A 57,671-nucleotide genomic window follows, 5' to 3' on the forward strand; every position below is an offset into this window, starting at 1 on the left:
CTATACTATTATTATCCAATGCATTGAGGCTAATCGCCGACCCCGCGCCGGGGCGCAACATAGCGGGCGCACTAATCGGGCTGGGACTGCTGCTGGGGGCCGGCTACCGGCTGGCGCGGGGCAACCGCCCCCGTCTGCTCCGCCTCGACCGCGAAGCGCTGCACTTGGAGCCGCTGGGCCCCACGCCCGGCCAGCACGCCGAAACCATCGCGCTGAGCAGCATCACGGCCTACACATACTGGCTCCGGCTGCTGCGGTGGCGGGGGTTTGCGCAGTTCCACCTGCGCCTGGAGCTGGCCGATGGCCGGGTGCTGCACCTGGCCGACCGCCCCGGCCCGCGCCCTACCGACATGGTGCAGCTCGATGCGCTGGCCAAGCGGCTGGCCCGGCGCCGCAAATCAGGCACGCGCCGCCGCCTACAGTTCTTCCAAACCGGCGCGGCGCGGGGGCTGCTCTGGGCTAGCGGGGGCGCGCTGGCGGCGGGCCTGGGACTGCTGGCGCTGGGCTACGAAATGGGACTGCCGCTATTGTTGCTGGCGGTGGGCTACGGAGCCACCTACTACCTGTGGCAAGATGCCCTTCCCGACTGATACGCCCCACCCCGCGCCCTGGCTACCGGCCAGCTAATCAGCTGAATGGCTAAGCACCCGGAAGCTCAGGCGCAGCAGGGCGTGGTGGGTAGTATCGGGCTGGTCGGCCACCAGCGGGATGCGCTTGCGCTGCGGCCCGCCGCGGTAATAGGTGAAGAGCGTATCGGGCCGAGGCTGGCTGGCCAGCAGCCCAAAGGCGCGCACGTACCACCGAGTCGCTAACGCGGGCTGTGGCCACGGCCTCGAAGGGGTAGTCCATCAGGTAGCTGTTGCGCTCATGCACCACACTCGTGCCCGGCCAGGCTTGGTGTTCCAGCAGGGCCAGGCGCCAGGAGTAGGTCAGGGCCATACGCAGGGGCACCTCATCGGCGGTGGAGGCCACGGTGGGCTCGGGGTTGCGGCCCGGGAAGAAATTCCAATGGTAGCCGGGGCGGGTATATTTATCTAACCCAAGGTAGGTGCCCCGAAATCGAAGCGTGTCGAGCCCGGCCGCCGTGGCCGCCGAAGCCGGCACAAATCGCACCCGCAGCAGCACCCGGCTGCGGTAGGCATCCGTGAACTGAAACGTGCTATCGGCTACCAGCGAATCGGGGGCCCAGAAGCTGCTCAAGGTATCCTGCCGGTTGAGGGGGCGGTAGCCGGCCGCCAGCGTTTCAAGCAGCGGCTTGAGGCGCGGCGGTACTTCCAGGGGCGAGTCGGGCCGGCAGGAACCTAGCAGGGGCAGGGCGGCGGCCAGCAGCCAGCGGGTACGGAGCATATGGCTGGCAGTTAGCGCGATACGGTGAGCTCGTCGTAGGTGACGCGCGCGTCATCGGCCATACTGCCGTCGGCCAGCGTGTGGCGGCGCTCGATGAGGACGCGGCCGGGCGCGGCCCAGCGGGCGGCCACCGGCTCCCAAGTAGTGGGCTCGCGCTCCCACAGCAGGCGCGGGCCGTCGGCCGTTATTTCTACCAAGGTCAGCAGGTTGGCTTGGTCGCCGCCGCCCAGGCCGGGGCTGGTGAGCAGCACGAAGCGGCCATCGGGCGAGGCCACGGGTTCGCCCATGAGCTCCACGTAGCGGCCGGTGCGCTGGTCCACCAGCACCGTGCCGACCGATTCCCAGTACCAGGCCCGCACCACCCACTGGTGCGCGGCGGGCAAGCTGCCCCAGTACATATATTTCACGCCCTTCGCGTTTTGCAGGGTAAACTCCGCATCGGGTGTGGAGGCAAGTTTGGCCGCGCTGCCCTGCGCGGGCTGCAACAGCAAGTCGAGGCCCTGGCGGCGCACCTGACCCTGGGAAGCGGGCAAGGGTTCCGCCTCCGGTTCGTTTGCCAACTCTGGCAAGCTGCTGGCCGGCAGCTGGTTGAAGGCAGCGACGGTGCTGGGGTGCAGCTGGGCCACCCGTTCGCCGGGCAGGTGCAGGGTATCGGTGGGGCCGGGAGCGGCAGGGCTGGCGGCGACGCTGGGCAGAGCCGCGGGCACCGGGGCTGCCGCTGGGGTAGCAGCCTGCTCGGTGGCGGGGGCATCGGGGCGGCAGGCGGCGCTGGCCAGCAGCAGCAGTACTGCCAGACGGGACGATTTCTTCATAAAGCCAAATTAAAGAGCTACTTATGAGGCACGCTTGAGTAGTAAGTATAGCCTGTTAAGCGCTTAGTTTGGGACGGTGGAGTAGTCAAAAACTTATGCTTCCCAGGTGCGCAGCCAAGCCAGGTACTCGTCGCCGTAAGCATTTGGGTTGAGCCGGCGAACGAGCTGCGCCAACTCTTCCGCCGGGGTGTCGCTGTCGGACACGTGGAAGAGCAGAAACACTTCCCGGCCCGCTGCCTGGTCGAAAAACCCCTGCTGCTGCAAGTCGGCCAACACATCGATGCAGGTGGTGTAGAGCTGCTGGCGAAACTGCTCGAAGGCCTCCTCCTCCAGCGCTTCGTATAGGGCCTGCGTGCCCAACTGCCGGCAGATGGCGTCGAACTGCGCGCTAGCCCCCACGTTTTCGTAACGCCACTCCGCCGGCTCAAACTTCGCACAAAGCTGGTCTTCCAACGGCTGGGTGGCCAGGTGCGCCAGCGTGTTGGTGGCGGGGCACACCGTCATCGCCCCCTCGTCGCTGTAGAGCGCAAAGCTGTAGATGCCCTCCGCGCGGTGCTGGGCCAGCACCTCGGTAAAAGCAGCTTGGGTGGCCTGCGTAAGCTGGCTTTTTAGGGCTTGGAAGTCAATCGCCATGTGGAGGGGTGAAGAGGCTAGTGGCCGGCGGCGGGCAGAACTATTCTTTGTAAATATCAAACTTCGCCAGCGGCACCCGGCCGAAGTTTTTGGCGGTGGTGGCCGTGGTGGTGCCGTGCTCGGGGTCGAGGGCGTGGAACCGCTCGCTGCCGTCGCGGTGCAGCAGCCAGGTGCGGCCGGCCGGGTCGTATTTAAAGGTGACGTAGCGCGTCCAGCGCTGGGCGCTGCCGCCGTAGTGCTCCACCGTGAAGTAGCCGTTTTTGATGGTCAGACCCATGAAGGGGTCGCCCATTATGCCGCCGCAGTCGATGCAGTACACGGCGTTGTCGGTGCGGCCGGCCAGGGTGTAGGTGCCGCCCGCGCCGCCCACAAACACCAGCAGCGGCCGCTTGGTGGGTTGGTCCACCACATCGGAGGTCTTTTGCTCGTTGGGCCGGTTGAGCACCACCAGCCAGTCGGGGGTGGTGTCGCGGTTGAGGTCGCCCCGCGCCGCATCGAGCACCGCGTAGCCGGGCGGCAGCAGGCGGCGGATGGCGGCCGGTAGCGGCGGCACGGGCTCGCGGGGGGCCTGGGCCGGGCCGGCCAAGGCCAGCAGACCCAAGTACTTAAAGAACGGTAAAATCATCATAAGTAGCATTTGCTTCATCGGACCCTGCCTCAGGCAGCAGCCCGCGCACGAAGGCCTCAAAATTGGGGGCCAGCGGGGTGATTCGGTAGTCGTCTTCTTGGTCGATGTGGACCACGGCTGGCTCGCCCTGGGGGCCGCAGGCGCGGTAGTCGAGCATCACCAGGTCGTGGCCGGCCGAGGGGCAGTCGGCCACTACCACGCCGATGGCCGGGTAGCCCCATTCCTCCTGCATAAACTGGCTGCCTTGGTCGCCACACAGCGAAATACTTTTCTCATAGCCAATGCCGCAAATAGCCGTAATGGCAATGTGGTCATCGGCCCAGCTGGTGGGCTCGGTGGTGGGGAAGCTGGTATTGACGGGCACGCCGCCGTTGCGTACCCGCATCAGGGCCACGTAGAAGGCGGGCAGGCGGTAGCCGAGGTCAGCCTCCACGCGGGCAATCAGCTCGTCGGTGGGCGCGGGCTCGGTGTAGGATTTTTGGGCGTAGGGGGCATCGTCCCAAAAGGTTTGCGCATCGAAATCAGGAGGCAAGGTCATCGGGCTATTGAATAAGAGCGATAAGAGAAAGGATGAATCTGGTGGTAAACGCTTACTCAGAAGAGAAAAACGGCAATCCTTACAATACAAAATCAGCATCGACCAGCCGCACCACGTGGGGGCCCCGCCGGGGGTAGTGGGCGGGGGTAATCGCCTAGGTGCTTGGACTGGCCCTCGTGGGTGGCCAGGCTCGCCAATATGGCCGTTTTGAGCGCGGCCGTATCGGTGTAGCGCAGCGGCTGGCCGCCCACGCCCTGCCGCCCGTTGCCAAAGAACAGCATCAGGTTGGTCTGGGGTGGGATTTTATGGTCGAAATAATACAACACGTCGAGGCCAAACTGCTCGCACAGGGCCCCCAGTGCGGTCAAAAAATCGGACTGATGCGCCAGCGGCAGGTGGCAGTCGAGGCGCAGCAGCGCCACTTCTGCCCGGTGCTTGCGCGGGCGGCTGGCCACTGCTTGCAGCGAGCCATCGCCGTAGCTATAGGGCGGTGTGGGATCTTGCGGCGCGGCGCGGTGCAGGCGCAGCGTATCGGGGGGTAGGGACTCGGCAGTGGAGGTGGCTTGGTGCTGGCGCAACACTTTTTCCAGTTCGCCAGCCAAGTAAAAGGTATAGTCCGTCAGTGCCCAGTCGCCCAGCACAAGCCGCACCAACGGACCATGCGCGTAGACGTCCAAGTACCCGTCAGGGTAGCAGGCGGCTACGGCGCGCACCGCGGCTAACAGGGCCGCCGGGTCGGGGGCCTGCACGGTAGCTGTCAGCTCGGCCGGCCCACCCGAAGAGCCCCCAATGCCGGGCCGGTACGCAAAGAAATCGAAATGGTAGAGGCCCTCAGGGAAACCGTAGTACCAGTAGACACCGAGGAGCATAAGCGCTGGGAATAGCCGAATTCTCCTACCCAGTACGCTCGCCCGCTGGCCCACGTTGGCTGGGCAGCAACCTTGTCGGGGTTTGAATGGTAAAGCCTGGCGGGCGGCGGCCAGCGTTTTTCGCAGGATTTCCGCGCCGATAGTTTCAACCTTTTCCGCCGTGCCCATGACGCCTGACCCTAGCCCCGCCCAAACCGAACAAGAGCTGCTGGAGCGCTACGCCGCCCTGGCCTTTGACCGCCAAACCGACCTCCACGAAGTCATCGGCGACAATGACTGGAACGCCGACATGACGGCGGGCACCATCTCCTTTGGGCCGGGGCTAGTGTTTCCGGTGCAAGTGCTGGGCACGTTCTCACACGCCTCTGAAACCTGGCTGTGGGCCTGGGCCAATGCGCAATCCAACCTGCCGCCTCGCCTGCTCGGCCAGGCGCAGCAATTGCGGGAATATGGTGAGCAGCACGGTATTGAGATGCTCACAGCGCCTGATTTTGATGCAACTATGCAGGATTTGCACGTCATCGGCTCCATTGCCTCGGGCATGTGTGGGGCCAGCGCCTATTACTTGGCCAACTACGGCCAGGGCACGATGGTGGTAACTATCAAAAGCGAGCAGATTGACCAGGTGCCCAAAATCGATTTTGCCCGCATTTCCACTGTCTTTCCGCAGGTTATCAGCGTGTTTGAGCTGCGCCACCGGCCGGCCTTTATCCACTACCTCACCCAAAAAGGCTATTCAACCACCGAAACCGCCGATACGGTAAGCGCGGCCGTAGACTCCGGTACGCTCACCGCTACTTTCGACGACCTGGGCCGGCTGAGCAGCCTCCGAGGCGATAGTGGTAGCTAGGGTTTGCCTGCCAGGTATTCAACTGCGGCCACGACTACGCGCCCTAGGGCCCAGCGTGGGTGCAGCAGCAAGCCGCTGCCAAACAGCCCCTCGGCATCACCCACCTTTTATAATCTGCTGAATAGTCGCCGGAAAAAGTGCGCGGCCCAAGCCAACCGCTTGCAGCACAAGCTTTGGTTAAGGCGCGGCCCGCAGCCAGGCCCCCAACTATCACCAGCTACTGCCTGCCCCGCCCCCACCCGACGACCCGCCGCTGCTACTAGAGCTACTGCTGGAACTGCTACTACTACTGCTACCCGAACTGCTACCCCACGACGATGAGCTACCTGAGGAGCTAGCGGCAGGGCTCGGCCGCTGCGGAATATCCTCACGGGTTTTCTCCTCGTGCTGGCAGAAACGGCACTTTTCTACCCGCCAGCCCCAACCCTCGGCTTGGGTAGTGGCGGCCTTTTCGACCCGCAGTCGGCCAGGCGCTAGGGTGTGGCGGTGGCAGGCAGGGCACGTGCGCATCCTGCTGTCGGGGTCGGCGTAGGCGAGCGCGAGGTGGTGGCCATTGGCGCACTGCCACACGTCGTAGTCGATGGCCTTGGCTTTTTCTTCGGCCTGCTGGCCGGGCTCCAGGTGGTCTTTTTCGGCGGTAGGGCCAAGCTTTTGCATGGGCTGGCCGCATTCGGGGCAGGCGAAGGGCGCATCGCGCAGGGCCGCCACGTGCCGCCGGTACCAGGGCCAATACAGCAGCAGCACCACCGGAAACAGGTAGGCCGTGAAGGCCAGCCCCTGGTGTGCCGCTTGCAGCTGCTGGTATGCTTCGGGCCGATTTAGGGGCCCCACCGGCCGCCGCGCCCGCCAGTACTGCCACCCAAAATAAGCGTGTAAATACAGCAGCGGCAGCCCGTAGAGGAAAGCAAGAAATGCCCCCGTAGTTAATTCGTCTTGCAGCGTGGCCACCACTAGGGCCCCCAGTACCGCCAGGGGCACCAACACCAGCCAGCCGCGCCCGCGCACACCCCGAGTGGTACCGTACCATAGCCGCAAGTACACAAAAAGGGCCAGCACGGCCGCCACCAGCGTGCCTACCGGGGGCCCCGGCTCAGGGGTGGCGTAGTAGGCGCCCAGGTCTTCGCCGGGTTGGGCAGTATTCAGGGGGTCTTCGCCGTCCAGCATCCCGTTCCGTGCCATCACCGCCCGTTTCAGGCTGTCCATGTAGAATTGGGTGGAGTCGGCCGACGTGCGCAGCACCGGCTTGGGCAGCGGGGCGGGCGGGCGCAAGTGCCGTATTAGGGCCCCTACGCCGGCTTGCACGGCCCCGTCGTAGTCGCCGGCGCGGGCGGGCTCCAGCATGTAGCGCTGCTGAATGCGGTAGCAAATAATATCGGGGAGGTCGGCTTCCAGGCCGTAGCCAGTTTCAAACTCTACGCGGCGCTGGTCGAGCACCAGCAGCATAAGCAGGCCGTTGTTGGTGGCCTTGCTGCCAATTTTCCACTTGTTGAACAGCGCCGTGGCAGCCGTTTTGGGCACCACCTCGCCCAGGCTGCGCACCAGCACCACGTCGATGTGCGCCCGGCCGCTGCGGTCGAGGCTATCGAGGCGGGCGTTGAGGGCGGGCGCGGCGCTGGGCGGCAGCACCCCGTCGGGGTCACTCACGTAGGCTTCGCCCAGCGCCTTGGGGTCGGGGATGGTGGTGAGGTAGTTGGCAGCCGTGATGGGCGTCGGGGCCGTGTTGTTGGGCCGGCAGCCACCGAATAGCGTTAGCCCTAATAGCCAGTACCACAGGCGAAAACGAAGCATAAGCAATAGATTACGGGTAACTTAGGCTATAGCTGGCGCAGAATAGTCTCGTCGGTAATCTTGTCGTCCTCCATCAGCAGCAGGGCTTTGCTAAGGATGATAGAGAGTACGGCGTCGCCCTCGAAGGGCAGGAATACGTCGGGGTCGCCCAGCTTTTTGGCCGAGCGGTCGGGCACGATGCACAGGTACTGGTCGTTGGGCTCCATGAGGATGTTGCCCGAGCCGAGGTGGATTTTGTAGACGTGGCGGTGGCCCTTCACCACCAAGAAGTTGCCCTTGATTTCGCTCACCTTACCGATTTTGAGGCGCGGCACCAGGCGCTCCAGGGCCAGCTTGCGGTTTTTGGCCACCTCGCCTAAGTCGCCGAAGCTGTAGCTTTCCCAGTAGTTGCGGTACTGGGCCAGGCCGCCGTTGTCGCGCCACTGCGGGTCGTTGCCCACGCTGGCCACGCCCACAAACAGGTCCACGTCGCGCATCACCTCCGAAAACGCCAGCGGCGGCACCTGGGGCAGCGGCACCGGCTCGTCGGCCCGCACAAAGCGTACCTGGTCGGTGCTCACGTAGTTGTAGATGCCGGTGTCGTTCCACTCGCCGTCGGCGTACACCTCGCTCACCCAAAACTCGGCCGTGAGGCCGTGGGCGGGCAGGGCCAGGCTGGCCGTTTCGGTGTCGTAGCCCTTGTCGTAGGCCCCCAGCAGGCTGTAGCGCCAGCCGCGCAGCTTGGCTAAGCTGTTGAACTGGTGCTGCTTGAGCACGTGGGCAGCCATGCGGTTGGAGTAGGTGGCGGTGCGCTCCTCGGGCGGCGTGAGCAGGTACAGCTCGCGGTAGGCCTGCTTGAGGGGCTGGCGCAGCTCCCGGCCGTCGAGCAGCGCGCGCCAGGCCAGCACCTCCTCGGCCGGAGCCAGCACGGGGTGCCACAGCTGGAGCAGCGCGTCAGCGGTGGGCGCGGGCACGGGCTGGCCCTGCGCATCCTGCCAGGTATCCTCCCAAAAAACAGCGTCGTGGCTGGTGCCGTCGGGCTGGTGCAGCCGCCAGATGAGCGGGCGGGCCAGCAGACTCATCAAACCATGATTCAGGTAGTACTGCTCGAACCAGGGCCAGGGAATGCGGCGGCCTTCCGCGAAGCTGCGGTCAAGGCGGTCGCGCTGGGCGGTGTAAGTCTGCTGGGCGGTAGTTTGGGCGGCTTTCAGCTCCTTCAGCTCGTCGGCGTGGGTGGCTTTGAGGGCCCCGGGGGCGCTTTTGAGGGGCTTGCCGGTCTTCTGCCAGTGCAGCTCCGCCTTGCCATGGGCGAGGGTGAGCGTGGCGGTGTAGTCGCCCAACTCCTCCACCAGCCGCCCGTTTTCGAGCCCAAAATCCGGCACGGCCATGTCCTCAATCTCGGCCGGGCTCACGCCCAGCTTCGCCGATTCGCGCTCGATGTGCCGGGCAATCAGCTCCTGGGTGTTGCTCTGGCGGATTTTGCCGCGCACCCGGGCCAACGCCGCCACGCCGGGCAGGCCGTTTTGCGAGAGGGCCAGCAAGCCGGCGTTGCCCAGCCCGGCCGCCAGGGGCCCCTTGCCCGGAATCTTGCGGAAGCACTTGGCCACCAGCGCCGTGAGCTGGGCCAGCACTGCCGCGTCGGCCAGCGGCTGCATCGTCCAGACGAGGCCCTTGGCCACGGTTAGGTTCGGCTCCGTCAGGAAGTCCCAGGAGGAATAATGGTATTCCCGGCCGCTGTCGTAGGTAGTTACGTGCTGCTGCTCGGTCACCGGCGTATCGGCCAGCAGCTGGAGCCAGGCGCGCCCCTGCTCACGTACCGCCTCGGGGCCGGTGGCAGCCGTGGCGGCATCCAGTTCCTTGCGCAGCTTGGCGGTGGGCTGGCCGGCGGTGGCCTTCTGCCACTGTTGCAGCAGGCCCAGCCAGGCGGCGGTGCGGGGTGCGGCGCGGTCGAGGCCGGCCACAAACTGCTTTAGGGCCTGCCCCAGCGGGTCGCCATCAGCAAAGACTACGGTGGGCAGCGCGTTGTCGCCATCGGCGGCCTGGCCCAGCATTTCCTGGGTTTTGAGGTGAATTTTGAGCAGGTCGCCGGCCTGCCCCGCGCTGCGGTCGCGCAGCTGCCGCAAAAATGCCAGCATCGGCTCGCCCAACGGCGCGCGCTTGGCCAGCTTGGCTACCTGCCCTAGGGTCAGCAGCACTGGAAATGGGTAGACGTGCAGCGACACCTCACCGGGCTGGCTGAAATCGAGCCCGTAGCTGGCAAACAGCCGCAGATAATCGGCCTCGGTTAGGCTGAGCGTGGTGCGCATGAGGGCCGTTAGCACCTCGCCCAGGCCCCAGCGAATTTGGTAATCATCGTTCTGCACTATGTTGTTGAGGGCTGCTGCCAAACCCAGCACCATGCGGCTTTGGTAGGCCATATCCTGCGCCCGGATGGACAGGTAAGCTGGCAGTTCATTGAGCTTAGTACCATATCTTTTGGCTAGCAGCTGTGGAATCAATTCCGACAGCACAGAACGCATTTCGACAGCTTCGGCACTTGGGTCTTCTAAGAGGGCCTTCCGGAAAGAGTTTTTGGCAGAAGCAGGCATAGCGGCGGGACGGGTAAAAAGGGCAAGGAATCGATGCAGCAAACCCATAGCTCAGCCGCCCACCAGCGGCGTGAGCTTCACGAAGCTGGCCGTGGCGCCCTCACCCAGCCACACGGCCTCGTCCAGGCTTTCGGCCTGCCGGTCGTTCACGAGCACAAAAAAGCCGTTTTGCTGAAATGCTTCGAGGGCCCGGTACACCTGTTGCTCGCCGTCGATGCGCTTGGCGGGCCGCAGCTGGTAGCCGTTGAGCACGCGCTCCGACTCGGTGGGCTGGATGAGGCCCCGGAAGGTGCCGCCCTGCTGCGCGTTGTAGGCGTCCACTTCGTCGTGCACACGCCGGGCAATGAGCTCGCGCACGGTGAGGGTTTCCTGGCTGATTTCCAGCTCCAGGCGGCCAATGATGCTGCCGCTGGCGGTTTCATCGAGAATGGTGAGTATGGGCATGATGGAAGGGCTTTGGCGGGGTAAGATGGGCTTTCTACTGGATAAACTCAGGCATTGTCCAGCCCCTCCACCCAGGCGGCGTAGTGCGGCCCGGCCCAGGTGCGCAGGCGCGGAAACAGCCAGGCCGCCGCCCGCGGGGCCAGGTTGAAGCCGCGCGCATCATCGATAAAAGGGTCGTCCTCGAAGGCGGTGAGGGCGTGGTGGCGGGCGGCGGCGCACAGTAGCAGCTGGCCCGCGGTATCGGCCAGGGTGGCGCCGGCCTCCCAGCTGCCGGCGCCGTGCAGCAGCTGCTGGTAGCCGTCTGCGGGCTGCGCCAGGTTCAGCAGCACCGGGTCGGCGCCGGTATCCCCGAGCAGGAAAAAAGCGGGGTTCCAGTTGGTGATGGGCTGCTGCGTGACGGGGTTCCAGCTGTAGCCGGGCTGCTGGGGCCCCAGCCGGGGCAAGCCGTAGAGCGTGAGCGGGTTGCCGACCGTATCAAAGTACACGTCGTGCGCGGGGGCCACGCGGTCGAGGTAGGCCACGAGGTCGGGCGGCAGGGGTTGGGGGTAGGCAGCGGCCAGCCGGGCGGCCGCGCCGCCGCGGCCGGGGGCAAAGGGCAGGCCACCGGGCCAGAACTGTTGAATTTCGGCAAAGGCAGCTTCCAGCGTCATGGCGGGCGGGTAGAAAATGTTTTCGGCCCAAACATAGGCAGCGCGCCCGCAACCGGGGGCCCCGGGGCCCGCGGGTTTTCGCCCGGCGGGGCCCTACCTTGCCGGGGCTTTTCACTTCCGCCTTGCCCGCCATGAGCAGCACCGTTTTGGCCGAAATTGACCGGGCCCTGGCCGCCCGCGCCCCGCACCTGGGCCGGCCCGTGGCCATTTACCTGGGGGCCCGCAAGCTCACCCAGCTCACCCTGGATGCGGCCCGGGCCCCGCTGCCCGGCCTCAGCACCGCCGCCGGCCGGCCCCTCGCCTACCACCACTTGGAGCTGCTGCGCGACGAGGCGAACGCGGACGGCCTGCGGGTGATTTAGTATTGCCCGGGGCCCTATTTGGCGGCGAAGCGCTCTAGTAGCACCACGTCGCAGCCGTGGTAGGCAGCCCGGTCAAACTCCCGGTAGCCCAGCTTGGCGGCTAAGCCCCGCGAGGGGGCATTGGCCTCGTCGATGAGGCAGACGGTGCGCGGGGTGGGCAGGTGAGCGTCGCCCCAAGCCTGGGCGGCCCGGGTGGCCTCGGTGGCGTAGCCGCGGCCGTGGACGTGCGGGGCCAGCACCCAGCCCATTTCCGGCCAGCCTTTTATGGAGGGCTCGATGGCGCGCTGCCACTCGCCAAAGCCCACGTTGCCAACGAACTGGCCGGTGGCTTTTTCCTCCACCGCCCAGTAGCCGTAGCCGAACAGGGCCCACACGCCGAGGTGGCGCAGCATTTTGGTCCACACTTCTTCTTCGGGCAGCGGCCGGCCGGCCAGGTACTGGTAAAAGGCCGGCTCCTGCCACATGGCTACGAATGGGGCCAGGTCGGACAAGTGGTGGCCGCGCAGCCGCAGCCGCGCAGTTTCGAGGACGGGGACGGTCATGGCGGGTTGAAGGTTAAAAGTGACGGGTTAAAAGTAAACCACGCCTTTTTACCCATCACTTCCAACTTTTAACTCCTTCGGTAGCCGGGCGTTAGCGCAGCAGCGGTTGCAGCGTGTGCCACACGGTGCGGGCCACGATGCGGTGCCCGGCCGGCGTGGGGTGGATGCCGTCTTTCTGGTTGAGCTGGGGGTCGCCGCCCACGCCCACGAGCAGGAACGGGATGAGGGCCACCTGGTTTTTGGCGGCAATGTCTTGGTAAAGCTGCTTGAAATCGGCGGCGTAGGACTGGCCCAGGTTGGGCGGAATTTGCATGCCGGCCAGCACGATTTGGGCCCCGGGGCTGCGGCGGCGCACCGTGTCGATGATGCCCTGGAGGTTTTCGCGGGTGGCGCTCAGGGGCAAGCCGCGCAGGCCGTCGTTGCCGCCCAGCTCCAGCACGAACACCGCTACCGGCTGGCGCAGCACCCAGCCCACGCGGCTGCGGCCGCCAGCGGTGGTTTCGCCGCTCAGGCCGGCGTTGATGGTTTCGTAGCCCAGCTTGGCCGAGTCAATTTTCTGGCCAATGAGGGCCGGGAAGGCTTCTTCGGGGTCGACGCCCAGGCCGGCGGTGAGGCTGTTGCCGAAAAACAGGATGCGCTTTTTGGTATCGGGCACGGGCGCAGCGGCGGGGGCCCCGGCGGCGGCGGCGGGCGTTTTATCGGCGGGGGCGTTGGAGTTGCACGCGCCCAGCCCGAGGGCGAGCAGCGCGGCAACCAGCGGAAGCGGCAATTTCATGGGCACGGGTTTGGGGGCAAAAGTCGGGGCGCGGGGCGAAAGTTTGCGCCGCTCCTCAAACGATGCGGGGGCCCCGGCCGTTATGCTGGCGGCGGGCGCGGGCTGTGGAGCCATAGCCCGTCGTGCTCACCTGGCGTCCGCGCAGCCCAAGCACGACGGGTTACTTGCTCAAACATCCGCCCCACTTCTACGTCTACCCCCATTAGGGCCCCCGGGGCCCTCCCCTACTTCGCAATTTATTAGTAATGAGCATTCTTAAGGTCGAAAACCTCACCAAATCGTACCCCAACGCCGGGGGCGCGCCGCTCACGGTGCTGCACGGCGTCAGCTTTGAGCTGGCCGCGGGCGACACGTTTGCCATTGTGGGCCCCTCGGGCTCGGGCAAAACCACGCTGCTGGGCCTGTGCGCCGGCCTCGACCGCGCCACCTCGGGCAGCGTGTGGCTCAATGGCATTCAGCTCGATAACCTGAGCGAGGACCAGCGGGCCGCCGTGCGCAACCAGCACGTGGGCTTCATTTTCCAGAATTTCCAGCTGCTGCCCACCCTCACGGCCCTCGAAAACGTGCAGGTGCCCCAGGAGCTGCGCGGCGAAAAAGGCAGCGCCGCCACCGCCCAGGCCCTGTTGGAGCGCGTGGGCCTGGGCAAGCGCGCCCACCACTACCCCACCCAGCTCTCGGGCGGCGAGCAGCAGCGCGTGAGCCTGGCCCGCGCCTTTGCCAACCGCCCCGCCCTGCTCTTCGCCGACGAGCCCACCGGCAACCTCGACCCCGACACCAGCGACACGGTGGTGGACCTGCTCTTTGAGCTGAACCGCGAGGCCGGCACCACGCTCGTGCTGGTGACGCACGACCTGGAACTGGCCGCCCGCACCCAGCGCACGCTGCGCGTGCGCGGCGGCACCGTGCAGACCGATGTGCGCAACCAACCCGCTAGCAGCCAAGCCCGTGCATAGGGCCCCGGCTACCGCGGGCACGGCTGGCTGGGGCTGGCTGCTGCGCATGGCCTGGCGCGATGCGCGCCGCAGCCGCACCCGGCTGGCCCTGTTCATGTCGAGCATTGTGCTGGGCATTGCGGCGCTGGTGGGCATCAACTCGTTTGGCGACAACCTGGCCCGCAGCATCAACGAGCAGGCCCGCGAGCTGCTGGGAGCCGACCTGGTGCTCGCCAGCAGCCAGCCGTTCGACTCGACGCTGGTGCCGGCGCTGCGGCGGCTGGGCCCGGTGCAGGCGCAGGAGCGGGCGTTTGGCTCGCTGGTGCAGTTCCCGCGGGTGCAGGGCGTGCGGCTGGCGCAGGTGCGCGGCATCACGGGCGGCTTCCCGTATTATGGCGACTGGGACGTGCAGCCCCGGGCGGCCGTGGCCGGCTTCCGGGCCGGGCACGGGGCCCTAGTCGACGACGTGCTGCTCAGCCAGTTTGGGGCCCGGGTGGGCGACTCGGTGCGGGTGGGGCGGCTCAGCCTGCTCATTATTGGGAAGGTGCTGCACACGCCGGGGCAGTCGGGCCTGGGCAGCGCCGTGGCCCCCACGGTATTCGTGCCGGGGGCCCTGGTGGCGGCCACCGGGCTGGTGCAGCGCGGCAGCCGGGTGCAGTACCGGCAGTACTTCCAGTTTGCGCCGGGCACCGACGTGGCGGCCCTCATCAAGCCCTTCGAGGCCCGCTTCGACCAGTCCAACATCGACTCCGACACCGTGGCCAGCCGGCAGCAGCGCACCGGCCGCGCCTTCCGCGACCTGACGCGCTACCTGAGCCTGGTGGCCTTTGTGGCGCTGCTGCTGGGCGGCGTGGGCGTGGCCAGCACCGTGAGCCTGTACGTGCGCGAGAAGCTGGCCGCCGTGGCCGTGCTGCGCTGCCTGGGCGCCAGCGGCCGCCAGGCGTTGCTTATTTACCTCATTCAAACGGCCGGGCTGGGGCTGCTGGGGGCCCTGGTGGGGGCGGCGCTGGGGGCCGGCGTGCAGGCCCTGCTACCGCGGGTGCTCGGCGATTTCCTGCCGGTGGCCGTGCGCGTGGGCGTGTCGTGGCCGGCCATTGCCACCGGCGTGGGCGCGGGGCTGGGGCTGGCGGTGCTCTTTGCGCTGCTGCCGCTGCTGAGCATTCGGCGGGTGGCGCCGCTGCGGGTGCTGCGCGCCGCCTTCGAGGCCGACACGGCCGCGCCCGACCCGCTGCGCGGGCTGGTGCTGGGCGTGCTGGCGGTGGGCATCCTGGGCTTTGCCTACCTGCAAACCCGCGAGTGGAAGCTGGCCCTGGGCTTCGGGGCGGGGCTGGCGGCGGCGCTGGGGGCCCTGGCCGGCCTAGGCTGGCTGCTCACGTGGGCCGTGCGCCGCTACTTCCCCGGCGGCTGGGGCTACGTGTGGCGGCAGGGCCTGGCCAACCTCTACCGCCCCCAAAACCAGACGCTTACCCTGATTACTTCCATCGGCCTGGGCACCTTTTTGCTGGCCACGCTCTACCTCACCCAGGGCCTGCTGCTGAGCCGCGTGGCCACCGCCGACGCGGGCACCCAGCCCAACCTGGTGCTCTACGACATCCAGCCCGAGCAGCGCGCCGGCGTGGAGGCCCTGCTCACCCAGCGCCAGCTGCCCATCGTGCAGCGCGTGCCCATCGTTACGATGCGCCTGGCGGCCATCAACCGCCGCACCGTCACGGAGCTGAAGAAGGACACGGCCGGTGGCAAGGGCATTCCGGCCTGGATTCTGTCGCGTGAGTACCGCGTGACGTACCGCGACACGCTGAGCCCCAGCGAGAAGCTGACGGCCGGCACCCTCCCCCGCCGGGGCCCCGACGGCACGCCCTACGTGTCGGTGGACGATTCGTATTTCGAGCGGGCCCAGCTCAAGCTCGGCGATACGCTCACCTTCAACGTGCAGGGGGCCCCGCTGGTGGCCATCGTGGGCGGCACCCGCGAGGTGGACTGGAGCCGGGTGCAAACCAACTTTCTGGTGCTCTTCCCGAAAGGCGTGCTGGAGGGGGCCCCGCAGTTCCACGTCATCCTCACGCGCACGCCCAACACGGCGGCACTGGGCGCGGTGCAGCAGGCGCTGGTGAAGCAGTTCCCCAACGTGTCGGCCCTCGATTTGGGGCTGATTCTGCAAACCGTGGACGATATTTTGGGCAAGATTTCGTTCGTGGTGCGCTTCATGGCCGGCTTTAGCATCGCCACCGGCCTGCTGGTGCTGGCCAGCTCGGTGGTGGTGAGCCGCTACCAGCGCGTGCGCGAGAGCGTGCTGCTGCGCACCCTCGGGGCCAGCCGCCGCCAGATTCTGCGCATCACGCTGGTCGAGTACGCGCTGCTGGGGCTGCTGGCCGCGCTGGCGGGCATTGTGCTGGCGGGGCTGGCTGCGTGGGCCCTGGCCGTGTGGGTGTTCGACTCGCCCTACGCGCCCAACCTGCTGCCGCTGCTGGGCCTCGCGGCCGGCGTGGCCGCCCTCACGGCCGCCATTGGCCTCTTCAACAGCCGCGACGTGCTCACGCGCCCGCCGCTGGAGGTGCTGCGCGCCGAGGGCTAGGGCCCCTGGGCCCGGGCCCGAAAAAGCCCCCGGCGCGGCCATTGCAATGGCTGCACCGGGGGCTTTTTCGGGCCCGTTGGCGACGACTAGCGCTGCTGTTTGGTCAGCTGCTTGAGGTGCTTGTAGGTTTTCTTCGACTGGGCAAACTGCTTTTGCACGGCGGTGCGCATCTCGCCCTTAAGGGCCTTGCGGCGCAGCGCCTTTTTGTAGGCCCGGATGGCCCAGCGCTCACCGAACACGTTGGCGGCCAGGATGGCTTTCTCGTCGTGGCCGGTCACGAAGGCTTGGGCGTCCATCAGCTTGCGGTAGAGCTTACCTTTGAGGGTGGTGCCGGTTTCGCGCTCGCCGCCCACCTTCTTGAGGTAGCCGTTGAGGGTGCTCGCAAACTGCTGGCTCTGGGCCACCAGCAGCTCGTAGTAGCCGCGCAGGTCGGCGTTGGTGGTTTCGGCCACGGCGCGCTTGTAGCCCTCAATGCGGTCGTTGACGAAAAGCAGCAGCTGGTCGAGGGCGGCGGCTTTGCGCTTGTCTTTGCCTTTTTTCTTGGGAGCCACCAGGTATGTCAGGCCCAGGGCCACCAGGGCCCCGCCCACTATTTTCTGGGTGGTGCTGAGCGAATTAAAGCCCTCCACAACCTTGTCGCTGGCCTCTTTGGCCGAAGCAACGGCCTTGTCGCTGGCCTCTTTGGCAGTGGTTACGGCCTTGTCGCGGGCGTCTTTGGCAGCGGTGACCACCTTATCGCTGGCATCCTTGGCGACGGTAACCACTTTGTCGCTGGCATCTTTAATAGAAGCCGGCACTTTGTTGAGCAAGTCGGCCGCCGAGCTGTCGGCAATGGCGTCCTTGGTTTGGTCGAGCACGTCTTGGGCTTTGTCAACAGCCTTATCAACCGGCTTGGAATTCAGGGGGTTCTCCATGTTATCTAGAAAGATTTATTTACTAACACGTCTTTATACGTCCCGGCGGCCAAGTCGTTAGGCACAACTTTTGGCGACAGCCGCTGGGGCCCCATTTGCCGCGCCTGGAAGCGCTGGCCCGTACGGTCTTCGCGCGGGGCTCACGGCGCCCACTCCAGCACGGAAACTGGCTGCGGGGGCAGGGCTTCCAGGGTTTCGCCGTCGCCCTGGCCGGTGCGCTGGATGAAGAGGTTGAGCACCTGGCTTTGCTGCCAGCGCCCGGTGTCGTAGGTGGGCTCCCAGTTGCCGAGGCCGGTGGTGGTGAGGTCCTGCACGGCCCACTGGGGGCGGGCCAGGTCGGGGCAGGTGGCCAGCGAGGCCTTGTCGCCGCGCTCGGCGTCGCGAAACACCACGTAGGCCGCCGTGTGGCCCGCCCGGGTGCGCACCAGCACCTGGGGCCGGGCAATGGGGATTTTTTTGGTACCGCCGCCGCTCAGGCTAAACGGCGCGGTGCGCTGCCCTACCTGGCTCACCTGCCAGCTTTTGCCATCGTGGTACACCAACTGGTACTGCGGGGCGGGGCTGCCCGCCGGCCGCCAGTAGGTGGCAATGTAGGGCCGGCCCTGGGCGTCGGCGCACATCGAAGTTTGGTTGATCAGGTCGCTCTTTTGGGGGATGCGCAGGGCGTATTCGGCGGTGGCTTCGGTGATGGGCAGGGCGTAGGCCGCGCCGGTGCTGCGCTGCCAGGTGCGGCCGCCGTCGCGCGAGCGGGCGTAGGCCAGGTCGTGGTTAGTGGCTACGTCGGGCGTTTCGCGCCACACCCACGAGAGGTGGAACGTGCCTTGCGCATCGACGGCGGCCTGCCAGTAGGCGTTGCGCTGGCCCTGGCCGTCGAGGAGCACGGTGTGCAGGCGCGTCCAGCGCCGGGTTTTCACGTCGTAGCGGTTCATCACCAGGTTGCCGTTGCCCGAGCCGCCGGCGCGGTACAGAAACGCCAGGTCGCCGCCCGGGAAGCGGTAGAACTCGGGGTAGCTCACCTGGTCTTCCTGCTGGCCGGCCATGGGCAGCATCGGCGTGAGGGCCAGGGCCCCGGGGCGCAGGCCGCGGTTGTAGTGCAGCCGGTTGTTGTGGTGGTCGTAGGCGATGTGCAGGTAGCCGGCGCCGTCCACCATCAGGCTGATGTCGTTGTGGGCGTCTTCGACGTGGGCGCGGTAGGCGGTTTTTTCCACCTGCCAGGGGCCCCGGGGCAGCGTGCGCTTGGCCAGCACAAGGTAGCCCGCCGAATCGTAGAAGGCCGTAAACTGCTCGTTCTTAAACGTCACCAGCGAGTTTTTGCGGAACACGGCGGTGTTCACCGCGTTGCGGGCCCAGCCGTAGCCCACCACGCTGCTGGTGGTTTGGGCCCCCAGGGGCCCCGCCAGCAGCAGGATTAAACCCAGGCCAAAAGCGTTTTTAATGAGGAGATTAATTCGCCGCGCCGCGCCGTGCGCGGCAAAGGTTGCGCGGCGGGGCGGGCGGCGGGCGAGCCGGGCGGCAAGGGAAAATGGCTGGGGCATCGGGGGCAAAAAGACGGTTGGCAGGGCAATAGTAGGTGCCAGGGGCCCCGCGCCCGCCGTAGCTTGGCACCCGCAACGGGAACTGCCCGCTGCCCGGCAACCCAACCAATTTCCTGTGCGCTACTTTTTTTGCTTGCTGCTGCTACTGGCCGGCCTGGCCCGGCCCGGGGCGGCCGCCCCGGGGCCCCCGGCGGCCCGCCACACCTTCGCGTTGGGCAAAGACCAATTTTTGCTCGACGGCAAGCCGTTCCAGATGATTTCGGGCGAGCTGCACTACCCCCGCATCCCGCGCGAAGCCTGGCGCGCCCGCCTGAAGATGGCCAAGGCCATGGGCCTCAACACGGTGGGCACCTACGTGTTCTGGAATTTGCACGAGCCCCAGCCCGGCCAGTACGATTTCACGGGCAACAACGACGTGGCCGCCTTCGTGAAAATGGCCCAGGAAGAGGGCCTGTGGGTGATTTTGCGCCCCAGCCCCTACGTGTGCGCCGAGTGGGAATTCGGCGGCTACCCCTACTGGCTCCAAACCGTGCCCGGCCTGAAGGTGCGCAGCCAGGAGCCGCAGTACGTGGCCGCCTACACCCGCTACCTGCAGGCCGTGGGCAAGCAGCTGGCCCCGCTGCAAGTAAGCCACGGGGGCCCCGTGCTGATGGTGCAGGTAGAGAACGAATACGGTGCCTACGGATCTGACAAAGAATACCTGGCCCTGAACAAGAAGCTGTTCGAGCAAGCTGGTTTCGATGGCTTGCTTTACACCTGCGACGCGGCCCCCGACGTGGACAAGGGCCACCTGCCCGGCCTGCTGTCCGCCGTGAACGGCACCGACAACCCGCGCGAGGTGCGCCGCACCGTGCGCGCCACCCACGGCGGCCAGGGGCCCTACTACATCGCCGAGTGGTACCCGGCGTGGTTCGACTGGTGGGGGGCCCCGCACCACACGGTGCCCGCGGCGCAGTACACGCCCCGCCTCGATACGGTGCTAGCCGCGGGCCTGAGCATCAACATGTACATGTTCCACGGCGGCACCACCCGCGGCTTCATGAACGGGGCCAACTACAAGGGCCCCGCCACCCGCTACGAGCCCCAAACCAGCAGCTACGACTACGACGCGCCCCTCGACGAGGCCGGCAACGCCACGCCCAAGTTCCTGGCCTTTCGCAACGCCATTGCCAAGTACCGGCCCGCCGGGGCCCCGCCCCTGCCGGCCGTGCCCGCGGCCAAGCCCACCATCAGCGTGCCGGCCATTGCGCTGGGGCCCCCGGCCAGCGTATTCGCCGGGCTGCCGGCGCCGGTGGCCAGCCCCCGGCCGCTCACGTTTGAGGCCCTGCACCAGGCCTACGGCTTCGTGCTGTACCGCACCACGGTGCCGGGCGGCCAGGCGGGCGTGCTAAAGGTCAAGGAGCTGCGCGACTACGGCCTGGTGTTCGTGAACGGCCAGCGCGTGGCCACCCTCGACCGCCGCCTGCGCCAGGACAGCGTGCAAATCAGCCTGCCCGCCGGCCCGGTGCAGCTCGACATTCTGGTGGAAAACCTGGGCCGCATCAACTACGGCCCTTACCTGCTCCAGAACACCAAGGGCATTACCGCCGAGGTGCGCTTCCGCGGCCAGGAGCTGCTGAACTGGCAGCAGTTCCGGCTGCCGTTCGACGACGTGGCGGCGGCCACCAAGGCCGCCCGGGGCCCCGCCTACGCGGCCACCGCCACCGGCGCGCCGGTGCTGCGCCGCGGCACCTTCAGCCTGGCCAAAGTGGGCGATACCTACCTCGACATGCGCCCCTGGGGCAAGGGCTGCGTGTGGCTGAACGGCCACCACCTGGGCCGCTACTGGGAAGTAGGGCCCCAACAAACTTTGTACGTGCCCGCCGAGTGGCTTCGCAAAGGCGCCAACGAAGTAGTGGTGATGGAGCTCACCAAGCCCACCCAGGCCACCCTCACCGCCCTCGACCACCCCCTGCTGGACTCGGTGCCGGGCCCCAAAGCCGCCGGACCCAACTAGGCGCAACACTAGCCGCAGCGGCGGTCGGGGCCCCGGGCGCCCACTTTTTTTTGAATAGCTTGCCCCGGCCAATCCTTCCTGGCCCACACCCTTTTTCCATGCGCATTGCTTCCCTTTTTCGCCGTAGTGGCGGTTTCTTGTTGGCCTTGGGGCTGCTGGTAGCGGCGGCCCCGGCCCGCGCCCAAGGCCCCGCATCGGCCGCGGCCAACCCGCAGGTATTCAAGCCCAAGTACATCAAAAGCACGCTGCTGCGCGTGACGCGCTGGCAGCTGGCCCACCCCCGCCACGCGCCCACCGACTGGACGAACGGCGCCTTCTACGCGGGCGTGTTTGCGGCCTACCAAACCACGCATTCCAAGCTCATCCTGGATTCGCTGATGGCCCTGGGCGAGCGCACAAAGTGGCAGCCAGGGCCCCGCTACGACCACGCCGACGACATCGCCATCTGCCAAACTTACCTGAACCTGTACCGGCTGAAAAAGGACCGCCGCATGTTGCAGCCGACGCTCGACGTGGTAGAGAAATTCCGCCGCCAGCCGGGGCCCGAGGTGCAGAACCACGGCATTGCCTGGTGGTGGTGCGACGCGCTGTTCATGGGGCCCCCGGTACTCGTCAAGCTGGGCGTCATCCAGCACGACCCGAGCTACTTCACCCTCACCGACACGCTGTACCGCCAAACCTACCGCCTGCTCTTTAACCACCAAGAGCACCTGTTTGCCCGCGACGCCGGCTACCTAGTGAGCGCCGCCGGCGAGGGCAAAAAGGAGAGCAACGGCCAGAAGATTTTCTGGAGCCGCGGCAACGGCTGGGTGATGGGCGGCCTGGTGCAAATCCTGAGCGAGTTGCCCGCCAACCACCCCAGCCGGCCCTTCTACACCCAGCTGTTCCAGGAAATGAGCGCCCGCCTGGTGGAGCTGCAGCAGCCCGACGGCCTGTGGCGTTCCAGCCTGCTCGACCCCGGCGCTTACCCCGGCGGCGAGGCCTCGGGCTCGGGCTTTGATTGCTACGCCCTGGCCTGGGGCCTCAACCACGGCTTGCTCACGGGGCCCCAGTTCCGCCCCGCCGTCGAGAAAGCGTGGGGGGCCCTGAACGGCCTCGTCTCGCCCGAAGGCCGCGTGGGCTGGGTGCAGCCCATCGGCGCCGACCCGCGCCGCGACTTCTCGGCCGACAGCTGGGAAGTGTACGGCACCGGCGCCTTCCTACTAGCTGGCTCCGAAGTAATTAAGTTGAAATAGCCTGTAACGCGGGCTTTGTAGTTCGTGGCCTTCGCTTCGTCCTGCCGATTGCCGCTGCACGATTCCGGGCAGCGTCGCGGACTCGCAGAGTCCACGCTACAGTCAACCAATAAGTAACCCTTTGCCCATGCAGCGCCGCCGTTTTGTTAGCCAGTCGGTTGCCGGCCTTTCGGCGCTGGCCGCGGCCGGGGCCCCCGCCTGGGCGGCGGGCCCCGATGCCGCTCAGGCTGGGGCCCCGGCCGCCCGGCCCGACGACCGCGCCTACTGGCTGCAAACGCTGCTGAAGGTGGCCGGCCCGGTGCTGCAGGCCGGCGCCCAGGGCCAGCTGCGGGCCACCATGCCCGTTGAGGCGGCGCCGGGGCAGGCCGAGGGCCGCCGCCAGGTGTCGCACCTGGAGGCGCTGGGGCGCACGCTGGCCGGCCTGGCCCCGTGGCTGGAGCTGGCCGCCGCGCCGGGTCCCGAGCAAGCCCAGCAGCAGCGCTGCGCCGCGCTGGCCCGCCAGGCCATCGCCCACGGCGTGGACCCGGCCTCGCCTGATTTTCTGAACTTTACCCGGGGCGGGCAGCCGGTGGTGGACGCCGCTTTTCTGGCGCATGCGCTGCTGCGGGCCCCCACGCAGCTGTGGGCGCAGCTGCCGCCGGCCACCCAGCAGCAGCTGGTGGCGGCGCTGCAGAGCACCCGCGTCATCAAGCCCGTGTATAGCAACTGGCTGCTGTTCAGCGCCATCATCGAGGCGGCGCTGCTGAAATTCACCGGGGCCGGCGACGAGATGCGGATGGATTACGCCATCAAGCAGCACCAGCTTTGGTACAAGGGCGACGGCACGTACGGCGACGGCGCTGATTTCCACTGGGATTACTACAACAGCTACGTCATCCAGCCCATGCTGCTCGACGTGGTGGCCACGTTGGTGGGGGCCCAAAAGGAGCGGCCTGAACTGCTCGAAACCCTGCGCGCCCGCGCCCGCCGCTACGCCGCGGTGCAGGAGCGCCTGGTGGGCCCCGACGGCTCGTTTCCCGCCTTTGGCCGCTCGCTGGCCTACCGCTGCGGGGCCTTCCAGCACCTGGCCCAGGCGGCCTTGCAGCACCAGCTGCCCGCCGAGCTACCCCCGAGCCAGGTGCGCAGCGCCCTCACGGCCGTCATCCGGCGCACGCTGGGCCCCCAGGGCACGTTCGATGCGCGTGGCTGGCTGCAAATTGGGTTGTGCGGGCACCAGCCAAACATCGGCGAAACTTACATTTCGACGGGCAGCCTGTACCTGTGCACCACCGTCTTTTTGCCCCTGGGCCTGCCCGCCGCCGACCCGTTTTGGGCCAGCCCAGCTCAGGACTGGACGGCCCGCCAAATCTGGTCGGGCCAGGACGTAAAAACCGACCATGCCTTGTAATGGGGCCCTGGCTGTACCACCAAGCTGTGCTTGGTCTTGCGTGAGGGCCCTAGGGCAAGACCAAGCACAGCTTGGTGGTACAGCCAGCGCCACAATAACTAGCCCGCCCGGGGCCCCGGGCACCCACCTTCTTCCTTCCTTTCCCATGACGAAATACCTTGCGCCGGCGCTGCTGCTGGCTTGCCTGGGGGCCCCGGCCGACCGGGCTGCGGCCCAGGCCACAGCTGCGCCCGCGCCTGCTGCGCCGGCGGTCTACCCGCTGCTCACCAACGTGCCCAACCGTGCGGGCCAGAGCCTGGACGGTACTTGGCGCTGCATCATCGACCCGATGGAGAACGGGTACTACTCGTACCGCTACGTGCCGAGCCCCAACGGCTTCTTTAAGAACCAGAAGCCCAAGGACAAGAGCGACTTGGTGGAGTACGATTTCGACACGGCCGAGCAGCTGCAGGTGCCCGGCGACTGGAACACGCAGCAGGAAAAGCTCTTCTTTTACGAAGGCACCATCTGGTACAAGAAGAGCTTCACGTTCCGCAAAACGGCGGGCAAGCGCCAGTTCCTGTACTTCGGGGCGGCCAACTACGAGGCCAAGGTGTACCTCAACGGCGAGAAGCTGGGCGAGCACACCGGCGGCTTCACGCCGTTCAACTTCGAGGTGACGGCGGCCCTCAAGGAGGGCGAAAACTTCGTGATTGTGAAGGTGGACAACACCCGCCACCGCACCGACATCCCGACCAATAACAGCGACTGGTGGAACTTCGGGGGCCTCACCCGCTCGGTGCAGCTCGTCGAAACCCCCGAAACTTTCGTGCGCGAAGCCGTGGTACAGCTCAAAAAAGGCAGCGCCGACGAGCTGGAGGGTTGGGTGCAGCTCGACGGCCCAGCCCGCGCCCAGCCCGTGACGGTGGCCCTGCCCGAGGCCCGCTGGCAGCTCACGCTAACGCCCAACGCCGCCGGCTACGCCAAACTAGCGGGCCGCGTGAAGCGCCTCGACCGCTGGGTCCCCGAGCACCCGCGCCGCTACTTGGTGCGCGTGGCCAGCGGCCAGGACGTGTACCAGGATTCCATCGGCTTCCGCACCATCGAAACCCGCGGCCAGGACATCCTGCTCAACGGCAAGTCCATCTTTCTGCGCGGCATTTCCATCCACGAAGTATCGCCCCAAACCGGGGGCCGCGTGACCACGCCCGAGGAGTGCCGCACGCTGCTGCGCTGGGCCAAAGAGCTGAACTGCAACTTCGTGCGCCTGGCCCACTACCCGCACAACGAAGCCATGATCCGCGAAGCCGAGAAAATGGGCATCCTCGTGTGGTCGGAGATTCCGGTGTACTGGACCATTGAGTGGGAGAACCCGGCCGTGCTGGCCAACGCCCAGCAGCAGCTGACGGACATGATAACGCGCGACCGCAACCGCGCCGCCATCGTGCTGTGGTCGGTGGCCAACGAGACGCCGCTGGGGGCCCCGCGCCTGCAGTTCCTCACGGCGCTGGTGCGCACCGCCCGCGCCCTCGACGCCACCCGCCTCATCACCGGGGCCCTGGAAATCCACACCTCGGAGGCCGGCGCCCGCACCATCGACGACCCGCTGGGCAAGGAGTTCGACGTGATTGGGGTGAACAACTACTGCGGCTGGTACAGCGGCACGCCCGAGTCGTGCGGCGACTTGCAGTGGAAAACCACCTACGACAAGCCCATGATTATGAGCGAGTACGGCGCCGGGGCCCTGCAAGGCCGCCACGGCCCCGCCGACGAACGCTGGACCGAGGAGTACCAGGACGCGGTGTTCAAGAGCAACATCGCCATGCTGGAGAAAATCCCGTTTCTGCGCGGCGCTTCGCCCTGGATTTTGATGGACTTCCATTCGGCCCGGCGCCCCCTGCCCGGCGTGCAGGACTACTACAACCGCAAGGGCCTCATCTCGGAGCGCGGCGTGAAGAAGCAGGCTTTTTACACGCTGCAGGACTACTACCGCCGCAAAAAGCAGCAATCTGCCCCGTAGGGCCCCGCCCGTAGCGGCCCGGGGCCCTGTGAGCCCTTACTTTGCCCTTCGTCCTTTTCTTTCTTTGCCATGTTCAATTTCCGTTGCCTCAGCAGCTTGCTGCTGCTGGCCCTGGCCGGCCCCGTGGGGGCCCAGTCTACGCCCCAAGAGTGGGAAAACCCGCTGGTATTCGAGCAAAACAAGGCTCCGGGGCGCGCCAGCTTCATGCTGTACGACACGCCCGCGGCGGCCGCGGCCAACGACTACGCCCGCTCGCCCTACTACCAGTCGCTCAACGGCCCCTGGAAATTCAACTACGTGGGCCGGCCCGCCGACAAGCCTGGGGAAGCCTTTGCCCAGGCCGGCTTTAATGATGCAGCTTGGAAGTCGATTCCGGTGCCCTCGAACTGGGAGATGCAGGGTTTTGGGGTGCCGATTTACACCAACGTCGCCTACCCGTTTCCCAAAAACCCGCCGTTTATTGATGGGAAAGACAACCCGGTGGGCAGCTACCGGCGCAGCTTCACGGTACCGGCCGGCTGGGCCGGGCGCGAGGTGCTGCTGCACTTTGGGTCCATCACGGGCTACGCGGTGGTGTGGGTGAACGGCCAGCGCGTGGGCATGACCAAGGCGGCCAAGTCGCCGGCCGAGTTTGACGTTACGCCCTACCTGAAAGCCGGCGACAACCAGCTGGCCGTGCAGGTAACGCGCTGGCACGATGGCAGCTACCTCGAAGACCAGGACTTCTGGCGCCTCAGCGGCATTGAGCGCGACGTGTACATGTGGGCCCCGCCCAAGCGCACCATCGGCGACTTTTTCCTGAAAACCGACCTTTCGGCCGACTACCGCCAGGGGCAGTTTGGGGCCACCGTGGCACTGGCCAGCTACGCCGGGGCCCCCAGCGCCGCGGCCGGCCGCCTCACGGTGGAAGTGCAGGACGCCGCCGGCCGCACCGTGTGGCGGCAGCAGCAGGCGGTGGCCGCTGGGGCCCCCAGCGCCACGTTCAGCGGCACCGTGAAAAACGTGCGGCCCTGGAGCGCCGAGCAGCCCAATTTGTACCAGTGCCTGCTCACGCTGGCCGACGCCCAGGGCCGCCCGCTGGCCATCACGGGGGCCAAGGTCGGCTTCCGCAAAGTTGAGCTTAAAAATGCCCAGCTGCTGGTGAACGGCCGCGCCGTGGAGGTGCACGGCGTGAACCGCCACGAGCACGACGAAATCACGGGCCACGTCATCAGCGAGGCGTCCATGCGCCAGGACATCAAGCTGATGAAGCAGTTCAACATCAACGCCGTGCGCACCTGCCACTACCCCAACGCCGAGCTCTGGTACCGCCTCTGCGACGAGTACGGGCTGTACGTGGTGGACGAGGCCAACATCGAAACCCACGGCATGGGCGCCGAATTCCAAGGCCGCATCGACCAGAGCCGCCACCCCGCCTACCTGCCGCAGTGGGCCCCCGCGCACCGCGACCGGATTGCCCGGCTGCTGGAGCGCGACAAGAACCACCCCAGCGTCATCCTCTGGAGCATGGGCAACGAGTGCGGCAACGGCCCCGTGTTTCACGACGCTTATAAGTGGCTGAAGGAGCGCGACCCCAGCCGCCTGGTCACCTTCGAGCAGGCCGGCGAGGACTGGGACACCGACATCGTGGCGCCCATGTACCCGGGCATGGACCACATGAAAGGCTACGCCGCGGCCACCGACAAAAAGCGCCCCTTCATCATGTGCGAGTACGCCCACGCCATGGGCAACAGCACGGGTAACTTTCAGGAATACTGGGACATCATCCGCGGCAGCGCCCACATGCAGGGCGGCTTTATCTGGGATTGGGTGGACCAGGGCATGAAGCAAACCGACGCCGCCGGCCGCACCTGGTGGGCCTACGGCGGCGACCTGGGCGGCTATAACCGCCAGAACGACGAGAACTTCTGCGCCAACGGCCTGGTGGCCGCCGACCGCACGCCGCACCCCGGCCTGTGGGAAGTGAAAAAGGTGTACCAGGACGTGCGCTTCAGCGCCGCGCAGCCCGCCACGGGCCGCGTCACGGTGCACAACGGCTTCTCGTTCAATACCCTCGCCAACTACGTCTTCCGCTGGGAATTGCTGAAAAACGGGACCCCGGTGAAGGCCGGCACCTTCGCCGCATCGCCGGCCGCCGGGCAAAGCAAGGAGGTTTCGCTGCCGCTGGGGGCCCTGGCCGCCGGCCCCGGCACCGAGTACGTGCTGAACGTGTTCGCCACCACCAAAGCGGCCACCGCCGCGGTGCCCGCCGGCCACGAGGCCGCCCGCGAGCAGTTCGTGCTAACGCCGGCCGCCGCCTACTTTGCCCCGCCCGCGGCCACCGCCGGGGTCCTGCAAGTCACGCGCACCGGCGACCAGCTTGCTTTTATAGCGGGCGACGTGCGCGGCGAGTTCGATACTAAAAACGGCCGCCTCGTACGCTACGAGCGCAAGGGCCAGCGCGTCATCAACCAATTCCCCGAGCCCTACTTCTGGCGCGCCCCGACGGATAACGACTTCGGCAACAACATGCCCGAGCGCCTCGGGGCCTGGCGCACGGCCCACGCCCGCCGCCCCGTGCAGCGGGTGGTGGTGGGCGAGCAAACCGCCGCCGGCCTGCCCATTACGGTAGAATACCTGCTGGCTGACCTCGGCGTGCCCTACACGGTGCAGTACCTGGTGGCCCCCGACGGCGCCGTGCAGGTGACGGCAGCGCTTGATATGACGAGCAAGGCGCTGCCCGAGCTGCCGCGCTTCGGTATGCGGATAGAGCTGCCCAGCCGCTTCGGCCAGCTGGCCTACTACGGCCGGGGCCCCTGGGAGAACTACTCCGACCGTTACACGGCCTCGTTCCTGGGCAGCTACCGCGACTCGGTGAGCCGCCAGCTCACCACCAACTACATCCGCCCCCAGGAAAGCGGCTACCGCACCGACGTGCGCTGGCTGACGCTGAGCGACGCCGCCGGCCAGGGCCTGCGCATCGAAGGGGCCCAGCCGCTGTGTTTCAGCGCCGTACCCACCCGCACCGAGTTCCTCGACCCCGGCGTTACCAAGAAGCAGCAGCACACCAACGACGTGCGCAGCTTCGACTACGTGAGCCTGCAAATCGACCTCAAGCAGCGCGGCGTGGGCGGCGACAACAGCTGGGGGGCCCTCCCCCACGACCAGTACCGCCTGCTCGACAAGCAGTACGCTTACACCTACACGCTGCGGCTGCTCGATGGGCCTGCCGCCGCGAAGTAACGAGGCCTGTAGAACGGAGGGGCACTCCATTTTGACACCGATACGCCCTCTTGTGCAGAACGGAGTGCCTCTCCGTTCTACAATCCTCGCCAATCATTTTGCGACGAGTTTAACCCCATGCTCTACCTACTCAGCCTGTTCACCTTCCTCGCCGGGACCCCGGCGGCGCCCACACCGCTCACCGTCACGGTGCGCAACCCGCTGGCCGTGGCCCGGCCGGCCGAAACCGTGAGCCTGCCGCTGGCCCGCGCCGCGGCGCTGGTGCAGCGCGTGGGGGCCCAAAACCTGGTGGTGAAGGATGCCCAAACCGGCGCCGTACTCGTGAGCCAGCTGCTCGACGCCAACGCCGACGGCACCCCTGACGAACTGCTGTTCCAAACGGCGATGCCGGCGCGGGGCACTCGTAAATTTATCCTGGATGGGGCCCCGGCGGGGGCCCCGCGGCCGGCCAGCGCGCACACCACGTTTGCCCGCTTCGTGCCCGAGCGCACCGACGATTTTGCCTGGGAAAACGAGCGGGTAGCCTTCCGCACCTACGGCCCGGTGGCCGAGCAATTGTTTGACAAGAAAGACCCCGCCGGCACCCTCACCAGCGGCATGGACTGCTGGCTGAAACGCGTTGACTACCCGATCATCAACAAGTGGTACGCTCAGCACGTGCTCACGCCGTTTTCGTACCACAAAGACGTGGGCGAGGGCTACGATCCCTACCACGTGGGCCTCAGCCGCGGCGTGGGCGGCACCGGCGTCTGGGACCGGGATTCGCTGTACGTATCGCGGAATTTTACCAGTTACAAGGTCCTGGCCACGGGGCCCATCCGCGCCGTGTTCGAGCTGACCTACGCGCCCTGGGACGCCAACGGCCGCCGCGTGACGGAGCGCAAAGTCATCAGCCTCGACCTGGGCAGCAACCTCACCCGCTACGAAGACCACCTGGCCAGCGCCGGGGCCCCACTGCCCAACTGCACCATCGGCCTCACCCTGCACGACCAAAAGGGCAGCATCCGGGCCGACGAAAAAGCCGGCTACTTCCGCTACTGGGAAGCCATAGACGACTCATTCCTAGGCACCGCCGTGGTGCTCGCGCCCCAGCGGCTGCTGAAATACGAAGACCACCGCACCAAAAATAAAGACCAAAACCAGCTCTACATCGCCGCCAAAGTGCCGCCTGGGCCCCCCGTGGTTTTCTACGCCGGCTTCGGCTGGGCAAAGAGCGGCCAGTTCCGCGACGTAGCCGCCTGGGACGCCTACCTGCAAGGCTTCGCCCAGCGCCTGGCCGCGCCCCTGCAAGTGCAATTTTGAATGCAGCGTGGCCTTGCAGCGTCCGCGCTACAGCCCCAGGGCCAATTGCTGGCCCACAGCGTCGGCCGCCGGCACCAGGTTGGAAAGCGACACGCCCACCAGGCGCACGCCCTGCGCCACGGGCAGCAGCGCCCGCAGCAAATCGTGGCTGACGGCGGTGAGTTGCTCGGGGCCGGCCACGGGGCCCACCAGGCTGCGGCTGCGGGTAATTTGCTGGAAATCGGCGTATTTCACCTTCAGCGTGGCGGTGCGGCCCAGCAGGCCGGCGCGCTCGCAGTGGGCCCACACCTTGGCAATGCAGGGCCCCAGGCCGGCGGCCAGCTCGTCGAATTCGCGCCGGTCGTTTTCAAACGTGGTTTCGGCGCCCACCGATTTGCGCTGGCGGTCGGCCACCACGGGGCGGTGGTCTTCGGCGCGGGCAATGGCGTAGTAGTAGCCGCCAGCCTTGCCGAAGTGCTGGCGCAGCAGCGCCTCGGGCTGGGCGCGCAGGTCGGCCCCGGTGAAGATGCCCAGCCCGTTCAGCCGCGCCGCCGTGGCCGCGCCGATGCCGTGGAACTGCCCCACCGCCAGCGCCTCCACAAACCCGGGGCCCTGGTGCGGCCGAATCACGAACTGCCCGTTGGGCTTGCGGTAATCGGAGGCCAGCTTGGCCAGGAATTTATTGTAGGAAATACCCGCCGAGGCCGTGAGCCCCGTTTTTTCCAGGATGCGGGCCCGGATTTCCGCCGCGATGCGTGTAGCCAGCGGCTCAGCCTTCAGGTTTTCCGTCACGTCGAGGTAGGCCTCGTCGAGCGAGAGCGGCTCAATCAGCGGCGTGTACTCGGCGAAGATGGCGTGGATTTGCCGCGACACGTCCTTGTACACCTCGAAGCGCGGCGGCACAAACAGCAGCTCCGGGCACTTGCGCCGCGCCACCACCGCCGGCATGGCCGAGCGCACCCCAAACTGCCGCGCCTCGTAGCTGGCGGCCATCACCACGCCCCGCTCGCGGGCCCCGCCCACGGCCACGGGCCGCCCCCGCAGCGCCGGGTCGTCGCGCTGCTCCACGGAGGCGTAAAACGCGTCCATGTCGAGGTGAATGATTTTGCGGAGTTCGGCGGCGGGCATGGCGGTTTGGGGCCGCAATTTCGCCAGCAGCGCGCTATTTAGGGCCCCGGCGGGTGGCCTTCCCACTGCATGGGGACCATAAGTAGCGGGCCGCCAGGTGGTATTTGACTGTAGGATGTTGGACAACCGCACGCTGCTATTCTCTGCATTGAATCGACTTAGTAACCTTGATGGAACGGTATCAAAACCGCTGGAAGGGCACTAATTCTTAATAGCGTTTTAGCAATTTTTTTCCTACTTTTTGCCAAATCCCTCTAAAGTTGTATAGCCAAAGCCTTCCCTTATTATCGCAGACAAGGTTTTTTGGCTCAGTATATTGACTTCCGCTGGGGAGCGTAATAGTATCAAGCACTTGACCATGTTTAACGCGCAGCAGGTACTCAGGCGTGGGGAAAACCGATTGGTTGGAACCTGCCAAATATATGCTACCAGCACAAGAGCAAACGTCACTAACTCCATTGATAAAGTTCACATTTACAATGTATTTCCATCCGGTTTTCGCTCTATAGAGGAGTTGGCCTGCTTCCAAAAACTTGAACCGCCCCCCATAGAGTAGGAGTCGCCCGGTACCGTATCATTTACTGTATTGTTCAGCTCAGTAATGGTCTTGACGATATCCCATTTCTTGCCTTTACGGTCCCGCATTTGGTACACTTTCCCATTGTACGTCAACACCCGAAGCGCTTTGCCAGGAAGTGAATAAAACTCATAAGGAAAAAAGGTATGCGTATCAAATTCTCCGTGCGTCCACGTCTTCCCAAAGTCTGTAGAATAAGCCAAGCGCGAATAAGCAGGCTCGTGAACGCCAGGCCAACTATCTAACCCCCACAATACATGGTGTTGATCAATAGTCAGGTATTTAATATATAGAAAATCACGCTTCTGCCTTTGGTCATGCATGTTCTGCCAATGCAAGCCAGCATCTGTCGTAATGGCCAAGCCGCCATTCCATTTCACTGCAATAAGCGTATCGCCATTAACAGGCAATAAATCATAAACTGCTTTATCGGGGCTAGTTGGTTTACGAACTGATTTGGGCTTAATTTCTAAAGCGGTGTGCGCGTTCTGATTGTCCTCTGTCCGTTTCAGATCTGAGTTGCATGAGCTACTCAGGCAGTTCAATACAATGAGCCATAAATAAGTTTGGCGTTGAAATAACCAGGTAAGAAGCATAGCAGCGAATATAAAGTCCTTAAAACGCCCCCCGCCCGCGCCGGCCGTACCTTTGCGGCCTATGAATCTGTTATCCGCCGAGAATATCTCGAAAAATTACGCCGACCGCTGGCTGTTTAAGGACCTGAACTTTGGCTTGCAGCAGGGGCAGCGCGTGGCCTTTGTGGGCATCAACGGCACGGGCAAAACCACGCTCATGCGCGTACTGGCCGGCCTTGAAATTCCCGACACGGGCCTGGTGAGCGTACGCAAGGGCATCCGCGTGACCTACCTGGGCCAGCAGCCGGTGTTCGACGAAAGCCTGAGCGTGGAGGAAACCATCTTCGCCAGCCAGAACGACACGCTCAAGGCCATCAAGGAGTACGAGCACGTGGTGAACGACCCCGACCACAAATCGGACGACTTGCAGCGCGTGCTCGAGCGCATGGACGCGCTGAACGCCTGGGACTACGAAGCCCAAGTGCAGCAGATTTTGGGCCGCCTCGGCATCCTGGGCGAGCTGCTGACGCGCAACGTGAGCCAGCTTTCGGGCGGGCAGCGCAAGCGCGTGGCCCTGGCCCGGGTGCTGATTGAGGAGCCCGACGTGTTGCTGCTCGACGAGCCCACCAACCACTTGGACCTGAGCACGATTGAGTGGCTCGAAAACCGGCTATCCTCCCCCACCCTCACGCTGCTGATGGTGACCCACGACCGCTACTTCCTCGACAAAGTGGCCAACGAAATCGTGGAGCTCGACAAGGGCCAGATGTACCGCTACCAGGGCAACTACGCCTACTTCGTGGAGAAAAAGGCCGATCGCGAGATGCGCGAAGCCACCGAGGTGGAGAAGGCCCGCAACCTGTTCCGCAAGGAGCTGGAGTGGATGCGCCGCATGCCCCAGGCCCGCGGCACCAAGCAAAAGGCCCGCATCGACGCCTTTTACGTGACCAAGGAAAAGGCCAGCACCAACCTAAGCAAGCAGCAGATTGAGCTGAGCGTGAAAACAACCCGCCAGGGCGGCAAAATCATCGAGGCCGACCACCTCAACAAGCGCTTCGGCGACAACGTGGTGCTCGACGATTTCAGCTACGTGTTCAAAAAGAAGGACCGCATCGGCCTGGTGGGCCCCAACGGCGCGGGCAAGTCCACGCTGCTGAACATGCTGACTGGCAAGTTGAAGCCCGACTCCGGCACCATCGACGTGGGCACCACCACGGTGTTCGGCTACTACACCCAAACCGAGCTGGAGTTTGACCCCTCGCAACGCGTGATTGACATTGTGAAGGAGGTGGCCGAAGTGGTGGAGCTGGCCAACGGCGACGTGCTCACCGCCAGCCAGTTCCTGAACCTGTTCCTCTTCCCACCGGCCCAGCAGTACACGCTGGTGAACAAGCTGAGCGGCGGCGAAAAGCGGCGCTTGCAGCTGCTGCGCGTGCTCATCAAGAACCCCAACTTCCTGATTCTTGACGAGCCCACCAACGACCTGGACCTGGCCACGCTCAACATCCTGGAGGATTTTCTGCTGCACTTCGCCGGCTGCCTGCTCATCGTCAGCCACGACCGCTACTTCCTCGACCACCTCGCCGAGCACCTGTTTGTGCTGGAGCCGGGCGGCGCTGTGCTGAACTTCCCCGGCAACTACACCGACTACCGCGACTACCTGGAGGAGCGCGAAACCGAAGCCGCCCTGGAGGCCGAGGAGAAAGCCGCCAAGGCCGCCCGCGCCGCTGCCAAGGGGGCCCCCGCGCCGGTGGCCGCTCCCGCCCCGGCCACCCCCGCCAAGCGCCGCGCCACCTTCGCCGAGAAGAAGGAGTACGAGCAGCTCGAAGGCGTGCTGGCCCAGCTCGAAACCGAGAAGCAGGCCATTACCGCCAACCTGAACGGCGGCGCCGGCACCCCCCAGGAGTTCGCCAACTGGGGCGCGCGCCTGCAAGCCGTGGAGCAGGAACTGGCCAAGAAGGAAGAGCGCTGGCTGGAGCTGGCCGAGCTGGTGTAGCCCCGCCGCACCACCCGGTGGGGCCCCGGCGCCAACGGTTTGCCTCGTTCCTAACCAAGAGAAAAGCGACCCGCTTGGGGCCCCAGGGCTGCCGAACGGGTCGCTTTTTTTGGTTTGCGGCGGGCGCTGGGGCCCTATTCCGGTGGGGCGCCAGCGCCCGTTACGCCGCCCGCTTCTCGCCCACAAACACGTAGTGGCGGTGGAGCAGCGACTTGAACCCAAACAACTCCGCACGGTGCGCATGGCCGGTGCTGCTGCGCAGGCGGCGCAACTGGAGCCACTGCCAGGGCCACAGCAGCGCGGCAAGGGGCACGTAGAGCAGGTCTTCGAGGTAGAAGGCGGTGTAGAGAACGCGCTTCAGCTCCAGGCCGTGCACATCAAAGAGGCGCTTGAGCTCCTGGTGCTGCACGAGTTGGTGGTTGCCTTCGTCGGGCTCGAACAGCAGCCGGAAACGCCGCACCCGGCCCGTGAACAGGTACGACAGCCGGTCGCGCATGGTCAGGCAGTTGTCGTTGCTGACCACCAGCAGGCCGCCCGGGGCCAGCCGCGCGGCGCACCGGCCGATGAACTGCGCCGTGTTCCCAAAGCACATAATGCCGCTGATGGACGTGATGATATCGAAAGCCGGCTCGTTGGCGAAGGGAAACTCCTGGCTCAGGTCGGTGGGGGCGTAGCGCACGGGCGCGGGCGGCGCGGCGGTGCGCACGTCGGCCCCCCAGCGCCGGGCCCCGGGAAAGAGCCGCCCCACCTGCCCCAGCAGCTCGCCCGCGCCGCACGGCAAATCGAGCCAGCGCAGCCCCGGCCGGTGCAGGGGCCCCAGGCCCAGCAAATAAGCCAGCACGGTGCGGTTGACATGTTTCTGGGTGTTGCCTCGGGGCACTTCGGCCAGGAGGGCGGCGGGGGCGAGGGTGGGCGAAGCGGGCATACAGTGGGCGAATGTGGAAGCTGCCCGGCGCCGATGCCAGGCCAGCGCCGGAACTGCGGCTAGTATCTGATGTCGCCAGGAACACTGCCAACCGCCAGGAGGTTGCCAAACATGAACTAATCATGAATTATTTTAACAAATCCCCTATCCTCGGCCTAATACTTACGCCCGGCCCGGGCTAACCATTGCGGTGGCCGCTTGCAACAGTAGCAGCTCCGGGGCCGCCCACCGCGGGGCCTTGCGGGGAAAGTTGCCTTCGCCCAAAAAACAAAAAAGGCCGCGCTGGTAGCGCGGCCTTTTTGGCATTGAATAATAAGCGGTTCGAAGTGGCGCTAAGCGTCGCCGCGCAGCTCCGGCGGCAGCGCAAAGGCACCGTCGGGGCCCGGGGCGAAGGGCCAGGTGCGTGCCACGGCCCCCACCGGAATGGGGGCGAAGGCGTGGGCAAAGTGCTCCTGCCGCTTGGCGGCCCACTCGCGCTCGACGCGCACGCCGGCCGTGGCCAGGGCATCTTCGTCGATTTCGAGTAGCACTAGGGGGCCCCGGCCGGCGTAGTGGCGGCGGGCGGTTTCGAGCACCTGGTGGCGCTCGGAGGTGTGGATGAAGCCCTCGGCCGCCAGGTCGGCGCTGGCGAAGAAGCCGGTGCGCTGGGCCTGCTCCCAGTCGGCGAGGTCGGCGAGGCGATAGATCATTTCCGAAATTATGAGTTAAAAGTTATGAGTTAAGCAAAACCATGGGCCTTTAAAACTCATAACTTTTAACTCATAACTGGTGCCGCTTACGCCTTCCACAGCTCCTGCTGCACCTGCTTGCCCACGGTGAGCATGATGCGCACGGGGTTGGGCACGAGCGTGATGCGGGCTTCCTTGCCGGGGTATTTCTCCGAATCTACCCACACGCCTTCCTTGGGCGAGGGGGCCGAGCGCGGGTCGCTGGGCAGGTAGGCGGTGGGCAGCAGCACGTCGGTGTCCGATTTCAGGTCGCCGTGCACCTTGTCGAGCGCCTCTTCGAGGTAGTCGCCGTACTCGTCGTTAAAATCGTCTTCCAAGTCGTGCAGGGCCTCTTCTACCTCGTCGTAGCGGGCATCGTCGTAGGTGAGGGTGTGCAGCTCGGCCTTCTTTTCGATGAGGGCCACGAGGGCTTTGTTCAGGTCTTCGGTTTTCATAAAAAGCAGTGAGTTGCGGGCCGCTCGCCGCGGCGCGGTACGGCCGCAAAGGTGCTACGAAATCCGTAAATGTGGCCCGCGCCGCCGCGCCGGGGCCCCGGCTGTACTTTTAGCAGCATGAAAACAACCGTGCTGTTTCTGCTGATGGGGGCCCTGGCCTGGGGCCCCGCCGCCCGGGCCCAGACCGGCTGCCCCGACCCCCAGGCCACCAACTACGACCCCGCCGCCCGCCGCAACGACGGCTCGTGCCAGTACGCCCCCACCACCGCGGCCCTGCCCGCCAAGGCCCCGCTCGACGCGGCCGTGCCCGAAACCTCGGGCCTCCAGCTGGCCGCCGGGGCCCTCTGGACCTTCAACGACGGCGGCAACCCGCCGGTGCTGTTCCGGGTCGATTCGGCCACCGGCCGGGCCACCCAGCAAGTGCGCGTCGTCAACTTCCCCAACACCGACTGGGAAGACATTGCCGCCGACGGCCGCTACCTGTACGTGGGCGACTTCGGCAATAACTACGGCGACCGGCGCGACCTGCGCTTGCTGCGCGTGCCGCGGGCCGGCCTGGGCCCCGCGGCCGATACCGTGTCGGCCCAGGCCATCAACTTCTACTACCCCGACCAAACCACGTTCGGCCGAAGCCTTAACAACCACAACTACGACTGCGAGGCCGTGTTTTTCCGCAACGACTCGCTGCACCTCTTCACCAAAGACTGGGCCGACCACCGCACCCGCTACTACACCGTGCCGGCCACGCCCGGCACCCACGCCGCCCACCTCAAGGCCACCTTCGACGTGAATGGCCTCATCACCGCCGCCGACGTCAGCCCCGACGGCACCGCGGCGGCCCTGCTCGGCTACGACGAAACCACCGGGGCCACCTTCGTGTGGCTGCTGTCGGACTTCCCGGGCACGCAGTTTTTGCGGGGCAACAAGCGGCGCATCGCGCTGCCCAGCGCGGCGCTGGTGGGCCAAATCGAAGGCGTGTGCTTTGCGGGCGGCCGGCGGCTGCTGGTGTCCAACGAGCGGGTGACGGTGGGGCCCCTCACCGTGCCGCAGCGGCTGTACGCCCTGAACGTGGGGCCCTGGCTGCCGGCGCCGGCGGTGGTCACGGCGGCGGCCGCGCCGGGGCCCCGGGCGGGCCTGCGCGTGTTTCCGGTGCCCGCCACGCGCACGCTGCGCGTGGAGCGGGCCGGCGCGGGGCCCGGTGCGCTGGCCCTCACGCTGCTCGACCTGCGGGGCCGCGCCGTGGCCACCGGCCAGCTGCCCGCCGGGGCCCCGGCGGGGGCCCTCAGCGTGGCCGGGCTGGCCCCGGGGGCCTACGTGCTGCGGGCCGAGGGGCCGGCGGGCGTGGTTTCGCAAAAAATAGTGGTGCGCTAGCCGCACCGGGCGCGGCAGATTGGCGGCGGCCGGTATCTTCGGGGCCCCATCTTCCGTTTAGCCGGGGGTGGCGGGCGCGCCGGTGGCGGCCCGCGCTTTTCCGTTCTTTATTCCCTCCTATTCTCTCCGATTCGCATGGCCCTTGCCCCCGACATTCAGCAAAAGGTAAACGCCTGGCTCACGCCGGCTTACGACGCCGACACCCAGGCCGCCATCCGCGCCCAGCTCGACGCCGGGCAGGACGAGGCCCTCACCGATGCCTTCTACCGCACCCTCGAGTTTGGCACCGGCGGCCTGCGCGGCGTGATGGGCCCCGGCTCGAACCGCATGAACCGCTACACGCTGGGCATGGCCACCCAGGGCCTGTGCAACTACTTGCTAATGAGCTTCCCCAACCAGGAAGTGAAGGTGGCCATCGCCCACGACTCGCGCAACAACAGCCCCGAGTTTGCGCGCATCGCCGCGGGCATCTTCTCGGCCAACGGCATCACGGTGTATCTCTTCGACAGCCTGCGGCCCACGCCCGAATTGTCGTTTGCCATCCGCCAGCTGGGCTGCCAGAGCGGCTGCGTCATCACGGCCTCGCACAACCCCAAGGAGTACAATGGCTACAAGGTGTACTGGAACGACGGGGCCCAGGTGGTGTCGCCGCACGATAAGAACATCATCGAGGAAGTCAACAAGATTACCGACATCAGCGCGGTGAAATTCACCGCCGTCGATACCCTCATCCACCTCATCGGCCACGACGTGGACGACCAGTACCTCACCGAGGTGCAGAAGCTGAGCGTGGACCCCGCCGCCATCAAGCAGCAGCACGATTTGAAGATTGTGTACACGCCGCTGCACGGCTCGGGCATCACGCTGGTGCCGGGGGCCCTGCAACGCTTCGGCTTTGATAACGTGCACATTGTGCAGGCCCAGGCCACGCCCGACGGCAACTTCCCCACCGTGCAGAGCCCCAACCCAGAGGAAAAATCGGCCATGCAGATGGCCCTGGACCTGGCCAAAGACCTCGACGCCGACATCGTGCTCGCCACTGACCCCGACGCCGACCGCGTGGGCCTGGGCGTGAAAAACGACAAGGGCGAGTGGGTGCTGCTCAACGGCAACCAGACGGCCGCGTTGCTTACCAACTACTTGCTGGGGGCCCGGCACCGTGCCAATAAGCTGGCGCCTAACGACTTCATGGTGTACACCATCGTGACGAGCGACATCCTCGGCGACATTGCCCGCCACTACCAGGTGAAGAGCTACAACACGCTCACCGGCTTCAAGTACATCGCCGGCCTCATCCGCGACCTGGCGGGCCAGGAGAACTACCTCTGCGGCGGCGAGGAGAGCTACGGCTACCTCATCGGTGATTTTGTGCGCGACAAGGACGCGGTATCGGCCTGCGCGCTGGCCGCCGAAATGGCCGCCGTGGCCAAGGGCCAGGGCCGCACCCTCTACGAGGAGCTGGCCCAGATGTACGCCCAGTTCGGCCTTTACCAGGAAGACCTCATCTCGCTGACCAAGAAGGGCCAGCGCGGCGCCGAGGAAATCCAGGAGATGATGGCCGGCCTGCGCCAGAGCCCGCCCGCCACCATCGCCGGCCAGCCGGTGGTGGAAATCCGCGACTACCAGACCGGTCAGATCCGCGACCTGCGCACCGGCCTCACCACCGAAACCGGCATGGAAAGCTCCAACGTGCTCCAGTTCATCCTTGAGGACGGCAGCAAGATTTCGGCCCGCCCCAGCGGTACCGAGCCCAAGATCAAATTTTACTTCAGCGTGCGCCAGCCCCTGAAGTCGGCGGTGGATTTCGAGCTGGCCCAGCGCCTGGCCAAGGAGAAAATCCAGGCCATCATCGACGACATGAAGCTGAAATAACCCGGGGCCCCTGCCCCGCCGCCCGCCGGCAAATTTTCATTTTTGGCCCCAAATCTTTAGTGGTTTGGGGCCATTTTTTGTACCCGCGGCGTACATTTAGCAGCGCTGCATTATTCGCCTATTTTAATTCACTATTGCTTGAACACCTTGTACTTATAGCCTAAACATTTATACAATGACTCGGTATTTTACTTGTTATTTGCACCGGCACGGCGCGGCTTATCAGCGGCGCATCCAGTACCTGGCCGGGCTGGGCACGGGCCTGGTTGCGGCGGCACTCTTGGGGCCCTGGGGCGCGTGGCAGCCACTGCTGGCGGTGGGGGCCCTGGTGCCCTACTGCACCATTCTGCCGCTGCTCGCCAAAACCCGGCAACTGGCCCTGGACCGCCCCCACGGCCAGTTCCGCTACTTCACCACATTTTTTGGCCTCGTGCTGGGCGCGTGGCAGCCGCTGCCCCGCGTAAGTAAGGTCATCGTGAAACCCTTCACGCAGGACGAGCCCGCCACCACCGGGGGCCCCAGCGCCAAGCGCGGCGGCCCGCCCCGGGCCCGCGTGGTGCTGCTCTCGGTGCCCGCCTCGCGCCAGGCCATCATCGCCGGCAAGTTCCGCGCCGACCAGGAGTTCGAGGCCCTCCTCTTCGCCAAAGTCGTGGCCATGTACCTGGGCGTCGAGGGCTTCGTGTTCAGGTAGGGGCCGGCACTTGGCTCAGCGGGTTGGGCGCAAGCACTCATTATAGGCTACGCTGCGAATGCCTGGTTTGCCGCGACGGCTCCGGGCCGATTCACCGCGGGCTGCATTCACTGCTTGGTGGCCTCGCTGATGCGAGGGCTGTTGCCGGACGCGCACGAAACCCCGGAAGCCGAGAGGTCCAGCATGCGCGCAATGTAGGCGATGGACGGCCAGTTGCTGAACGACGGTCAGGAAGCACAAAAAGAAACGAGCGGCCTCGCCGCTGGCAGCATAGCAAAACACGCCCGGGCTACACAAACCCATGTGCAACGAAAAGCTGTGCTCATTAACACCCAGGCAACATTGCCCCCATTTGCTTTCAGGTAATCTGGCCAAATAGAATCCAGACTTGGGGCCGTTGGCTGCTATTACAACCTAAGGCGCAAGGCGAAAAAATTAATCAATCGATTGTGTAAACAAATTAGTCCACATATATTTACATCGACCATAAAGCATACGCCTGCTTTGCGAACGTTCGAGCAATCAACGGCCAAGCTCCGGCAATGATGCCCAAATGATTGCTTACCCCCGCTATCATCAGTTCCAGCATCCATGTTTGCCATGCAAAAACCGCTTCTCACTGCGCTGGCCCTGGGCCTGGTAGCCACGGCTTCCGCCCAGCGCACGGACTATCCCATCCAGGCCGTATCGTTCACCAAGGTCAAGCTGACGGATAATTTCTGGCTGCCGCGCCTGAAAACGAACACCGATGTGACCATTCCGGCCTCGTTTCAGCGCTGCGAGGCTACCAACCGGGTGAAGAACTTCGAGATGGCCGCCGCCCATCAGGGCAAGTTCGCCACCACGTTTCCGTTTGATGATACGGACATTTACAAGACCATCGAGGGGGCCTCGTACTCGATGAGCTTGTACCCCGATGAGAAGCTCGGGGCCTACGTGGACGCGCTGATTGCCAAAGTTGGTGCCGCCCAAGAGCCTGACGGCTACCTCTATACCGCCCGCACCATCGACCCCGCCCACCCCCACCCCTGGGCCGGCCAGGCCCGCTGGGAAAAGGAGCGCGAACTGAGCCACGAGCTCTACAACGCCGGCCACCTCTACGAGGCCGCCGTGGCCCACTACCAGGCCACGGGCAAAAAGACGCTGCTCAACATCGCCCTCAAAAACGCCGACCTGGTCTGCTCGGTGTTCGGGCCCGGCAAGCGCAGCGTGGCCCCGGGCCACGAAATCGTGGAAATGGGCCTCGTGAAGCTCTACCGCGTCACGGGTCAGGCTAAGTACCTCAGCACGGCCAAGTTCTTTCTTGACGCCCGCGGCCAGTACAAAGGCTACGACGCCAAAAGCGCCGACACCTGGAAAAACGGCTCGTACTGGCAGGACGACAAGCCCGTGGTGGACCAGCGCGAGGCCAAGGGCCACGCCGTGCGCGCCGAATACCTGTACTCGGCCATGACCGACGTGGCCGCCCTCACCGGCGACAAGCAAATGCTGGCGGCCGTGGACAGCATCTGGAACAACCTGGTGGCCAAGAAGATGTACGTGCAGGGCGGCACCGGTGCCGCCGGCGACGGCGAGCGGTTTGGGGCCAACTACGAGCTGCCCAACGCCACGGCCTACAACGAAACCTGCGCCTCGGTGGCCGACGTGTACTGGAACCAGCGCATGTTTTTGCTGCACGGCGAGAGCAAGTACGCCGATATCCTGGAGAAGGTGCTCTACAACGGCCTGATTTCGGGCGTGGGCCTGGATGGCAAGTCGTTCTTCTACTCCAACGCCATGCAGATCAAAAACAGCCAGAGCTTTTCCCAGTCCGAGCCAGCCCGGTCCGGTTGGTTCGACTGCTCGTGCTGCCCCACCAACCTGGCCCGCCTGTTCCCATCGCTGCCCGGCTACATCTACGCCCAGAACGATAACGACGTGTACGTGAATTTGTTCGTGAGCGGGCAGGCCAACCTGGTTGTGAACAAGCAGCGGGTTCAGCTCACCCAGCAGAACAACTACCCCTGGGATGGCAACCTGAAATTCACGGTTGCTCCAGCCGCGGCCGCCACCTTCAACCTACTGGTGCGCCTGCCCGGGTGGGCCCGCAACACGGCCGTGCCGTCCAACCTCTACACCTTTGCCGGGGCCCCCACGGCGGCAGCCATCAGCATCAAGGTCAACGGCAAGCCCGTCACGTATGCTGTCAAAAACGGGTACGCGGTGCTCGCCAAGAAATGGCACAAAAACGACGTGGTGGAGGTAGCACTGCCCATGGAAGTGCGGCAAGTAGTGGCCAACGAGCAGGTAGTAGACGACCGCAACAAGGTAGCGCTGCAGCGCGGCCCCGTCATTTACTGCGCTGAGTGGAAGGACAATGGCGGAAAAACCAGCAACCTAGTGGTGCCCCCGGCCACCCAGTTCACGGCCGCTTACAAGCCCGACGTGCTGAACGGCGTGGTGGAACTGACGGCCACTGTGCCCACCATTCAGGTAGACGCCGCCAACAACTCGGTGCGCACCGTGGCCCAACCGATGACCGCCATCCCGTACTACGCGTGGGCCAACCGCGGCAAAGGCGAGATGACCGTGTGGTTTCCGCGCCAGGTGGTTGACATAGACATTCTTAGCCAAACCGCCGCAACGACCACCGCGGGCAAATAGGGCCCCCGCGCCCGGTGGCTGGCCAAGAGCCTCCTACCGGGCGCAGGCAACCCCCAACCCCGCTGCGCCTGCGTCAGCCCAAAGCTCTGGTGCAGGGGCCAGGGCCCCCATAGCCACTTGGTTTTGACTGAGCGCTTGCTACCAACAGATAAAATTTTTTTCCATTCTACACAACCGATTGTGTAAAATGGGCGCGGGCTAAGTACCTGGTTCTTTACTCTTCATCCCTTTCTCAATGAAAACTCCCCTACCCCCTCCCCTCCACCTGTTGCTTGCGGCTTGCTTGTTTGGCCCGGCGCTTCCCACCCCGGGGCTGGCGGGCACTTGCGCCGCCACTGGCCTGCAACAGGCCGCCGACCCCATCAAGGGCCGCGTACTCGATGAGAAAGGCGGGTCGCTACCGGGCGTCAACGTCATTGTGAAGGGGACCAGCACCGGCACCCAGACCGACGCCGAGGGACGCTACACCCTCAAGGCAGCGGCCAATGCCACACTCGTGTTCAGCTTTGTGGGCTCAAAGCCGCAGGAAGTGGCCGTGGGCGGGCGCACCACCGTCGACATTACCCTGCAGCCCGACACCAAGCAGCTGGCCGACGTGGTGGTGGTGGGCTACGGCACCCAGCGCAAGGCCGACCTTACCAGCTCGGTGGCCAGCGTGAAGGAAGAAAGCTTCGTGAAAGGCGCCACCCAGGACGCGGGCCAGCTCATTCAGGGCAAGGTGGCGGGCCTTACCATTGTGACGCCCAGCGGCGACCCCACGGGCACGAGCCAGATTTTGCTGCGCGGCACGGCCACCCTCAACGCCGACACCCAGCCCCTGGTGCTGATTGACGGCATTCCGGGCGACCTGAAAACGGTGGCCCCCGAAGACATTCAAAGTGTTGACGTGCTGAAGGATGGCTCGGCCGCCGCCATCTACGGCACGCGGGGTACCAACGGGGTTATCCTCATCACTACCCGCCGGCCTCAGGGCAACGTTACGCCCACCATCGAGTACAGCGGCTACGCGAGCACCCAGCGCATTGCCCGCCGCCCCGAGGTGCTAACGGCAGACGAATACCGCCAGAAGATCACCGATGGCGTGGGCTTTACCGACCAGGGTAGCAGCACCGACTGGCTGAAAGCCATCAGCCAAAACCCGCTCACCCACGTGCACAACCTCACCTTCCGGGGGGGCAATGCCCAGACCAACTACCTGGTTAGTGGCAACTACCGCGCCCTTGAGGGCATCTTACAGAAGTCGGATAACCGCACCTTCACTGGCCGGGCCGACATCAACCACAACATGTTTGACGGGCGCGTCAAGCTGAACCTAGGAATCCTGAACAGCGACAACAAGTACACCTCCACCTCGGACGGGAACAGCTTCAACGGCTACACCTACCGGCAGGCGCTCATCCGCAACCCCACAGCCCCGATTTATAACGCTAACGGCACCTACGCGCAGGAATTTGGGCTTTTCAACTACGAAAACCCCCTGTCCCGCCTCTACGATTCGGACGGCCTGAACACGTCGCAAAACACCCGCCTGAGCGGCAGCATTGTGTGGGAGCCAATCAACGACTTGCAATTCAAAGCGCTGGGCTCCAACACGCGCTACGACCAGACGCGGGGTTACTCAGAGAACAAGCAGCATCCTTCTGCCCTGCGCGATGGACTAAACGGCTACGCTTCGCGGGGCACTACGGAAGTCATTGATAAGCTACTTGAACTCACGGCCAACTACAACCACAGCATTGGTGAGCACCGCTTCTCGGCACTGGCGGGCTACAGCTACCAGGACGATCTGGCCACGAACTTCTACATGCGGAACTTCGATTTTCCGACCGATGTGTTCACCTACAACAACATCGGTACGGGCAATGCCCTGAAGATCGGCCGGGCCACCGAATACAGCGACAAGACCTCCTACAACCTCATTGGCTTTTTCGGCCGCCTGACCTACAACTACAAGGAGAAATACCTGCTGCTGGCCAGCGTGCGCCGCGAGGCTTCCTCGCGCTTCCTGGGGGCCAACCAGCCCTGGGGTACTTTCCCGGCCGTGTCGCTGGGCTGGCGCATCAACAAGGAGAACTTCCTGGCCAGCGCCGGCTTCCTCGACGACCTGAAGCTGCGCGTGGGCTACGGCGTGACGGGCACCGCGCCCGGCTCCTCGTTTCTGGGCGTGTCGCGCCTGGGCTACGGCGGCTACTTCCTGGCCAACGGCCGCTGGGTGCAGTCGCTGGCCCCCATCAGCAACCCCAACCCCAGCCTGAAGTGGGAGGAAAAGCACGAATTCAACGCGGGCGTGGACTATTCCTTCTTCAAGGGCCGCGTCTACGGTACGGTGGACTACTACATCCGCCGCACGCTGGGCCTGCTCTACGACTACCAAGTGCCCTCGCCGCCCAACCTGTTCCCGACCACCACGGCCAACGTGGGCTCGCTCGAAAATAAGGGCCTGGAAGTGCAGCTGAACGTAGTGCCGGTGCAAACCAAGGACTTCACCTGGACCTCAACCTTCAACTTCTCGACCAATAAGAACACGCTGCTCTCGCTCAACAACGACCTCTACCAGCTCACCAACGACTTCTTCAACACCGGCTACACCGGCGAGCCCATCCAGACCTACACCAGCCGCGTGCAGGTGGGGCAGAAGCTGGGCAACTTCTACGGCTACAAGGTGGTGGACGTGACCAGCGACGGCAAGTGGATTTACATGAACAAGGACGGCCAATCGGTGCCTTACGACCAGTTCACGCACAGCGAGGACGACAAGCAGGTGCTCGGCAACGGCCTGCCCAAGTACTACGGCGGGTGGAATAACAGCTTCCGCTACAAGCGCTTCGACCTGGGCATCACGATGCGCGGAGCCTTCGGCTTCCAGATCCTGAACGTGCAGCGCATGTACTACGAAAACACCGGCGTGACGCAGTACAACCGCCTGCGCTCGGCCTACGACCCCATCTTCGGCAAGGCCGTGCTTAACACCACGATGCCACTGGAATTCAACAGCTACTACGTGGAAAACGGCGACTACTGGAAGGTTGACAACATCACGTTCGGCTACAACTTCCAGCCCAACGTCGTCAAGTACGTGAAGAACTTGCGGGTGTACGTTTCGACGCTGAACACCGCCTCCATCACCAAATACAAGGGCCTGGACCCGGAAGTGAACCGCCTGGGCCTGTCCCCCGGCATCGACGACCGCGACAAGTACCCCACGGTGCGCACTTTTACGGCGGGCCTGAACGTAACTTTCTAACTGTCAGAAATATTATTTATGAAAAAGTATCTCTCCCCCGCCGGGGTAAGCCTGCTGGCCATGGCGGGCCTGGGGCTATTCGGCTCCTGCACCAAGCTCGACGACACCAGCTACAACCAGATTGTGGCCAACCAATTTTCGCCCACTACCGGCGACTTGTCCTCGCTGGTGGGCCCGGCCTACGGCAACTGGCGCACCCTGTTCCTGGAGTTCAACGGCGCGTACCGCATCCAGGAAACCTCCACCGATGAAACCGTGACCCCCGGCCGCCCCAACGGCTGGGTGGACGACGGCTCGTACCGCCGCCTGCACCAGCACACCTGGACGGCCCTCGACCCCACCCCCGGCTACACCTGGGGCGAGGCCTTTGGTGGCATCACCAACTGCAACCGCGTGCTCTACCAAGTGGAGCAGGGCCAGATTCCACTGACCACGGGCAAGGAGCAGCTCATTGCCGAGCTGCGCGTGCTGCGGGCCTCGTACTACTACATGCTGTGCGACCTGTTCGGCAACGTGCCCATTGTGGACAAGTTCGACGTGCCGGCGGGCTTCTTGCCCACCCAGAGCACCCGCGCCCAGGTGTACGCCTTTGTAGTGAAGGAGATAACGGAGTCGCTGCCGCAGTTGGCCACCACCGTGGACGCCTCTACCTACGGCCGCTTCAACAACAAGTGGGCGGCCGAGGCCCTGCTGGCCAAGGTGTACCTCAACGCCGGGGTGTACACCGGGCAGGCCGATTGGGCCAACTGCATCGCCGCCTGCGACGCCGTCATCAACTCCAACAGCTTCCAGCTGGAGCCCGTGCAGGCCAACGTGTTCAAAACAGTGAACGAAGGCTCGAAGGAAATCGTGTTTGCCATTCCCTTCGATGAGGTGTACGCCACGGGCTTCCGCATTCACATGCAGACGCTGCAGCCCCAGAACCAGCAGACCTACAACGGGCAGGCCAGCATGTGGGGCGGGGGCATCTGCGCCATTCCGCAGTTCATCAACTCCTACAACCCTGCCGATGGCCGCCTGAAAACCAACTGGATACAGGGCCAGCAGTACACTTCGGGGGGCACGCCGCTGGTGGGCGTGTTCGGCACCACCGCCGGCCAGCCCCTGGCTTTCACCAATACGCTCTCCAGCGTCATTTTTGGCACCGAGGACGATGGTTTCCGGGTGGGCAAATTTGAAATCAAGCAGGGCGTATTGCAGGATTTGAGCAACGACTTTCCGCTCTTCCGCTACGCCGACATCCTGCTGATGAAGGCGGAGGCCCTGCTGCGCACCGGCCAGGCGGCGCAGGCGGCCACCTTGGTTACCCAGGTGCGCCAGCGCAACTTCACGGCCAGCCCGGCCCAGGCCACCGTGACGGCCGCCGACCTGGCCCTGGGCAGCAGCTACCCCTACGGCCCCGCGGCTAACAACGTGGTGAGCCCCGTGCAGGGCGGGGCCGACATTCCGTTCGGCCGCATGCTGGACGAGCTGGGCTGGGAATTTACCGCCGAGGGCCACCGCCGCCAGGACATGATTCGCTTCGGGGTGTTCACCAAGAAGTCGTGGCTTTCGCACACGCCCAACGGCGACTACCGGACGCTGATGCCCATTCCGCAGAACGTGCTGAACACCAACGCCAACCTCAAGCAGAACCCGGGGTATTAGGCAGCTGCCGGGCCCCAAACGGCCGGGCAAAACAATGCAGACAGGGCGGCTTTAGCGGATTATCTGCCGAAGCCGCCCTGTTATTTTTTCCTTTTCCTCCCATCCGCTCCCCCTTTTCCCGCCCCATGTTGCCCAGTCGTTTTTGCGTAGCACTTGTATTGTGGGGGCTGGCCGGGCTGCTGCTGGCCAGCTGCCAGGCCAAGCAGCCGGCGGCCGCTGGGGCCCCTACCCTATTTAATTTGGTGCCGGCGGCGCAAAGCGGAGTATCGTTTCGCAACGACCTGGTGGAAGACGAGTTTACCAACGTGCTGGTGTACGAGTACACCTACAACGGCGGCGGGGTGGCCCTGGGCGACGTGAACGGCGACGGCCTGGACGACATCTACTTCACGGCCAACAAGGGCAGCAACCGGCTCTACCTCAACAAGGGGCATTTGCGCTTTGAGGACGTGACGGCGGCGGCGGGCGTGGGGCTGGCCGAGGGCTGGAAAACGGGCGTGACCATGGTGGATCTCAACGCCGACGGGAAACTCGATATGTACGTGTGCCGCTCGGGCGACCGGCCGGGCCGCCTGCGCCAGAACCAGCTCTTCGTGAACCAGGGGCCCGACGCGCGGGGCGTGCCGCGCTTCCGGGAGCAGGCCGCCGCGTGCGGGCTGGCCGATTCGGCGTTCAGCACGCAGGCCGTTTTTTTTGACTACGACCACGACCAGGACCTCGACATGCTGCTGCTTAACCACAGCCCGCGCCGGTTTGAGGGCCTGGACGAGTTCTACATCAAGCAAATGATGGCGACGCCCGACGCGCTGACGGGCCTCAAGCTGTACCAGAACGAAGGCAGCGCCGCTGGGGCCCTGCCCCACTACCGGGAGGTGGCCACGGCGGCGGGCCTGCTCAACGCCCGCCTCTCGTTTGGGCTGGGCGCGTCGGTGGCCGACCTCAACAACGACGGCTGGCCGGACATCTACGTGTCGAACGACTACCTGACGCCGGACTATTTGTACATCAACAACAAAGACGGCACCTTCACCGATCGGCTCGGGGAGCAGATCGGGCACACCTCGCTCTCGTCGATGGGCAACGACGCGGCCGACCTCAACAACGACGGGTACGCCGATATTTGCACCCTCGACATGCTGCCCGAGGACAACCGGCGGCAGAAGCTGCTGTTTGCCAGCGACAACTTTGAGCAGTTTCAGGTGCGCGAAAACGCGGGGCTGCACAAGCAGTACATGCGCAACATGCTGCAGCTCAACAACGGCAACGGCACGTTCAGCGAGGTGGGGCAGCTGGCCGGCATCTCGAACACCGACTGGAGCTGGGCGCCGCTGCTGGCCGATTTCGACAACGACGGGTGGAAGGACTTGTTCGTGACCAACGGCTTTTTGCACGACTACACCAACCTGGACTTCCTCAAGTACATGGGCGATTTCCTGCACGACCGCCAGGGCAACGTGCAGCGCAACACCCTGCTGGAGCTGGTGCGCAAAATGCCGTCGTCGAACGTGGTGGGCTACGCGTTTCGCAACACCGGCGGGGCGCAATTTGCCAACGTGAGCGCGGCCTGGGGCATCACCACGCCCGCCAACAGCAACGGGGCCGCCTACGCCGACCTCGACAACGACGGCGACCTGGACCTGGTGGTGAACAACATCAACGCGGCGGCCTTCATTTACCGCAACGACGCCAGCAAGCTGCTGAAAAACAGGGCTCTGGCGGTGCAGCTACAGGGCCTGGGCCAAAACCGGCTGGGCCTGGGCGCGAAGGTGACGCTGTACAGCGGCGGCGGCCTCCAGGCCCAGGAGCAACTAGTAGGCCGCGGCTACGAGTCGAGCGTGTCGCCGGTGCTGCACTTCGGCCTGGGCCAGCGCCCCGTCGATTCGGTGCGGGTGGTGTGGCCCGGCGGCCGGCGGCAGGTGGTGCGGCCGGCGCCGGGCAGCGCGCGGCTCGTGCTGCGCGAGGCCGACGCCCGGGGCCCCGGCCCGGCGGAGGCGCCGTTGCGGCCGGTGTTCACGGCCGTGGCCTCCCCCATCCGGGCGGTGGCGGTGGAGAACGACGTGAACGACTTCAAGCGGCAGCCCCTGCTGGTCAACAGCTTGTCGTACGGGGGCCCCTGCCTGGCGCAGGCCGACGTGAATGGCGACGGCCGCGCCGACGTATTTATGGGCGGGGCGGCGGGCCACGCCAGCCGCGTGTTTGCGCAGGGGCCCAGCGGGCAGTTTGCCGAAGTGCCGGAGCCCGCCCTGCGCGCCGACTCGCTGCAGGAAGCCAGCGCCGCCGCCTTTCTCGACGCCGACGGCGACGGCGACCAGGACCTGTACGTGGGCACGGGCGGCTACGACAACTTCCTGCCCCGCGACCCGCTGCTGCAAGACCAGCTCTACCTCAACGACGGGCGCGGGCACTTCGCCAAAAGCCCCGCCGGCAGCCTGCCGCCCATGCCCACCAGCACCGGCTGCGTGCGCGCCGCCGACGTGAACGGCGACGGCCACCCCGACCTGTTTGTGGGCGGCCGCGTGGTGCCCGGCCGCTACCCCGAGGCCCCCGCCAGCTACCTGCTGCTGGGCGACGGCCGCGGCCACTTCGCCGACCGCACCGCCCAGTGGGCCCCGGCGCTCCGGCAGCTGGGCCTGGTAACCGACGCGGCCTGGGTGGATATGAACGGCGACCAGCGCCCCGACCTCGTGACCGTGGGCGAGTGGCTGCCGGTGCAGGTGTGGGTGAACGAGCACGGCCAGCTCCGCGACCGCACGGCCGCCTACCTGCCCGGCCGGCTGACGGGCTGGTGGAACACGCTGCTCGTGAGCGACCTGAACGGCGACCACAAGCCTGACCTGGTGGTGGGCAACATGGGCCTGAACACCCAGTGCCGGGCCAGCGCCCGGCAACCGGCCGAGCTGTACTACAAGGACTTCGACGACAACGGGGCCGTGGACCCCATCCTGTGCTTGTACGCGCAGGGCAAAAGCTACCCCTTCGTGTCGCGCGACGAGCTGCTGGACCAAATCAGCATGACCCGCGCGCGCTTCCCCAACTACGCGAGCTACGCCAACGCGGGGCTGGCCGACATCTTCAGCAAAGACGAGCTAGCGGGGGCCCAGGTGCTGCGCGCCAACTGCCTGCAAACCACCTGCTTTTTGAGCACGCCCCAAGGTAAGTACCGGCTGGGGGCCCTGCCCGTGGAGGCGCAGTACACGCCCGTGTACGCGCTGGCCGCGCTCGACTACGACCACGACGGCTGCCCCGACCTGGTGCTGGGCGGCAACGTCGGCCACAGCCGCATCCGGTTCGGCACCAGCGACGCCGGCCAGGGGCTGCTGCTGCACGGCGACGGCCGGGGCGGCTTTGCGGCGGTGCCGCCCCGGCAGGCGGGCCTGCGCGTGCCGGGCGACGTCCGCAGCTTTGCCCAGGTGGGCCGCACGCTGGTGGTGGGGCGCAACGGCTTGCCCTTGCAGGCTTACCGCTACAAGCCGGCCAAGGTGCGGTAAACCAAGTTTTTGCTTAATTCAATTCTATCAGCGTTCATGCTAAACCGTTTCAAATCAGCCGGGTTGCTATTGCTGCTGGGCGCCGCCTGGGGGCCCCTGGCCCGGGCGCAGAGCGCGGCGCCGGCCAAGCCCAAGGCTACCAACGGCTTGCTGCCCCTCACCTCCACCGACGGGGTGTACACCCCGCCCAAGGGCGGCGGGGAAATGAAGTTCAGCTTCGACTGGCCCGAGCCGTCGGCCGAGTTTGCGGGCTTCCAGTTCAGCTTCCGGGTGCAAACCTTTGAGAACGCCTACGCCATCGACCCGGCCCGCACCAAGCTGGAGCGTACGGGCGACCGGCTGCGCTACGTCTGCCGGGGCTTCACGTGGGCCGGCGGCCAGGAAAAGGCGGCCGGCGAGCTCACCGCCGAGCTGCAGCGCCAGGCCGACGGCAGCGTGGAGTGGCGCGTATCGGCCCGGATGGACCAGCCCGTGAAGTCCATTACCACGGTGGTGCGGGGCATTCCGCGCGGGCAGCTCTCGCTGGCGGGCGAGAACTTCTTCGACCCCGGCGATGGCGAGCAGACCTTTGAGTACCCGCAGCTGTTTGGCCGGCTGGCCACGCCGCTCGTGGTCATTAAGCAAGCAAACGGCCAGTTCTTCGGCCTTTCGGCCCGGCAGACGGAGGTGCGCCCGGCGCGGTTCTACTTCCAGCCCGGCCCCGATGGCTACCGCACCGAGCTGATTTATGAGCAGGCCGGCTGGGCCAAGAGCGCGCAGGTGCAGAGCTGCCTGTGGCACATCGGGGCGGCCCCTACCTACGAGGCCATTGCGGCCCCGCACTTCGCCCACGTGGCCCAGGCGTATAAGCTGCCCGCCTACGCCACCCGCCCCGACGTGCCGGCTTGGCTGCGCCAAACCAAGCTGGTGGTGGCCCTGCACGGGGCCCACTGGACGGGCTACATCTTCAACGACTACGCCAAGCAGCTGCGCATTCTGCGCTGGGTGGCCACCCAGATTGACCCCCAAAACGTGCTCGTGTTCTTGCCCGGCTGGGACGGCCGCTACTACTGGAACTACCCCCTCTACCAGCCCGACCCGCGCATGGGCGGCGACCAGGGCCTGCGGCAGCTGCTCGACGAGGGCCACAAGCTGGGCTTCCACTTCTCGGCCATGTTCGGCACCAACTCGGCCAATAAAAAGCTGCCCGGCTACCAGCAGTTTGCCGACGCCGCCACGCAGCACGTGGACGGCGACAGCTGGAACCTGAACTGGGTGGATTGGGACAACGACCGCCACGGCGACGGCTGGATGCCGGTGATGAACATTGGCGTGGCCTCGTGGCGCGACTACCTGCGCGACCGCATCGACCAGGTGGTGGGCACGTACCGCTTCGACTCGTACTTCCTCGACATTGCCGGGCTCTGGGAAAACAACCCCCAGGCCGACATGTACGAGGGCACCCGCCGCCTGGTGGCCGACCTGGCCCAGCGCCGGCCGGGCGTGGTGCCCATTGCCGAAATGCAGTACGACGCCCTGCTCGGCGTCATGCCCTGGTCGCAGGTGGCCCGCTACGCCCAGTACCCGGCCGCCTACTACGACTACGCCAACGCCTACAGCCACCTCAGCCGCCCCACGCCGGGCCGGGGCAGCACGGGCGTGCACGAGTACGGCTTCAGCAACTACCGCCCCGTGGCGGTGGGCCAGCGCGTGGTGCCCACCATCACGTTTGCCGACGATACTTTTGAGCGCTACCGCGCCGAGGTGGCCCGCGATATCCAAACGGCCAAGGACCGCCAATAGGCAGTTTACCAGATACAGCTTTTTCCCATGAAATACCTAACGCTGCTACTGCTGCTCGTGCTGGGGGCCCTGGCGCCGGCGTGCCAGCAGCCGGCGGCCACCGCCTACGAGCCCGCCGCCGACCGCATCGGGTGGGTGGTGGACGAGCTGAACGAGCTGATGATGCACGACGTGACCAGCCCGCCGCTGGCCGCCCGTTTTTTTGCCTACGCCCTGCTGGCCGGCCACGAGGCGTTGGCCCCGCACGACCCGGCCTGCCCCGCGCTGGCCGGCCGCTTGCGGCGGCCCCTGGCCCTGGCCCGGCCCGCCGCCACCGGCTACTCGCCCCGGCTGGGGGCCCTGCTGGCCATGCTGCAAACGGCCGGCAAGCTCCAGCCCTCCGGCAAAGCGCTGGAAGCCCGGCAGCAAACCCTGCTGGCCGAGTGCCGCCAGCGCGGGATGCCCGCCGAAATGGTGGCCGCCTCGCAGCAGTACGCGCAGGCCGTGGCCACGGCCGTGCTGGCCTACGCCAAGCAGGACGGCTACTACCGCCTCAGCGACCGGCCGCGCTACACGCCCAGCGCCGGGGCCGGCTACTGGTACCCCACGCCGCCCGCCTTCCTGCCGCCCGTCGAGCCGTATTTTGGCACGCTGCGGCCGTTTGTGCTCGATTCGGCCGCCCCACTGGGGCCCCGGCCGCCGCAGGCGTTTGACCCCCGGCCCGGCTCGGGCTTCTATGGGCTCATGCAGCAGGTGCGCCAAGCCGGCGACAGCCTCACCGGCGAGCAGCGGCAAATTGCCGGCTTCTGGGACTGCAACCCCTTTGCCGTGCGCGACGTGGGCCACCTGCAAGTGGGGCTCAAAAAGATGTCGCCGGGGGCCCACTGGATGAAGATTGCCGGCCTGGCCTGCCGGCAAAGCCAGGTCCCCTTCGGGCGGGCGCTGCACCTGCACACCGTGCTGGCCCTCACCCTCACCGATGCCTTCATCTGCTGCTGGCAGGAAAAGTACCGCAGCAACCGCATCCGGCCCGAAACGGCCATCCGGCGCTACCTGGCCCCGCAGTGGCAGCCCCTGCTCCAGACGCCGCCCTTCCCGGAATACGTAAGCGGGCATTCGGTCATCTCCACGGCCGCCGCCGAGGTGCTGGGCCAGTACTTCGGCCCCGCCTACGCCTACACCGACAACACCGAAAAGGAGTTTGGCCTCCGGCCCCGGCATTTCACCTCCTTCCGCCAGGCCGCCGAGGAGGCCGCCATCTCACGCCTCTACGGCGGCATTCACTTCCTCGACGCCATCGAGCAGGGCCAGGCGCTGGGCCAGGCAGTGGGCGAAACGGCGGTGCGCCGCCTGTGCGTGCCCCGCCCCGGGGCCCCTATTGCGGCGCAGGCAAGCCGGTAGCCCGGGGCGCTGGGGCCCCCAGCACCGGGCCATCATCGCCGGCAAGTTCCGCGCCGAACAGGAGTTCGAGGCGCTCCTCTTCGCCAAAGTCGTGGCCATGTACCTGGGCGTCGAGGGCTTCGTGTTCAGGTAGGGGCCGGCGTATATTTCGCCAAATATTCGGTTAATAATTATCGCTCCTCTTCCACTTATTCCTTTTCACTTGCATCAAGTTTACTCCTCTTCGAAGCGCTTCGGTTTCTTATTAACGACTTGCTTGTTCACGGCCAAAGTAGCCGTCGGGCAGTCAGCCCCCGATTACCTGGTCACTACTCCCGGCGATACACTGCGCGGCCGGGTGCAGCTCATTGGCAAGAACTACCAAAAGCTCAATTTAACCCGCCCGGGCCAGCCAGTGCAGCAATTTAGTGCCGCAGAGGTTTTGGCATACGGCAACGCCGACGGGGTGGCCCGGGTGAGCAGGCTCGTGGGGCCCCAGGGAGCGGCCCAGCTCCTGACGCCAGTAGTGACGGGATACGTTAGCCTATTCAGTGGCCAGAACACCGACGGCGAACTACGCTTCTATCTGCAGCCCGCCGATTCGGCCCACGTGGTAGAAATAGCCCCGGCCACGCCCGAACTTACCTATTTGCGCATCCTACCAGGGTGCTCCTCTTTGGCCTTTGGCTACGGCAAAGTGCAGGTGCAGTACCCGTACAACCGCGGCGGCCTCACCCGTTTGGTCAACACCTACAACGCGTGCGTACGGCCGCAGCAGGCAAGCGTGGCGGTGAAAAACCCGTTTAAGATTCGGCCTTCGTTCGGGTTGAAGATTGGGGCCAACGCCTCGCGCTTTCAATTAGCATCGGCCAGCTACGGCGGCGAGCACCAGCAATTCGTTGGCTATCAAGCAGGGGCCACGCTAAATCTTGCCACCAGAACCCGGTTTTCGGTGCAGCTCGAAGCCGTGTACCTGTCGCTGCGCAGCCGCTACGGGCCCTACGACGTCACCGCGTACAACACCGGCATTCCCTCCAACAGCCTCACCACCAACGTGCAGTATTCGCAAGTGCAGCTACCGCTTTTGCTTCGCTACACGTTCGGCAACGGCCTGTGCCGCCCTTACCTGAACGCGGGCCCTGCCTATGGGCGAAATTTCAGCAACAAATCGACCAACAGTGCCGGAGGCATTGGCAGCACCGTTGAACTGCCGGCCTACAGCCTGGGAGGCGTAGGAGGACTTGGCCTGGTACTGGCTCGTTCTGGGGGCCCCGTGTTGGGCCTTGAGGCTCGTTACGACTACATGGTTGGCAACAAAACCATGCTCTCGAACACACCTATCCAACAGTCGGCCCGGCTCGATCTAAGCGTTACGTTTTAAGCGGCTACGCTTTCCGCTCGCGCCGGGTGCCCAGCAGCAGCAGCACCAGCAGGAAAAAGGCAGTGATGCCCAGGCTCCACCACGTAATTTCGGGCACGCCGCGGTAGTAGCGCATGGTAGGCGCGTAGTGGCCCACCAGCGTGAAGCCCGAAAACACCAGCCCCGCCACGCACAGCAACCCCAGGATGGTGCGGCTCACGAGCTGGTCGGCCTTGCGCAGCAGCGTGGTGTAGCCGCTCAGCTCCACCTTCACGCGCAGCTCGCCCTTGCTGATTTTGCGCACGATCTGGCGCACGTCAGCGGGCAGGGTTTGGAGCAGGGCCAGCAGCTGGGTGCCGGTGTACTCGGCCTCGGTGAGGATGTTTTCGGGCGAGTACTGCTCGCGTACGATGCGGGCCCCGTAAGGCTGCACAAACTCGAAAGTGTTGAAGCTGGGGTGCAGCACCTTGCCGATGCCTTCGAGGATAACCAGGGCCCTCAAGATGAGAAAGATGGCCCCCGGCACCTGCAATTTGTAGTCGTAGATGACGGTTTGGAGGCGGTCGGCGAGGTCGCCCATGCTCATCTCCTTCACGTCGAGCAGGGCGAAGTCCTCGATGAGCAGGCTCAGGTCGCTCTCGAAGGCGCGCATGTCGGGGATTTCCGCCGTCAGGGCCAAGCGGCGGAAGCTGGCGGCCATGCCGCGCGCATCTTGCCGGGCCATGCCGATGAACACGCCCGCAAAGGCGTACTTCTGCTGCTTGGTGAGCTTGCCCACCATGCCGAAATCGATGAGCACCAGGCGGCCGTCGGGCTGCACCAGCACGTTGCCAGGGTGCGGGTCGGCGTGGAACACCCCAAACTCAAAAATCTGGGTCAGGTAGATGTCCATGCCCGTTTCGGCCACCTTGGCCGGGCTGAGGCCCCAGGCTTCGAGCTGCGCCCGGTCCGTGATTTTGCAGCCCGCCACGTACTCAATCACCAGCACCTTGGCCGTGCTCAGCTCGCGGTAGGGCCGCGGAATGTAGAAGTTGGTGTAGTCGGCGTAGAGCTTGCGAAACTGCTCCATGGCGCGGGCTTCGGCGGTGTAGTCCAGCTCCTTGCTCATGCTGCGCTCGAAGGCGTCCACCACGTCCTGGGGGTTGGCCAGGCCCTGGTTGCGCAGGAAGCCGCCCGTCAGGCGCACCAGCTCGTGCAGCAGGGCCAGGTCGCCGCGCACCTTGTCCTGCACGCCGGGGCGCTGGATTTTCACCACCACGTCTTCGCCCGTGCGCAGGCGCGCCCGGTGCACCTGCCCGATGCTGGCCGAGCCAATCGGCACGTCGTCGAAGGCGCTGAACACCTCCTCCAGGGGCCGGCCCAGCTCGTCGGCGATAATTTGGCGGGCCACGGCCACGTCGAAGGGCGGCACGTTGCTTTGCAGCTTCTCAAACTCGTCGATGAGGGCCTCGGGCAGCAGGTCGGCGCGGTTGCTCAGGGCCTGGGCCAGCTTGATGAAGGTGGGCCCCAGCTCCTCAATCACCAGGCGGGCGCGCTCCCAGCGCGTGGTGTCGAACACGGTGCGCTCGGCGCGCTGCCAGCTCACGCGGCGGCCGGCGCCCACCAGCCGGCGCAGGGGCGTGGTCGTCACCACGTCCTCGAAGCCGTACTTGAGCAGCACCTCGCCCACTTCCTTGAGGCGCGTGAGGTTGGAAATTGTGTTCTTGAACATGGACCGCGGATGGAACGGATTTTAACGAACGCAACGGATTTTTGGGGTTCCGCTCGTTTTGGGGGTTGGGCCGGCAAGCTACGGCGGGGGCCCCGGAAGCCAGAAAATCCGCTTGCCGGCGGCAAGCGGATTTTCTGGCTTTTGCAAGCGGCGGCGGGACTCCGGCCTAGGCTTCGGACGAGCCGGGGGCGGCAGTTTTTTTGGCGGCGCGGGGCTTGGCGGCCTTGGGGGCCCCGGCTGCGGCGGCGGCTTTGTGGGCGGC

At 65.6% G+C, this 57,671-nt stretch carries 44 protein-coding genes (2 of these 44 cut by a window edge); 23 read left to right on the plus strand and 21 right to left on the minus strand.

From position 1 onward, the window contains the following. Window positions 1-590, plus strand: the 3' portion of a protein-coding gene (locus EAH73_RS09065; protein WP_140466170.1) for a hypothetical protein. 106 nt of this gene lie to the left of the window's left edge; only the last 590 of its 696 coding nucleotides appear in the window; the start codon falls outside the window, past its left edge; the stop codon is at window positions 588-590. Between the two features lie 49 nt (window positions 591-639). Here the strand turns inward: EAH73_RS09065 and EAH73_RS09070 are convergent, their stop codons facing one another. The 6 genes from EAH73_RS09070 to EAH73_RS09095 all read right to left on the minus strand — a co-directional run bounded on the left by EAH73_RS09070 (window position 640) and on the right by EAH73_RS09095 (window position 4,827). Next, window positions 640-1,347 carry a hypothetical protein gene (locus EAH73_RS09070; protein WP_140466171.1) on the minus strand — a complete coding sequence of 236 codons (708 nt, stop codon included), beginning with the start codon at window positions 1,345-1,347 and terminating at the stop codon, window positions 640-642. A gap of 11 nt (window positions 1,348-1,358) precedes the next feature. Beyond that, window positions 1,359-2,159: a hypothetical protein gene (locus EAH73_RS09075; RefSeq protein ID WP_140466172.1), complete on the minus strand. Its 801-nt coding sequence runs from the start codon at window positions 2,157-2,159 to the stop codon at window positions 1,359-1,361. Between the two features lie 93 nt (window positions 2,160-2,252). Further along, window positions 2,253-2,792 (minus strand): DUF4303 domain-containing protein, encoded by a 540-nt coding sequence (locus tag EAH73_RS09080; RefSeq protein WP_140466173.1) that lies wholly within the window; start codon window positions 2,790-2,792, stop codon window positions 2,253-2,255. Between the two features lie 40 nt (window positions 2,793-2,832). Beyond that, entirely contained in the window at window positions 2,833-3,420 is a 588-nt protein-coding gene (locus tag EAH73_RS09085; RefSeq protein WP_140466174.1) for a hypothetical protein, read from the minus strand. Next, entirely contained in the window at window positions 3,398-3,958 is a 561-nt protein-coding gene (locus EAH73_RS09090) for an SMI1/KNR4 family protein (RefSeq protein WP_205012984.1), read from the minus strand. Before EAH73_RS09090 ends, EAH73_RS09085 begins: the two co-directional genes overlap by 23 nt. A gap of 92 nt (window positions 3,959-4,050) precedes the next feature. Next, entirely contained in the window at window positions 4,051-4,827 is a 777-nt protein-coding gene (locus EAH73_RS09095) for a hypothetical protein (RefSeq protein WP_140466176.1), read from the minus strand. 166 nt (window positions 4,828-4,993) lie between these two features. Between EAH73_RS09095 and EAH73_RS09100 the strand changes: the two genes are divergently transcribed. Then, complete coding sequence (locus EAH73_RS09100) at window positions 4,994-5,677, plus strand: DUF6882 domain-containing protein (RefSeq protein WP_140466177.1); 684 nt, start codon at window positions 4,994-4,996, stop codon at window positions 5,675-5,677. 210 nt (window positions 5,678-5,887) lie between these two features. On the opposite strand, the gene EAH73_RS23380 is transcribed toward EAH73_RS09100, so the two are convergent. The 4 genes from EAH73_RS23380 to EAH73_RS09120 form a co-directional block, all read right to left on the minus strand. Beyond that, window positions 5,888-7,465: a TPM domain-containing protein gene (locus EAH73_RS23380; RefSeq protein ID WP_140466178.1), complete on the minus strand. Its 1,578-nt coding sequence runs from the start codon at window positions 7,463-7,465 to the stop codon at window positions 5,888-5,890. A 26-nt stretch (window positions 7,466-7,491) separates the two neighbouring features. Further along, complete coding sequence (locus EAH73_RS09110) at window positions 7,492-9,963, minus strand: DUF4132 domain-containing protein (protein ID WP_161599491.1); 2,472 nt, start codon at window positions 9,961-9,963, stop codon at window positions 7,492-7,494. A gap of 120 nt (window positions 9,964-10,083) precedes the next feature. After that, a complete protein-coding gene (locus EAH73_RS09115; RefSeq protein ID WP_140466180.1) occupies window positions 10,084-10,476 on the minus strand; it encodes a hypothetical protein in 393 nt (130 codons plus the stop codon). A 47-nt stretch (window positions 10,477-10,523) separates the two neighbouring features. Further along, window positions 10,524-11,126, minus strand: a complete 603-nt coding sequence (locus EAH73_RS09120; RefSeq protein WP_140466181.1) for a hypothetical protein — start codon at window positions 11,124-11,126, stop codon at window positions 10,524-10,526. 131 nt (window positions 11,127-11,257) lie between these two features. Between EAH73_RS09120 and EAH73_RS09125 the strand changes: the two genes are divergently transcribed. Continuing rightward, a complete protein-coding gene (locus EAH73_RS09125; protein ID WP_140466182.1) occupies window positions 11,258-11,488 on the plus strand; it encodes a hypothetical protein in 231 nt (76 codons plus the stop codon). A gap of 14 nt (window positions 11,489-11,502) precedes the next feature. Here the strand turns inward: EAH73_RS09125 and EAH73_RS09130 are convergent, their stop codons facing one another. Both EAH73_RS09130 and EAH73_RS09135 read right to left on the minus strand, forming a co-directional pair. Beyond that, a complete protein-coding gene (locus EAH73_RS09130) occupies window positions 11,503-12,030 on the minus strand; it encodes a GNAT family N-acetyltransferase (protein ID WP_140466183.1) in 528 nt (175 codons plus the stop codon). Between the two features lie 91 nt (window positions 12,031-12,121). Continuing rightward, window positions 12,122-12,805 (minus strand): arylesterase, encoded by a 684-nt coding sequence (locus EAH73_RS09135; protein WP_140466184.1) that lies wholly within the window; start codon window positions 12,803-12,805, stop codon window positions 12,122-12,124. 245 nt (window positions 12,806-13,050) lie between these two features. On the opposite strand from EAH73_RS09135, the gene EAH73_RS09140 reads away from it, so the two are divergent. Together EAH73_RS09140 and EAH73_RS09145 are read left to right on the plus strand one after the other, a co-directional pair. Continuing rightward, a complete protein-coding gene (locus EAH73_RS09140; protein WP_140466185.1) occupies window positions 13,051-13,758 on the plus strand; it encodes an ABC transporter ATP-binding protein in 708 nt (235 codons plus the stop codon). Then, complete coding sequence (locus EAH73_RS09145; protein ID WP_317129381.1) at window positions 13,718-16,309, plus strand: ABC transporter permease; 2,592 nt, start codon at window positions 13,718-13,720, stop codon at window positions 16,307-16,309. The genes EAH73_RS09140 and EAH73_RS09145 overlap by 41 nt, the downstream gene beginning before the upstream one ends. An 86-nt stretch (window positions 16,310-16,395) precedes the next feature. On the opposite strand, the gene EAH73_RS09150 is transcribed toward EAH73_RS09145, so the two are convergent. Next, on the minus strand, window positions 16,396-17,223 hold the full coding sequence (locus tag EAH73_RS09150) for a PA2169 family four-helix-bundle protein (protein WP_140466186.1): 828 nt from the start codon (window positions 17,221-17,223) through the stop codon (window positions 16,396-16,398). 140 nt (window positions 17,224-17,363) lie between these two features. Next, window positions 17,364-18,758 carry a BNR repeat-containing protein gene (locus EAH73_RS09155; RefSeq protein ID WP_140466187.1) on the minus strand — a complete coding sequence of 465 codons (1,395 nt, stop codon included), beginning with the start codon at window positions 18,756-18,758 and terminating at the stop codon, window positions 17,364-17,366. Window positions 18,759-18,873: 115 nt separating this feature from the next. Between EAH73_RS09155 and EAH73_RS09160 the strand changes: the two genes are divergently transcribed. The 6 genes from EAH73_RS09160 (at window position 18,874) to EAH73_RS09185 (ending at window position 29,899) form a co-directional block, all read left to right on the plus strand. Further along, window positions 18,874-20,754 carry a glycoside hydrolase family 35 protein gene (locus EAH73_RS09160; protein ID WP_205012985.1) on the plus strand — a complete coding sequence of 627 codons (1,881 nt, stop codon included), beginning with the start codon at window positions 18,874-18,876 and terminating at the stop codon, window positions 20,752-20,754. A 98-nt stretch (window positions 20,755-20,852) separates the two neighbouring features. After that, the gene (locus tag EAH73_RS09165; protein WP_140466189.1) at window positions 20,853-21,989 is read left to right on the plus strand and encodes a glycoside hydrolase family 105 protein; all 1,137 of its coding nucleotides are present in this window, start codon (window positions 20,853-20,855) and stop codon (window positions 21,987-21,989) included. Between the two features lie 127 nt (window positions 21,990-22,116). Continuing rightward, window positions 22,117-23,376: a DUF2264 domain-containing protein gene (locus EAH73_RS09170; protein WP_140466190.1), complete on the plus strand. Its 1,260-nt coding sequence runs from the start codon at window positions 22,117-22,119 to the stop codon at window positions 23,374-23,376. Between the two features lie 145 nt (window positions 23,377-23,521). Continuing rightward, window positions 23,522-25,375, plus strand: coding sequence for a glycoside hydrolase family 2 protein (locus EAH73_RS09175; protein ID WP_161599492.1), 1,854 nt, complete (start codon window positions 23,522-23,524; stop codon window positions 25,373-25,375). A gap of 69 nt (window positions 25,376-25,444) precedes the next feature. Further along, window positions 25,445-28,597 (plus strand): glycoside hydrolase family 2 TIM barrel-domain containing protein, encoded by a 3,153-nt coding sequence (locus tag EAH73_RS09180; protein ID WP_140466192.1) that lies wholly within the window; start codon window positions 25,445-25,447, stop codon window positions 28,595-28,597. A 117-nt stretch (window positions 28,598-28,714) separates the two neighbouring features. Beyond that, complete coding sequence (locus EAH73_RS09185; protein WP_140466193.1) at window positions 28,715-29,899, plus strand: DUF4861 domain-containing protein; 1,185 nt, start codon at window positions 28,715-28,717, stop codon at window positions 29,897-29,899. 27 nt (window positions 29,900-29,926) lie between these two features. Here the strand turns inward: EAH73_RS09185 and dinB are convergent, their stop codons facing one another. Together dinB and EAH73_RS09195 are read right to left on the minus strand one after the other, a co-directional pair. After that, complete coding sequence (gene dinB, locus EAH73_RS09190) at window positions 29,927-31,006, minus strand: DNA polymerase IV (protein WP_140466194.1); 1,080 nt, start codon at window positions 31,004-31,006, stop codon at window positions 29,927-29,929. A 474-nt stretch (window positions 31,007-31,480) separates the two neighbouring features. After that, on the minus strand, window positions 31,481-32,179 hold the full coding sequence (locus EAH73_RS09195) for a WD40/YVTN/BNR-like repeat-containing protein (RefSeq protein ID WP_140466195.1): 699 nt from the start codon (window positions 32,177-32,179) through the stop codon (window positions 31,481-31,483). A 61-nt stretch (window positions 32,180-32,240) separates the two neighbouring features. On the opposite strand from EAH73_RS09195, the gene EAH73_RS09200 reads away from it, so the two are divergent. Continuing rightward, complete coding sequence (locus EAH73_RS09200; RefSeq protein ID WP_140466196.1) at window positions 32,241-34,154, plus strand: ABC-F family ATP-binding cassette domain-containing protein; 1,914 nt, start codon at window positions 32,241-32,243, stop codon at window positions 34,152-34,154. 160 nt (window positions 34,155-34,314) lie between these two features. Here EAH73_RS09200 and EAH73_RS09205 read toward each other — a convergent pair whose 3' ends face one another. The 3 genes from EAH73_RS09205 to EAH73_RS09215 form a co-directional block, all read right to left on the minus strand. Continuing rightward, window positions 34,315-35,079 carry a class I SAM-dependent methyltransferase gene (locus tag EAH73_RS09205; RefSeq protein WP_140466197.1) on the minus strand — a complete coding sequence of 255 codons (765 nt, stop codon included), beginning with the start codon at window positions 35,077-35,079 and terminating at the stop codon, window positions 34,315-34,317. A gap of 332 nt (window positions 35,080-35,411) precedes the next feature. After that, window positions 35,412-35,768, minus strand: coding sequence for a DUF952 domain-containing protein (locus EAH73_RS09210; RefSeq protein ID WP_140466198.1), 357 nt, complete (start codon window positions 35,766-35,768; stop codon window positions 35,412-35,414). 86 nt (window positions 35,769-35,854) lie between these two features. After that, window positions 35,855-36,241, minus strand: a complete 387-nt coding sequence (locus tag EAH73_RS09215) for a hypothetical protein (protein ID WP_140466199.1) — start codon at window positions 36,239-36,241, stop codon at window positions 35,855-35,857. 117 nt (window positions 36,242-36,358) lie between these two features. On the opposite strand from EAH73_RS09215, the gene EAH73_RS23035 reads away from it, so the two are divergent. The 11 genes from EAH73_RS23035 to EAH73_RS09265 all read left to right on the plus strand — a co-directional run bounded on the left by EAH73_RS23035 (window position 36,359) and on the right by EAH73_RS09265 (window position 55,719). Then, window positions 36,359-37,612, plus strand: coding sequence for a T9SS type A sorting domain-containing protein (locus tag EAH73_RS23035; protein WP_161599493.1), 1,254 nt, complete (start codon window positions 36,359-36,361; stop codon window positions 37,610-37,612). A 135-nt stretch (window positions 37,613-37,747) separates the two neighbouring features. Further along, the gene (locus EAH73_RS09225; RefSeq protein WP_140466200.1) at window positions 37,748-39,484 is read left to right on the plus strand and encodes a phospho-sugar mutase; all 1,737 of its coding nucleotides are present in this window, start codon (window positions 37,748-37,750) and stop codon (window positions 39,482-39,484) included. Between the two features lie 199 nt (window positions 39,485-39,683). After that, on the plus strand, window positions 39,684-40,175 hold the full coding sequence (locus tag EAH73_RS09230; RefSeq protein WP_140466201.1) for a hypothetical protein: 492 nt from the start codon (window positions 39,684-39,686) through the stop codon (window positions 40,173-40,175). Between the two features lie 600 nt (window positions 40,176-40,775). Further along, on the plus strand, window positions 40,776-42,818 hold the full coding sequence (locus EAH73_RS09235; protein WP_140466202.1) for a glycoside hydrolase family 127 protein: 2,043 nt from the start codon (window positions 40,776-40,778) through the stop codon (window positions 42,816-42,818). A gap of 235 nt (window positions 42,819-43,053) precedes the next feature. Next, entirely contained in the window at window positions 43,054-46,062 is a 3,009-nt protein-coding gene (locus EAH73_RS09240) for a SusC/RagA family TonB-linked outer membrane protein (protein ID WP_140466203.1), read from the plus strand. A gap of 18 nt (window positions 46,063-46,080) precedes the next feature. Next, on the plus strand, window positions 46,081-47,709 hold the full coding sequence (locus EAH73_RS09245) for a RagB/SusD family nutrient uptake outer membrane protein (RefSeq protein WP_240047193.1): 1,629 nt from the start codon (window positions 46,081-46,083) through the stop codon (window positions 47,707-47,709). Between the two features lie 125 nt (window positions 47,710-47,834). After that, complete coding sequence (locus EAH73_RS09250; protein ID WP_140466204.1) at window positions 47,835-51,197, plus strand: VCBS repeat-containing protein; 3,363 nt, start codon at window positions 47,835-47,837, stop codon at window positions 51,195-51,197. A gap of 36 nt (window positions 51,198-51,233) precedes the next feature. Further along, window positions 51,234-52,979 (plus strand): hypothetical protein, encoded by a 1,746-nt coding sequence (locus EAH73_RS09255; protein WP_205012986.1) that lies wholly within the window; start codon window positions 51,234-51,236, stop codon window positions 52,977-52,979. Between the two features lie 27 nt (window positions 52,980-53,006). Beyond that, a complete protein-coding gene (locus tag EAH73_RS09260) occupies window positions 53,007-54,359 on the plus strand; it encodes a vanadium-dependent haloperoxidase (RefSeq protein ID WP_140466205.1) in 1,353 nt (450 codons plus the stop codon). Next, window positions 54,337-54,492: a hypothetical protein gene (locus EAH73_RS23040; protein ID WP_161599494.1), complete on the plus strand. Its 156-nt coding sequence runs from the start codon at window positions 54,337-54,339 to the stop codon at window positions 54,490-54,492. Before EAH73_RS09260 ends, EAH73_RS23040 begins: the two co-directional genes overlap by 23 nt. A 69-nt stretch (window positions 54,493-54,561) precedes the next feature. After that, window positions 54,562-55,719: an outer membrane beta-barrel protein gene (locus tag EAH73_RS09265; protein WP_161599495.1), complete on the plus strand. Its 1,158-nt coding sequence runs from the start codon at window positions 54,562-54,564 to the stop codon at window positions 55,717-55,719. Window positions 55,720-55,723: 4 nt separating this feature from the next. On the opposite strand, the gene EAH73_RS09270 is transcribed toward EAH73_RS09265, so the two are convergent. Next, window positions 55,724-57,409, minus strand: coding sequence for an ABC1 kinase family protein (locus EAH73_RS09270; protein ID WP_140466207.1), 1,686 nt, complete (start codon window positions 57,407-57,409; stop codon window positions 55,724-55,726). Window positions 57,410-57,575: 166 nt separating this feature from the next. After that, window positions 57,576-57,671, minus strand: partial view of a phasin family protein gene (locus tag EAH73_RS23385; protein ID WP_193560198.1) — the 3' end only. Its footprint extends 303 nt past the window's final position; the window shows 96 of its 399 coding nt (coding positions 304-399); its start codon lies off the right edge, out of view — the gene reads right to left on this strand; the stop codon is at window positions 57,576-57,578.

Source organism: Hymenobacter nivis (assembly GCF_006439025.1).
Taxonomy (GTDB): domain Bacteria; phylum Bacteroidota; class Bacteroidia; order Cytophagales; family Hymenobacteraceae; genus Hymenobacter; species Hymenobacter nivis_A.

What these genes read in the sequence shown, in the direction of transcription:
- EAH73_RS09075 (WP_140466172.1), bottom strand. Translation starts at nt 2,159, where the DNA reads ATGAAGAAATCGTCCCGTCTGGCAGTACTGCTGCTGCTGGCCAGCGCC.
- EAH73_RS09100 (WP_140466177.1), top strand. Translation starts at nt 4,994, where the DNA reads ATGACGCCTGACCCTAGCCCCGCCCAAACCGAACAAGAGCTGCTGGAG.
- EAH73_RS09145 (WP_317129381.1), top strand. Translation starts at nt 13,718, where the DNA reads ATGTGCGCAACCAACCCGCTAGCAGCCAAGCCCGTGCATAGGGCCCCG.
- EAH73_RS09215 (WP_140466199.1), bottom strand. Translation starts at nt 36,241, where the DNA reads ATGAAAACCGAAGACCTGAACAAAGCCCTCGTGGCCCTCATCGAAAAG.
- EAH73_RS09200 (WP_140466196.1), top strand. Translation starts at nt 32,241, where the DNA reads ATGAATCTGTTATCCGCCGAGAATATCTCGAAAAATTACGCCGACCGC.
- EAH73_RS09195 (WP_140466195.1), bottom strand. Translation starts at nt 32,179, where the DNA reads ATGCTTCTTACCTGGTTATTTCAACGCCAAACTTATTTATGGCTCATT.
- EAH73_RS09250 (WP_140466204.1), top strand. Translation starts at nt 47,835, where the DNA reads ATGTTGCCCAGTCGTTTTTGCGTAGCACTTGTATTGTGGGGGCTGGCC.
- EAH73_RS09095 (WP_140466176.1), bottom strand. Translation starts at nt 4,827, where the DNA reads ATGCTCCTCGGTGTCTACTGGTACTACGGTTTCCCTGAGGGCCTCTAC.
- EAH73_RS09245 (WP_240047193.1), top strand. Translation starts at nt 46,081, where the DNA reads ATGAAAAAGTATCTCTCCCCCGCCGGGGTAAGCCTGCTGGCCATGGCG.
- EAH73_RS09205 (WP_140466197.1), bottom strand. Translation starts at nt 35,079, where the DNA reads ATGCCCGCTTCGCCCACCCTCGCCCCCGCCGCCCTCCTGGCCGAAGTG.
- EAH73_RS09115 (WP_140466180.1), bottom strand. Translation starts at nt 10,476, where the DNA reads ATGCCCATACTCACCATTCTCGATGAAACCGCCAGCGGCAGCATCATT.
- EAH73_RS09255 (WP_205012986.1), top strand. Translation starts at nt 51,234, where the DNA reads ATGCTAAACCGTTTCAAATCAGCCGGGTTGCTATTGCTGCTGGGCGCC.
- EAH73_RS23035 (WP_161599493.1), top strand. Translation starts at nt 36,359, where the DNA reads ATGAAAACAACCGTGCTGTTTCTGCTGATGGGGGCCCTGGCCTGGGGC.
- EAH73_RS09150 (WP_140466186.1), bottom strand. Translation starts at nt 17,223, where the DNA reads ATGGAGAACCCCCTGAATTCCAAGCCGGTTGATAAGGCTGTTGACAAA.
- EAH73_RS09175 (WP_161599492.1), top strand. Translation starts at nt 23,522, where the DNA reads ATGACGAAATACCTTGCGCCGGCGCTGCTGCTGGCTTGCCTGGGGGCC.
- EAH73_RS09070 (WP_140466171.1), bottom strand. Translation starts at nt 1,347, where the DNA reads ATGCTCCGTACCCGCTGGCTGCTGGCCGCCGCCCTGCCCCTGCTAGGT.
- EAH73_RS09155 (WP_140466187.1), bottom strand. Translation starts at nt 18,758, where the DNA reads ATGCCCCAGCCATTTTCCCTTGCCGCCCGGCTCGCCCGCCGCCCGCCC.
- EAH73_RS09240 (WP_140466203.1), top strand. Translation starts at nt 43,054, where the DNA reads ATGAAAACTCCCCTACCCCCTCCCCTCCACCTGTTGCTTGCGGCTTGC.
- EAH73_RS09110 (WP_161599491.1), bottom strand. Translation starts at nt 9,963, where the DNA reads ATGCGTTCTGTGCTGTCGGAATTGATTCCACAGCTGCTAGCCAAAAGA.
- EAH73_RS09210 (WP_140466198.1), bottom strand. Translation starts at nt 35,768, where the DNA reads ATGATCTATCGCCTCGCCGACCTCGCCGACTGGGAGCAGGCCCAGCGC.
- EAH73_RS09085 (WP_140466174.1), bottom strand. Translation starts at nt 3,420, where the DNA reads ATGATGATTTTACCGTTCTTTAAGTACTTGGGTCTGCTGGCCTTGGCC.
- EAH73_RS09165 (WP_140466189.1), top strand. Translation starts at nt 20,853, where the DNA reads ATGCGCATTGCTTCCCTTTTTCGCCGTAGTGGCGGTTTCTTGTTGGCC.
- EAH73_RS09080 (WP_140466173.1), bottom strand. Translation starts at nt 2,792, where the DNA reads ATGGCGATTGACTTCCAAGCCCTAAAAAGCCAGCTTACGCAGGCCACC.
- EAH73_RS09185 (WP_140466193.1), top strand. Translation starts at nt 28,715, where the DNA reads ATGCTCTACCTACTCAGCCTGTTCACCTTCCTCGCCGGGACCCCGGCG.
- EAH73_RS09225 (WP_140466200.1), top strand. Translation starts at nt 37,748, where the DNA reads ATGGCCCTTGCCCCCGACATTCAGCAAAAGGTAAACGCCTGGCTCACG.
- EAH73_RS09140 (WP_140466185.1), top strand. Translation starts at nt 13,051, where the DNA reads ATGAGCATTCTTAAGGTCGAAAACCTCACCAAATCGTACCCCAACGCC.
- EAH73_RS09090 (WP_205012984.1), bottom strand. Translation starts at nt 3,958, where the DNA reads ATGACCTTGCCTCCTGATTTCGATGCGCAAACCTTTTGGGACGATGCC.
- EAH73_RS09125 (WP_140466182.1), top strand. Translation starts at nt 11,258, where the DNA reads ATGAGCAGCACCGTTTTGGCCGAAATTGACCGGGCCCTGGCCGCCCGC.
- EAH73_RS09170 (WP_140466190.1), top strand. Translation starts at nt 22,117, where the DNA reads ATGCAGCGCCGCCGTTTTGTTAGCCAGTCGGTTGCCGGCCTTTCGGCG.
- EAH73_RS09270 (WP_140466207.1), bottom strand. Translation starts at nt 57,409, where the DNA reads ATGTTCAAGAACACAATTTCCAACCTCACGCGCCTCAAGGAAGTGGGC.
- EAH73_RS09130 (WP_140466183.1), bottom strand. Translation starts at nt 12,030, where the DNA reads ATGACCGTCCCCGTCCTCGAAACTGCGCGGCTGCGGCTGCGCGGCCAC.
- EAH73_RS09120 (WP_140466181.1), bottom strand. Translation starts at nt 11,126, where the DNA reads ATGACGCTGGAAGCTGCCTTTGCCGAAATTCAACAGTTCTGGCCCGGT.
- EAH73_RS09135 (WP_140466184.1), bottom strand. Translation starts at nt 12,805, where the DNA reads ATGAAATTGCCGCTTCCGCTGGTTGCCGCGCTGCTCGCCCTCGGGCTG.
- EAH73_RS09260 (WP_140466205.1), top strand. Translation starts at nt 53,007, where the DNA reads ATGAAATACCTAACGCTGCTACTGCTGCTCGTGCTGGGGGCCCTGGCG.
- EAH73_RS23380 (WP_140466178.1), bottom strand. Translation starts at nt 7,465, where the DNA reads ATGCTTCGTTTTCGCCTGTGGTACTGGCTATTAGGGCTAACGCTATTC.
- EAH73_RS09180 (WP_140466192.1), top strand. Translation starts at nt 25,445, where the DNA reads ATGTTCAATTTCCGTTGCCTCAGCAGCTTGCTGCTGCTGGCCCTGGCC.
- EAH73_RS09235 (WP_140466202.1), top strand. Translation starts at nt 40,776, where the DNA reads ATGCAAAAACCGCTTCTCACTGCGCTGGCCCTGGGCCTGGTAGCCACG.
- dinB (WP_140466194.1), bottom strand. Translation starts at nt 31,006, where the DNA reads ATGCCCGCCGCCGAACTCCGCAAAATCATTCACCTCGACATGGACGCG.